This is a genomic window from Amycolatopsis sp. QT-25, from assembly GCF_029369745.1.
In the GTDB taxonomy this organism is placed as follows: domain Bacteria; phylum Actinomycetota; class Actinomycetes; order Mycobacteriales; family Pseudonocardiaceae; genus Amycolatopsis.
Window position 1 is genome coordinate 2969725 of sequence record NZ_CP120210.1, and the last position, 56238, is coordinate 3025962.

The 56238-nt window shown below is 68.7% G+C and carries 55 protein-coding genes (2 of these 55 cut by a window edge); 26 read left to right on the forward strand and 29 right to left on the reverse strand.

What is annotated here, in order from left to right; all coding sequences use genetic code 11:
* A protein-coding gene (locus P3102_RS13930; RefSeq protein WP_276369512.1) for a sugar isomerase domain-containing protein crosses the window boundary here: on the reverse strand, positions 1-376 show its 5' portion. 353 nt of this gene lie to the left of the window's left edge; 376 of the gene's 729 nt are visible here — the first part of the coding sequence; its start codon is at positions 374-376; its stop codon lies off the left edge, out of view.
* A gap of 132 nt (positions 377-508) precedes the next feature.
* Here P3102_RS13930 and P3102_RS13935 point away from each other — a divergent pair, with 132 nt between their 5' ends.
* The 4 genes from P3102_RS13935 (at position 509) to P3102_RS13950 (ending at position 3456) form a co-directional block, all read left to right on the forward strand.
* The gene (locus tag P3102_RS13935; RefSeq protein ID WP_276369514.1) at positions 509-1204 is read left to right on the forward strand and encodes an alpha/beta fold hydrolase; all 696 of its coding nucleotides are present in this window, start codon (positions 509-511) and stop codon (positions 1202-1204) included.
* Positions 1205-1230: 26 nt separating this feature from the next.
* Positions 1231-1551, forward strand: coding sequence for a hypothetical protein (locus tag P3102_RS13940; protein ID WP_276369516.1), 321 nt, complete (start codon positions 1231-1233; stop codon positions 1549-1551).
* Between the two features lie 127 nt (positions 1552-1678).
* Positions 1679-2854: an LCP family protein gene (locus P3102_RS13945; protein ID WP_276369518.1), complete on the forward strand. Its 1176-nt coding sequence runs from the start codon at positions 1679-1681 to the stop codon at positions 2852-2854.
* A 71-nt stretch (positions 2855-2925) separates the two neighbouring features.
* A complete protein-coding gene (locus P3102_RS13950) occupies positions 2926-3456 on the forward strand; it encodes a GNAT family N-acetyltransferase (protein WP_276369520.1) in 531 nt (176 codons plus the stop codon).
* Here P3102_RS13950 and P3102_RS13955 read toward each other — a convergent pair.
* The 9 genes from P3102_RS13955 to P3102_RS13995 all read right to left on the reverse strand — a co-directional run bounded on the left by P3102_RS13955 (position 3443) and on the right by P3102_RS13995 (position 14620).
* Positions 3443-3907 (reverse strand): peroxiredoxin, encoded by a 465-nt coding sequence (locus P3102_RS13955; protein WP_276369521.1) that lies wholly within the window; start codon positions 3905-3907, stop codon positions 3443-3445. The two genes, P3102_RS13950 and P3102_RS13955, sit on opposite strands and share 14 nt — an antisense overlap.
* 18 nt (positions 3908-3925) lie before the next feature.
* Positions 3926-5737 carry a GGDEF and EAL domain-containing protein gene (locus P3102_RS13960; protein WP_276369523.1) on the reverse strand — a complete coding sequence of 604 codons (1812 nt, stop codon included), beginning with the start codon at positions 5735-5737 and terminating at the stop codon, positions 3926-3928.
* A gap of 245 nt (positions 5738-5982) precedes the next feature.
* Positions 5983-7428 carry a cytochrome P450 gene (locus tag P3102_RS13965; RefSeq protein WP_276369525.1) on the reverse strand — a complete coding sequence of 482 codons (1446 nt, stop codon included), beginning with the start codon at positions 7426-7428 and terminating at the stop codon, positions 5983-5985.
* Between the two features lie 507 nt (positions 7429-7935).
* Positions 7936-9012, reverse strand: a complete 1077-nt coding sequence (locus tag P3102_RS13970; RefSeq protein WP_276369526.1) for a ribonucleotide-diphosphate reductase subunit beta — start codon at positions 9010-9012, stop codon at positions 7936-7938.
* 77 nt (positions 9013-9089) lie between these two features.
* Entirely contained in the window at positions 9090-12086 is a 2997-nt protein-coding gene (locus P3102_RS13975) for a ribonucleoside-diphosphate reductase subunit alpha (protein WP_276369527.1), read from the reverse strand.
* Between the two features lie 262 nt (positions 12087-12348).
* Complete coding sequence (locus tag P3102_RS13980; RefSeq protein WP_276369529.1) at positions 12349-12957, reverse strand: acetoacetate decarboxylase family protein; 609 nt, start codon at positions 12955-12957, stop codon at positions 12349-12351.
* Positions 12954-13793, reverse strand: coding sequence for an enoyl-CoA hydratase-related protein (locus tag P3102_RS13985; protein WP_276369531.1), 840 nt, complete (start codon positions 13791-13793; stop codon positions 12954-12956). Before P3102_RS13985 ends, P3102_RS13980 begins: the two co-directional genes overlap by 4 nt.
* Positions 13790-14131 carry a hypothetical protein gene (locus tag P3102_RS13990; protein ID WP_276369532.1) on the reverse strand — a complete coding sequence of 114 codons (342 nt, stop codon included), beginning with the start codon at positions 14129-14131 and terminating at the stop codon, positions 13790-13792. Before P3102_RS13990 ends, P3102_RS13985 begins: the two co-directional genes overlap by 4 nt.
* A 96-nt stretch (positions 14132-14227) precedes the next feature.
* A complete protein-coding gene (locus P3102_RS13995) occupies positions 14228-14620 on the reverse strand; it encodes a MerR family transcriptional regulator (protein WP_276369534.1) in 393 nt (130 codons plus the stop codon).
* A 49-nt stretch (positions 14621-14669) separates the two neighbouring features.
* Here P3102_RS13995 and P3102_RS14000 point away from each other — a divergent pair, with 49 nt between their 5' ends.
* The 12 genes from P3102_RS14000 (at position 14670) to P3102_RS14055 (ending at position 29557) form a co-directional block, all read left to right on the forward strand.
* Positions 14670-15530, forward strand: coding sequence for an NAD(P)-binding domain-containing protein (locus P3102_RS14000; protein WP_276369536.1), 861 nt, complete (start codon positions 14670-14672; stop codon positions 15528-15530).
* A 170-nt stretch (positions 15531-15700) separates the two neighbouring features.
* Entirely contained in the window at positions 15701-16495 is a 795-nt protein-coding gene (locus P3102_RS14005) for a TIGR03084 family metal-binding protein (RefSeq protein ID WP_276369538.1), read from the forward strand.
* Positions 16492-18183 carry an acyclic terpene utilization AtuA family protein gene (locus P3102_RS14010; protein ID WP_276369540.1) on the forward strand — a complete coding sequence of 564 codons (1692 nt, stop codon included), beginning with the start codon at positions 16492-16494 and terminating at the stop codon, positions 18181-18183. The genes P3102_RS14005 and P3102_RS14010 overlap by 4 nt, the downstream gene beginning before the upstream one ends.
* Positions 18180-19328 carry an acyl-CoA dehydrogenase family protein gene (locus P3102_RS14015; protein WP_276369542.1) on the forward strand — a complete coding sequence of 383 codons (1149 nt, stop codon included), beginning with the start codon at positions 18180-18182 and terminating at the stop codon, positions 19326-19328. Before P3102_RS14010 ends, P3102_RS14015 begins: the two co-directional genes overlap by 4 nt.
* Positions 19325-20923, forward strand: a complete 1599-nt coding sequence (locus tag P3102_RS14020) for a carboxyl transferase domain-containing protein (RefSeq protein ID WP_276369543.1) — start codon at positions 19325-19327, stop codon at positions 20921-20923. Before P3102_RS14015 ends, P3102_RS14020 begins: the two co-directional genes overlap by 4 nt.
* Positions 20924-20928: 5 nt before the next feature.
* Complete coding sequence (locus tag P3102_RS14025; protein WP_276369545.1) at positions 20929-22881, forward strand: biotin carboxylase N-terminal domain-containing protein; 1953 nt, start codon at positions 20929-20931, stop codon at positions 22879-22881.
* Positions 22878-24044 (forward strand): acyl-CoA dehydrogenase, encoded by a 1167-nt coding sequence (locus P3102_RS14030; protein ID WP_276369547.1) that lies wholly within the window; start codon positions 22878-22880, stop codon positions 24042-24044. Before P3102_RS14025 ends, P3102_RS14030 begins: the two co-directional genes overlap by 4 nt.
* A gap of 93 nt (positions 24045-24137) precedes the next feature.
* Positions 24138-24815 (forward strand): TetR/AcrR family transcriptional regulator, encoded by a 678-nt coding sequence (locus P3102_RS14035; RefSeq protein ID WP_276369548.1) that lies wholly within the window; start codon positions 24138-24140, stop codon positions 24813-24815.
* 42 nt (positions 24816-24857) lie between these two features.
* A complete protein-coding gene (locus P3102_RS14040; RefSeq protein ID WP_276369550.1) occupies positions 24858-25127 on the forward strand; it encodes a hypothetical protein in 270 nt (89 codons plus the stop codon).
* A 122-nt stretch (positions 25128-25249) separates the two neighbouring features.
* Entirely contained in the window at positions 25250-25762 is a 513-nt protein-coding gene (locus P3102_RS14045; protein ID WP_276369552.1) for a hypothetical protein, read from the forward strand.
* Between the two features lie 176 nt (positions 25763-25938).
* Positions 25939-27969, forward strand: a complete 2031-nt coding sequence (locus tag P3102_RS14050) for a hypothetical protein (protein ID WP_276369554.1) — start codon at positions 25939-25941, stop codon at positions 27967-27969.
* A 49-nt stretch (positions 27970-28018) separates the two neighbouring features.
* Positions 28019-29557, forward strand: coding sequence for an ABC transporter substrate-binding protein (locus P3102_RS14055; RefSeq protein WP_276369556.1), 1539 nt, complete (start codon positions 28019-28021; stop codon positions 29555-29557).
* A 173-nt stretch (positions 29558-29730) separates the two neighbouring features.
* On the opposite strand, the gene P3102_RS14060 is transcribed toward P3102_RS14055, so the two are convergent.
* Complete coding sequence (locus P3102_RS14060) at positions 29731-30681, reverse strand: chitinase (protein WP_276369558.1); 951 nt, start codon at positions 30679-30681, stop codon at positions 29731-29733.
* Between the two features lie 228 nt (positions 30682-30909).
* On the opposite strand from P3102_RS14060, the gene P3102_RS14065 reads away from it, so the two are divergent.
* On the forward strand, positions 30910-32169 hold the full coding sequence (locus tag P3102_RS14065; RefSeq protein WP_276369560.1) for a GGDEF domain-containing protein: 1260 nt from the start codon (positions 30910-30912) through the stop codon (positions 32167-32169).
* Here P3102_RS14065 and P3102_RS14070 read toward each other — a convergent pair.
* On the reverse strand, positions 32166-32621 hold the full coding sequence (locus P3102_RS14070) for a nucleoside deaminase (RefSeq protein WP_276369562.1): 456 nt from the start codon (positions 32619-32621) through the stop codon (positions 32166-32168). The two genes, P3102_RS14065 and P3102_RS14070, sit on opposite strands and share 4 nt — an antisense overlap.
* A 151-nt stretch (positions 32622-32772) precedes the next feature.
* On the opposite strand from P3102_RS14070, the gene P3102_RS14075 reads away from it, so the two are divergent.
* Entirely contained in the window at positions 32773-33732 is a 960-nt protein-coding gene (locus P3102_RS14075; protein ID WP_276369564.1) for a YafY family protein, read from the forward strand.
* Positions 33733-34291: 559 nt separating this feature from the next.
* Here P3102_RS14075 and P3102_RS14080 read toward each other — a convergent pair.
* On the reverse strand, positions 34292-34906 hold the full coding sequence (locus P3102_RS14080) for a TetR/AcrR family transcriptional regulator (protein WP_276369566.1): 615 nt from the start codon (positions 34904-34906) through the stop codon (positions 34292-34294).
* 111 nt (positions 34907-35017) lie between these two features.
* Here P3102_RS14080 and P3102_RS14085 point away from each other — a divergent pair, with 111 nt between their 5' ends.
* A complete protein-coding gene (locus tag P3102_RS14085; protein WP_276369568.1) occupies positions 35018-35770 on the forward strand; it encodes an SDR family oxidoreductase in 753 nt (250 codons plus the stop codon).
* Complete coding sequence (locus P3102_RS14090) at positions 35767-36552, forward strand: SDR family oxidoreductase (RefSeq protein ID WP_276369570.1); 786 nt, start codon at positions 35767-35769, stop codon at positions 36550-36552. The genes P3102_RS14085 and P3102_RS14090 overlap by 4 nt, the downstream gene beginning before the upstream one ends.
* Before the next feature lie 43 nt (positions 36553-36595).
* On the opposite strand, the gene P3102_RS14095 is transcribed toward P3102_RS14090, so the two are convergent.
* A complete protein-coding gene (locus P3102_RS14095; protein WP_276369572.1) occupies positions 36596-37084 on the reverse strand; it encodes a carbonic anhydrase in 489 nt (162 codons plus the stop codon).
* 622 nt (positions 37085-37706) lie between these two features.
* On the opposite strand from P3102_RS14095, the gene P3102_RS14100 reads away from it, so the two are divergent.
* The 3 genes from P3102_RS14100 to P3102_RS14110 all read left to right on the forward strand — a co-directional run bounded on the left by P3102_RS14100 (position 37707) and on the right by P3102_RS14110 (position 40662).
* On the forward strand, positions 37707-38540 hold the full coding sequence (locus P3102_RS14100; RefSeq protein WP_276369574.1) for a hypothetical protein: 834 nt from the start codon (positions 37707-37709) through the stop codon (positions 38538-38540).
* Positions 38541-38565: 25 nt separating this feature from the next.
* The gene (locus P3102_RS14105) at positions 38566-39435 is read left to right on the forward strand and encodes a 3-hydroxyacyl-CoA dehydrogenase family protein (protein ID WP_276369576.1); all 870 of its coding nucleotides are present in this window, start codon (positions 38566-38568) and stop codon (positions 39433-39435) included.
* 609 nt (positions 39436-40044) lie between these two features.
* Positions 40045-40662: a TetR/AcrR family transcriptional regulator gene (locus P3102_RS14110; protein ID WP_276369578.1), complete on the forward strand. Its 618-nt coding sequence runs from the start codon at positions 40045-40047 to the stop codon at positions 40660-40662.
* Positions 40663-40665: 3 nt separating this feature from the next.
* Here P3102_RS14110 and P3102_RS14115 read toward each other — a convergent pair whose 3' ends face one another.
* The 11 genes from P3102_RS14115 to P3102_RS14165 form a co-directional block, all read right to left on the reverse strand.
* Complete coding sequence (locus P3102_RS14115) at positions 40666-41058, reverse strand: hypothetical protein (RefSeq protein ID WP_276369580.1); 393 nt, start codon at positions 41056-41058, stop codon at positions 40666-40668.
* A gap of 84 nt (positions 41059-41142) precedes the next feature.
* Positions 41143-42258 carry an acyl-CoA dehydrogenase family protein gene (locus P3102_RS14120; RefSeq protein WP_276369582.1) on the reverse strand — a complete coding sequence of 372 codons (1116 nt, stop codon included), beginning with the start codon at positions 42256-42258 and terminating at the stop codon, positions 41143-41145.
* Entirely contained in the window at positions 42255-43436 is a 1182-nt protein-coding gene (locus P3102_RS14125) for an acyl-CoA dehydrogenase family protein (protein WP_276369584.1), read from the reverse strand. The genes P3102_RS14120 and P3102_RS14125 overlap by 4 nt, the downstream gene beginning before the upstream one ends.
* Complete coding sequence (locus tag P3102_RS14130; protein WP_276369586.1) at positions 43433-44656, reverse strand: acyl-CoA dehydrogenase family protein; 1224 nt, start codon at positions 44654-44656, stop codon at positions 43433-43435. Before P3102_RS14130 ends, P3102_RS14125 begins: the two co-directional genes overlap by 4 nt.
* 3 nt (positions 44657-44659) lie before the next feature.
* A complete protein-coding gene (locus tag P3102_RS14135; protein WP_276369588.1) occupies positions 44660-45685 on the reverse strand; it encodes a phosphotransferase family protein in 1026 nt (341 codons plus the stop codon).
* 91 nt (positions 45686-45776) lie between these two features.
* The gene (locus P3102_RS14140) at positions 45777-46229 is read right to left on the reverse strand and encodes a MaoC family dehydratase (RefSeq protein WP_276369590.1); all 453 of its coding nucleotides are present in this window, start codon (positions 46227-46229) and stop codon (positions 45777-45779) included.
* A gap of 3 nt (positions 46230-46232) precedes the next feature.
* Positions 46233-46994: a 3-oxoacyl-ACP reductase FabG gene (gene fabG, locus P3102_RS14145; protein ID WP_276369592.1), complete on the reverse strand. Its 762-nt coding sequence runs from the start codon at positions 46992-46994 to the stop codon at positions 46233-46235.
* Between the two features lie 248 nt (positions 46995-47242).
* Positions 47243-48325, reverse strand: a complete 1083-nt coding sequence (locus P3102_RS14150; RefSeq protein WP_276369594.1) for a thiamine-phosphate kinase — start codon at positions 48323-48325, stop codon at positions 47243-47245.
* Complete coding sequence (gene dcd / locus P3102_RS14155) at positions 48309-48905, reverse strand: dCTP deaminase (RefSeq protein WP_276369595.1); 597 nt, start codon at positions 48903-48905, stop codon at positions 48309-48311. The genes P3102_RS14150 and dcd overlap by 17 nt, the downstream gene beginning before the upstream one ends.
* Positions 48896-49633 (reverse strand): hypothetical protein, encoded by a 738-nt coding sequence (locus P3102_RS14160; protein WP_276369597.1) that lies wholly within the window; start codon positions 49631-49633, stop codon positions 48896-48898. The genes dcd and P3102_RS14160 overlap by 10 nt, the downstream gene beginning before the upstream one ends.
* Positions 49630-50922, reverse strand: coding sequence for a helix-turn-helix transcriptional regulator (locus P3102_RS14165; protein WP_276371167.1), 1293 nt, complete (start codon positions 50920-50922; stop codon positions 49630-49632). Before P3102_RS14165 ends, P3102_RS14160 begins: the two co-directional genes overlap by 4 nt.
* 359 nt (positions 50923-51281) lie before the next feature.
* Here P3102_RS14165 and P3102_RS14170 point away from each other — a divergent pair, with 359 nt between their 5' ends.
* Together P3102_RS14170 and P3102_RS14175 are read left to right on the forward strand one after the other, a co-directional pair.
* Complete coding sequence (locus P3102_RS14170) at positions 51282-51611, forward strand: hypothetical protein (RefSeq protein ID WP_276369598.1); 330 nt, start codon at positions 51282-51284, stop codon at positions 51609-51611.
* Positions 51608-52267 carry a hypothetical protein gene (locus P3102_RS14175; protein ID WP_276369600.1) on the forward strand — a complete coding sequence of 220 codons (660 nt, stop codon included), beginning with the start codon at positions 51608-51610 and terminating at the stop codon, positions 52265-52267. The genes P3102_RS14170 and P3102_RS14175 overlap by 4 nt, the downstream gene beginning before the upstream one ends.
* Here the strand turns inward: P3102_RS14175 and P3102_RS14180 are convergent.
* The 4 genes from P3102_RS14180 to P3102_RS14195 all read right to left on the reverse strand — a co-directional run bounded on the left by P3102_RS14180 (position 52161) and on the right by P3102_RS14195 (position 55335).
* Positions 52161-52943: a methyltransferase domain-containing protein gene (locus P3102_RS14180; protein ID WP_276369601.1), complete on the reverse strand. Its 783-nt coding sequence runs from the start codon at positions 52941-52943 to the stop codon at positions 52161-52163. The genes P3102_RS14175 and P3102_RS14180 overlap by 107 nt on opposite strands.
* Positions 52940-54208, reverse strand: coding sequence for an RNA polymerase sigma factor (locus P3102_RS14185; RefSeq protein WP_276369603.1), 1269 nt, complete (start codon positions 54206-54208; stop codon positions 52940-52942). Before P3102_RS14185 ends, P3102_RS14180 begins: the two co-directional genes overlap by 4 nt.
* A gap of 2 nt (positions 54209-54210) precedes the next feature.
* Positions 54211-54540: a YciI family protein gene (locus P3102_RS14190; protein WP_276369605.1), complete on the reverse strand. Its 330-nt coding sequence runs from the start codon at positions 54538-54540 to the stop codon at positions 54211-54213.
* A gap of 105 nt (positions 54541-54645) precedes the next feature.
* Positions 54646-55335, reverse strand: a complete 690-nt coding sequence (locus P3102_RS14195; protein ID WP_276369606.1) for a DUF998 domain-containing protein — start codon at positions 55333-55335, stop codon at positions 54646-54648.
* 235 nt (positions 55336-55570) lie between these two features.
* Between P3102_RS14195 and P3102_RS14200 the strand changes: the two genes are divergently transcribed.
* Positions 55571-56238, forward strand: the 5' end (the start) of a protein-coding gene (locus tag P3102_RS14200; RefSeq protein WP_276369608.1) for a M14 family zinc carboxypeptidase. 1831 nt of this gene lie beyond the right edge of the window; 668 of the gene's 2499 nt are visible here — the first part of the coding sequence; it begins with the start codon at positions 55571-55573; its stop codon lies beyond the right edge, outside the window.

A 56238-nucleotide genomic window follows, 5' to 3' on the forward strand; every position in this document is an offset into this window, starting at 1 on the left:
CCAGTTCGACCGGGTACGGGTTGACACCCGAGGTCGAGAACACCACCAGCAGATCGTCCGGCCCCGGCGCGCGCTCGGCCAGCACCTCTTCGGCGAGCCCGGAGCGGCGCTCGGTCTTGGTGCTGTGCTGCGCGCCGTGCAGCGGCAGCAGTTCGGGGTGGTAGACCGGGTACACGCAGGCGAGCCCGCCCGCGCGATAGAAGGTCTCGGCGACCGCGGCCAGCGAATGCCCGGCGCCGGCGGTGAACACCAGGGCATCCGCCCGGATGACCCCCAGGATCAGCTCGGCCGATTTCCGGATCTGCGCCGCGTTGCCCCGTTCGGCTTCCGCGAGCCGTTCGGCGACGTCTGCACAACGTTCGGTGGTGCTCACCACATCCGTCCTTCCGTCTGGAGGTCAGCGACGAATGTAGCGCGTGGACCAATGGCCGAAGTGGAATACATCGGGTCATGATCGAGGTCGACCCGACCACTGCGGCCGGGGTTCCGGAGACTGGAGGGGTGCAGGGTGAGCGAGGCTGATCCCGCGGTGCGTACGTGGCGAACACGCGGCCAGGTGAAGGCCGTGGTGCTGGTACTGCACGGCGGCGCGGAGCACAGTCATGCCAGGGTGGCGCCGTGGCGGTTGGCGTACCAGCGGATGGTGCCGCTGGCGAAGGACGTCCACCGGGCGGGACGGCGGCACGGGGTCGAGGTGCGGCTGCTGCGCAACCGGGTCTACGGCTGGAACGACCGCGGTACCGACGCCCTCGCCGACGCGCGCCGGGCCTTGGAACGGATCCACGAGCAGCATCCGGACGCGCCGGTGATCCTCGTCGGCCATTCGATGGGCGGGCGGGTCGCCCTGCGCGTCGCCGACGATCCGGCCGTGGTCGGCGTCTGCGCGCTGGCGCCGTGGACACCACCGGGTGAATCCATCGACGCCCTCGGCGGTCGCGCCGTGCTCATCGCGCACGGGACCAAGGACCGGATGACCGATCCGGTGGCCTCGCATGCTTTCGCCGAACGCGCCGAAAAGGTGGCGTCGCGGTCCGCGCGGTTCGAGATCGGTGGCGAAGGGCACGCGATGCTACGCAGGTCTCGCGTCTGGAACCGCCTCGTACGGGCTTTCATCTTCGAGTTGATCGAAGCCGGGGGAATCGACGAAACACTGAGTGGGGCCTGGGACCGGCCGAGCTCGGAACGGCTGCGGATCCCGGTCTGAACCGGCGGGAGGAGTACTCCATCACCATGAACCACGAACGCATGCTCGCCCCGGCCCGTTCGTACATCCGGGTGCACAAGGCCCTCTTCCCCGGCGGGCTCGTCCCGTCCACCACGTCGGTCGAGCAGGGCACGCCGGCGGGCACCGGGCTGAAACCGGAGGACGCGCGCGAGTCCGGCCAGGACCACACCCGCACCTTCCACCCAGCGGTGGGACGAAAGTACCGACTGGACTTCGATGACGTCTTCAAGCGGATGCAGGAGTTCTGCCCGGCGTACTCCGAAGCGGGGTTCCGCTCGGGATATCTCGAGGTCCACCAGTTCGGATTCGCCGAAAACGGACGATGAACGCCACCCAACCGATGCGGGGTGCCGTACGTCCTTCACCTAGGGTCTGCGGTTGACTGGGCCCTGCACGCGACATCGGGACGGGTGATTCGGCATGACGTATGGAGGCGACGACCGAGGGCGACGGATGCCGCCACAGCGGCCGCCGTCCGGCCGCCCCCGGCGGCACCAACCGGCGCAGATGATGCCGCTGCCAGGCCGGGGGAGCAGCCCGTACGACGAGCGGACGGCGCCGATGGGGCACGGCGGCCGGGAACGCCCCGCCGGTCCGCCACCGCGCCGTCCCGGCCCGCCGCAGCCCCCTCCCCGCCGCCCGGCCGATGGCGCGAGGCCGCCGGCCCGGCGCAAGCGCTGGAGCTTCGGCAAGGTGCTGGTCACCCTGCTGACCGTGTTCGTGGTCTTCCTCGCCGGCGTGTGGGTGTACCTCGAGTTCTCCATCAACCGTGTCGACGCCCTGGCCGACTACTCCGGCCGCCCCGTCGCGGCCGAAGGCACCAACTGGCTGATCGTGGGCTCCGACAGCCGGGACGGGCTGACGCCCGCGGAGCAGGAGAAGCTGGTCACCGGTGACTCCAAGGCCGCCGGCGGCGGCAAGCGGACCGACACCATCATGATCGCGCACGTCCCGGCCAACAGCACCAAGCCGACGCTGCTGAGCCTTCCGCGCGACTCGCAGGTCACCATCCCCGGGCACGGCAAGAACAAGATCAACTCGGCGTTCTCGATCGGCGGCCCGAGGCTGCTCGCGCAGACCGTCGAAGGCGCCACCGGCCTGCGCATCGACCATTACGCCGAGATCGGCTTCGGGGGGTTCGCCAAGATCGTCGACGCGATCGGCGGGGTCCACATGTGCGTCGAGAAGCCGATGGAGGACACCCTCACCGGGATCAAGATCCCCGCGGGCTGCCAGGACCTCCAAGGCCCGCAGGCGCTCGGATTCGTCCGCATGCGGCACAGCGACGCGACCCCGCGCTCGGACCTCGACCGCGTCGCCAACCAGCGCAAGTTCATCGGCGCGCTGGTCAGCGAGGTCGGCAGCCCCGGCACCCTGCTGAATCCGTTCTCGTTGTTCCCGTTGCTGTCGACCGCGCCCGACGCGCTGACGATGGATTCCGGCGACCACGTGCACAACCTGGTGGGACTGGCGCTGGCGATGCGCGGGATCTCCTCGGGTGGCGTCGTCACCACGACGGTGCCGGTGACCAACGGCTCGGCGGAGAACTGGGACAAGACGAAGTCGAAGCTGCTTTTCGACGCGCTGAAGAACGACACGGAGATCCCGGACAGCGCGATCCTGACCTGATCCCGGTTCCCGGCGTCCGCGGGGCCGGAAAACCGGGGGCGCCCGGGGTGGAGGCGAGGCACCATGGGCGGATGGAACCGCCCGCCGAGACCCTCGCCGACGAAGTCGTCACGCTGCGCCGCTGGCAGCCGCGGCAGCTCGAAGCCCTCGCCGCCGTCGCGGGGGATTCCGTTGCGCATCTCGGTGCCTGGATGAGCTGGGCCACCCACGGTTACGGCCGTCGCGAAGCCGCCGACTTCCTGGAGCACACCACCAGAAACTGGGCCGAAGGCAAGACTTACGACTTCGCGATCCTCGTCGAGGAGGAGATCGTCGGCGGTACGGGCATGATCGTGCATCCGGATCGGATCGAGATCGGCTACTGGCTCGGCAGGCACCACACCGGTCGCGGTTTCGTGACCAGGGCCGCCCGGCTCCTGGCCGACGAGGCCTTCCGGCTCGGCGCGCCGGAGATCGAGATCCGGCACGACGAGAACAACGTCGCGAGCGGTGCCGTGCCCGCACGGCTGGGATTCACGATGGTCGGCGCCGAGGCCACCGAACCACCGCTCGCCCCCGCCTGCGCGGGTGTCACCAGGATCTGGCGGCTCAAGCGCCCTTAGTCTCGCGCTCGCGCAAGGCGGCCAGTGCCTTGTCGGCGTGCACGGTGAACTTCAGTTCGCTCTTGATCACTTCGAGCACCTTGCGGTCGGTGTCGATGACGAAGGTGTGCCGCTTGGCGTGCAGCGGGCTGAATTTGCGCCAGACGCCGAACTGTTTCGCCACCACACCGTCCACATCGGACAGCAGGGGATAGTCGAAACCGTGCTTGGCCGAGAACTCCTGCTGTTTGGCGACGGCGTCCGGGCTGATCCCGACGCGGTGCGCGCCCACCTCGGCGAATTCGGCGGCCAGATCGCGGAAATGGCAGCTTTCCGCGGTGCAGCCACCGGTCATCGCGGCGGGGTAGAAGAACAGCACGACGGGGCCGGACGAGAGGAAGTCCGACAGCGTGCGCTGCTCGCCCTTGTCGTCGGGAAGGGTGAAGTCCGGGGCGATGTCACCTTGGTCCATGGACGCGATCCTGTCACGTCAGTGGGCGTGCCGTCCGATGAGCTCGTCGACCTCGTCCCCGGTCGCGGAATCCGCGACGAACGAACCACGCGCCGCGAGCACGCCGTACCGCCGGAGCCGCTCCGCCTGTTCGTGATTGTGGACGCCTTCCGCGCCGATGCGCAGTTTCAGCTCCTTGGCCCTGGCGACCAGCTGGCACAGGTGGCGGACGTCGGCCTCGTCCTCGCCGTCGGCCAGCGCGTCGACCACGGCGCCGGACAGGATCACGTGGCGAACCGGCAGCCGGTGCCGAGGGATCAGCTCGAGATCGTCCGAGCCGGAGATCGTCAGCACGAGCTGGGCACCCAGCTCGGCCAGTACGGCGAAGGAATCGAGCACCTCGCCGTCGGCGTCGAGCACGGATTCGCGGTCCGTGCACAGCCGCAGCGCCTGGGCGGGCAGGTTGTGCCGGTCGAGCTGTTCCTTGACCAGCAGTACCAGATCGGGCTCGATGGCCAGCCGGTTCGGCAGCCGCACGCAGACGTCGGGTGCGGCTTCGCCGAACCTGTTCCGCCATCTCGCGGTGGCGGCGAGCGATTCGGCCAGCAGCCACCGGCCGAGCGGGATGGTCATCCCGGTGATCTGCGCGAGCGGGTAGAACTCGTCCGAGTCCAGTTCGCCTTTCTCCGGATGGCTCCAGCGCAACCCGGCGTTGACCGCGGCCAGCTGGTCGGGATTCGCGAGCTTCACCGTCGGCTGGTAGATCAGCGAGAACTCGCCGTTCTCCAGCGCGCCCGCGATGACCGCGCCGAGCTGGTAGCGGCTCCGGTCCCGCGCGTCGAGTTCCGGATCGAACAGCATCCACTGCGCCTTGCCCGCCTCCTTGGCGCGGTGCAGGGCGATTTCCGCGGCACGAAGCAGATCTTCGGGGCCGCCGTCGGTGACCGGGCGGACGACGATGCCCGCGCTCGCGCTGACCCCGATTCCGTGCCCGCCGAGGTAGATCGGCTCGACCAGTTCCTCCAGGGCCTGCTCGACCAGTGCGATCACCTCGGGCGGCGTGAAGTCGCCGCGCAGCAGGACGGCGAACCCGTCGCCGGACAGCCGGGCGACCGAACCGTTGTGCCTGCCGGTGAACACGGACGTGAGCTTCTTCGCGACCCCGCGCAGCACCTGGTCGCCGACGCCCGCCCCGAGACCGTCGTTGATCACCTTGAAGCCGTCGACGTCGAGGTAGACGAGCGCGACCTGCTCGCTGCCGGACCCGGCCAGCGCGGTTTCGAGGGCGTTGCCGAAGGCGGTGGCGTTCGGGAGGCCGGTCAGCGGGTCGTGCACGTTTTGGTGCAGCAGTTGTTCCTGCAGCAGGTGGATCTCGTTGGCGTCGGCGACCATCAGCACCGGATAGGTCGAGCCGGGCCGGTCACCGGGCAGGTCGGTCAAGGTCACGTCGACCCAGAGCGAGCCTTCCTCGCTGTGGGTCAGCAACAGGCGTTCCTGCTGGGTCGTCCGGCCGGCGGTCATGAGCTGCGAGAGCGCGTTCCGCAGCCGGGCGACGTCGTGGTCGGTGGAGCCGAGACCGGGGATCTCCCGTCCGCGCAGCGCCGTGGGACGGCAGCCGAGGAGTTTGCCGAGTGCGGTGTTCGCTTCGACGATCGTGCCGCTGGGGTCGGCGAGCGCGATCCCGACGGGCGAGGCGGAATAGAGCTTGGAGAAGCGCCGCACGGCGGGCTGGTGATCGGGCTCGGCCCGGACGGCGTCCTCGGCGACGTCGAGCAGCAGCTGTTCGAGTTGCTCCTTGGGAAGCGATACTCCTTTAGTGTCAGCGAGCGTCTCGGCCCATCTCCGAGCCACGTCCACCAACCCTGGCGCGGAACCAGGCTCGGGCACACTTCACCTCTTCATGCGCGGTCTTTGGCCAGCTCAGACCGGGTGTCCGAGCCCATGGGCCCACACTGGGTACGAGCCGACCGGGTGTAGTGCCACGGCATCATGCGCGATCCGGGGTGTCTACCGGCTGAAAGGGTGATCGGCACTACACGACTGGCGACCGGATGTCACCAAGAGTACTCGATCGTGGATGTCCGGTTGGTCCGAGTTCAGCAAGCGGTCAGCCGGATCGGCAGACCGTCCGCCGGGACGGGTAGCGAAACGTAATCCCAGCGTGTGGTGTAGTCCTCCGGGACCGACCACCGATACGCCCGCAGCATCTCGTGCAGGAGCGCCTTCACTTCCAACATCCCGAAATGCAGGCCGATGCACTTGTGCGCGCCGCCGCCGAACGGCATCCACGCGTAGCGGTGCGACTTGTCCTCGCGGCGTTCCTCGCCGAAGCGATCCGGGTCGAACCGCATCGGGTCGGTCCAGTGCTCCGGCGCGAAATGGTTGACGGTGGGGGAAATCCCGACGAGTGTCCCTTCGGGAACGAAGTGTCCGAGCACCTCGGTGTCCTTCACCGTATTCCTGGTCAGCGAAGGAACCGGGGCCACCAGCCGCAGGGCTTCCTTGATCACCAGGTCCAGTGTCTTCAGGGTCTCCAGCGCCTCGATGTCCGGCACGTCGTCGCCGAGCGCGAGGGACTCTTGGCGCGCTCGTTCCTGCCATTCAGGGCTCTTGGCGAGGTGATGGACGGCCGCGGCACTGGCGATGGTCGACGTGTCGTGCGCGGCCATCATCAGGAAGATCATGTGGTTGACGACGTCGGAGTCGGTGAAGCGATCACCGTCTTCGGTGGTGGCGTGGCACAAGGCGGCGAAGAGGTCGTCGCCGTCGCTCGCCCGTTTCGCGGGCAGGTTCGCCGAGAAGTAGCGTTCGAGGACTTTGCGGCCGTGCAATCCCGCCGCCCAGCGGCCGCCGGGAACGGGGAAGCGCACGAGGGCCGTGCCCGCGCGCACGGAATTCACGAACGCGCGGTTGATCGCGCCCGCGTCGTCGCCGGACCGCATGCCCATGAACACCCGCGTCGCGACGTCGAGGGTGAGTTGCTTGAGGGACCAGTAGATCCGCGGGTTCGGCCGGTCCGCCCACGCGGCGATGCCTTCGCGCAGGGCCGGTCCCATCTGGTCGACGTACCCGGTGAGCCGTTGCCGGGTGAACGCCGCCTGCATGATCCGGCGGTGCAGATGGTGCTCGCCGAAGTCGAGCAGCATCAGGCCGCGGTCGAAGAACTGCTCGATGAAGAACTTCCAGCCCTCCTGGGAGAAGGCCTTGTCCTTGTTCACCAACGCGATCTGCGTGGCTTCCGGGCCGGAGAGCGCGACGATGCGGCGGCCGAACGCGCCCATCCACGACACCGGGCCGTAGGTCTCGTAGCGTTTGAGGTTGAACTCGATACCGAAGCGCATGAAGTCCAGCGCGTGCCCGATGACCGGCGGCCCTTCGTCGCCGAGGACGGGTTTGAGGCCGGGCGGGGCGGGCGCGAGTTCGCGGACCGGCCAGGTCGCGCCGAGCCAGCGCCGGTCGACCGAGCGCGGCAAGGGGATCGACGTGAGCGGCGGGACCCGTTCGCGCAGTGCCCCGGTGACCTTTTCGACGGCATTCGCCATGGTGACCATCTCCCCGCTGAGATCGGCTACCGCTCCACCTTCGCACCCTTATTGACGTCCTGACAATACTTCGGCGGAAGTCCGTGAAGGCCTCCTTGAGGGACCCTGGGTCCCTCAAGGAGGCCTTCACGGAACGTCAGGGAAGCTCGGAGCGGACCGGGTGGGTGGCCGCGACCGGTTCATTCACACCGGATCCCTGTTACCTCGACCGGCATGGGAGGCGGGCGAGCCGGTAGCACCCTGGAGTGTGCTCAGTCCCGCAACGAGCCCGCCGGGCACCTGACGAAACGGACGCTCCGCCGTGACCAGAGCCGTGACTCGCGTGACCAGAGCCGTGACTCGCGTGACCAGAGCCGTGACTCGCGTGATCGGAGCCGTGACTCGCGTGATCGGAGCCGTAACTCACGTGTCTGGAGACGTAACTCGCCGGGTGAAAGCCCGCCCGGCGAGTTACGTGTCCGATCACGTGAGTTACGTGTCCGAGCACGCGAGTGGCGAGTTCGGGGCTCAGTCCCAGTCGAGGGCGCCACCGGACTGGTACTCGATGACGCGGGTCTCGAAGAAGTTCTTCTCCTTTTTGAGGTCCATCGCCTCCGACATCCACGGGAACGGGTTCTCGGTCTCGCCGAAGATGGGCGCGAGGCCGATCTGCTGCGCGCGACGGTCGGTGATGAAGTGCATGTACTGCTCGATCAGTTCGGCCGAGAGCCCGAGCATGCCGCGCGGCATGGTGTCGCGGGCGTAGGCTACTTCGAGCTCGCAAGCCTCGGTCAGCATCGTCCGGATCTCCGCCTGGAACTCCTCGGTCCACAGGTGCGGGTTCTCGATCTTGATCTGGTTGATGCAGTCGATGCCGAAGTTCAGGTGGATCGACTCGTCGCGCAGGATGTACTGGTACTGCTCGGCGATCCCGATCATCTTGTTCCGGCGGCCGAGCGAGAGGATCTGCGCGAAGCCGGTGTAGAACCACATGCCCTCGAAGATCACGTAGAACGCGACGAGGTCACGCAGGAAGTTCTGGTCGGCTTCCGGGGTGCCGGTCTCGAAGTCCGGGTTCTCCAGGTTCTGCGTGTACTTCAGCGCCCACGCGTCCTTGTCCGAAATGGACGGGACCTCGCGGTACATGTTGAACAGCTCGCCCTCGACCAGGCCGAGGCTTTCGCAGATGTACTGGAAGGTGTGCGTGTGCACGGCCTCCTCGAACGCCTGGCGCAGCAGGTACTGGCGGCATTCGGGGTTGGTGATCTGGCGGTACACCGCGAGCACGATGTTGTTCGCCACCAGCGATTCCGCGGTGGCGAAGAAGCCGAGGTTGCGCTTGAGCATGGTGCGCTCGTCCTCGGTGAGGCCGTCGGGCGACTTCCACAGCGCGATGTCGGCCTGCATGGCGACCTCGGTCGGCATCCAGTGGTTGTTGCAGCCGGCGAGGTACTTCTCCCACGCCCAGGTGTACTTCATCGGCAGCAGCTGATTGACGTCGGCGCGGGCGTTGATCATCCGCTTGTCGTCGACGTTGATGCGGGCGGCGCCGACTTCGATCGCACCGAGGCCGGTGGCGTCGGTGGAGGCGTCAAAGGTGGTCATGAAAGCTCACTTAACGAGTCGGGGGTCGTGAGCGGCGATTCGGGTTCCGGCCCGGATCGCCGCTCACGACCGGGCGGTCACTGGCAGGCTTCGCAGTCGGGGTCGTCGATCCGGCAGGCGGCGCCTTCGGTGGCGACGAAGTCGACGTCCGAGACCTGCGGCATCTCCTTCGGCTCCGGCTTGGCGGCCGGTGCCGGAGCGGTCACCGGGACGGCCGGGACCGCGGCGGAAGCCGACGGGGCGGGCGAAGCGGCGGGAGCAGAAGCGGAGGGAGCCGGAACGGCGGCGGGCTTGGGTGCCGAAGGTGTGGCCGGGGCCGGGGTGGCCGAGACCGCGTTCAGCTTGCCGTCGGTGCCGCGCAGGGTGCTCTTTTCCACGTGCGTCGCGGACCGCGCCCGCAGGTAGTACGTGGTCTTGAGGCCCTTGTGCCAGGCGTAGCGGTACAGCTCGTCGAGCTTGCGACCGCTGGGTGCCGCGATGTACAGGTTGAGCGACTGCGCCTGGTCGATCCACTTCTGGCGCCGTGAACCGGCGTCCACCAGCCACTTCGACTCGATCTCGAACGCGGTGGCGTACAACGCCTTCAGGTCGTCCGGCACGCGGTCGATCTGGCCGAGGCTGCCGTCGAAGTACTTCAGGTCCGAGACCATGACCTCGTCCCACAGCCCGCGCTCCTTGAGCGAGCGGACCAGGTGCGGGTTCACCACGGTGAAGTCGCCGGACATGTTCGACTTGACGAACAGGTTCTGGAACAGCGGCTCGATCGACTGCCCGACCCCGCAGATGTTGGAGATCGTCGCGGTCGGCGCGATCGCCATCACGTTGGAGTTGCGCATCCCGACGGTCTTGACCCGCTCACGCAGCGGCGCCCAGTCCAAAGTGGACGACGTGTCGACGTCGAGCGCGTCGCCCTGGCGCGCGTCGATCAGCAGCTGCATCGAGTCGATCGGCAGGATTCCCTTGCTCCACAGGGAACCTTCGAACGTCTGGTACTGGCCGCGTTCCTCGGCGAGGTCGGTCGAGGCCGAGATCGCGTAGTAGCTGATGTGCTCCATGCTGGTGTCCGCGAACTGGACGGCCTCGTCGGAGGACAGCGGCACGCCGATCTCGAACAGCGCGTCCTGGAAGCCCATCAGGCCCAGCCCGATCGGGCGGTGGCGCAGGTTGGAGCGGCGCGCCTCCGGGATCGTGTAGAAGTTGATGTCGATCACGTTGTCGAGCATGCGGACCGCGGTGCGCACGGTCTTCTCGAGCCGCTGGGTGTCCAGTCCCTCGGGGGTCACGTGCTTGAGCAGGTTCACCGAGCCGAGGTTGCAGACCGCGACCTCGTCGGTGGTGGTGTTCAGGGTGATCTCGGTGCACAGGTTGGACGAGTGCACGACACCCACGTGCTGCTGCGGTGAGCGCAGGTTGCACGGGTCCTTGAAGGTGATCCACGGGTGGCCGGTCTCGAACAGCATGGTCAGCATGCGGCGCCACAGGTCGACCGCGCGGATCTTGCGGGACACCTTCAGCTCACCGCGTTCGGCGGCGGCCTCGTACTCGCGGTAACGCTCGGCGAACGCGGTGCCGTAGAGGTCGTGCAGATCCGGGGTCTCGTTCGGCGAGAACAGCGTCCACTGCGCGTCGGCCTCGACACGGCGCAGGAACTCGTCGGGCACCCAGTTCGCGGTGTTCATGTCGTGCGTACGACGACGGTCGTCACCGGTGTTCTTGCGCAGGTCGAGGAATTCCTCGATGTCCACGTGCCAGGTCTCGAGGTACGCGCAGGCGGCGCCCTTGCGCTTGCCGCCCTGGTTCACCGCGACCGCGGTGTCGTTGGCGATCTTGAGGAACGGCACGACACCCTGCGACTGGCCGTTGGTGCCCTTGATGTGCGCGCCGAGGCCGCGGACCGGGGTCCAGTCGTTGCCGAGGCCGCCCGAGTACTTCGCCAGCAGCGCGTTGTTCTTGTACGCCTGGAAGATCGAGTCGAGGTCGTCGTCGACGGTGGTCAGGAAGCAGGACGACAGCTGCGGGCGCGTGGTGCCCGAGTTGAACAGCGTCGGGGTGGACGCCATGAAGTGGAACGTCGAGAGCAGCTCGTAGAACTCGATGGCACGGGCTTCACGGTCGTCTTCGCGGATCGCCAGACCCATGGCGACGCGCATGAAGAACGCCTGCGGCAACTCGAAGCGGATGCCGTCGTGGTGCTGAAAGTACCGGTCGTACAGGGTTTGCAGGCCGAGGAAGCCGAAGTCGAGGTCGCGTTCGGCGTGGATGGCCGCGGTGATCTTGTCCAGGTCGAAGGCCTGGAGCTCGGGGTTGACCAGCTCCAGCTCGATGGCGCGCTTGAGGTAGTCCCGGAAATACCGCGGGTACCGCGCGGTCATTTCGTCCTGGCTGGCCTGCTGCGGCACACCCGCGAGGTAGCTGAGCGCCTCGCCGCGGAGCTTGTCCGCCAGCAGCCGGGCGCTGACGTAGGAGTAGTTCGGCTCCTGCTCGACGAGCACGCGCGCGGCCATGATCTGGGCGAGGGCGAGTTCGTCGGCGCTGATGCCGTCGTAGAGGTTGCGCTTGGCCTCGGCCAGCACCGGCTCGGCCGAGACGTCCTCGAGGCCGGCGACGGCTTCGCCGACGACGTGTGAGACGCGGGCCCAGTCGAGCGGGCGAAGCGAGCCGTCGGCCGCCTTGACGCTGATGGCGACGTCGGACGAAGCGGGCTTTTCGGCCTCACGGGCCTTCGCGCGCTCATCGCGGTACAGGACGTACGCGCGGGCGACCTTGTGGTGCTCGCCGCGCATCAGCGCCAGTTCGACGATGTCCTGGATCTGCTCGATGTGCAGCGCGGTCTCGGGACCGGCGTGGCGGAGCAGGGTGGTCTCGATCTGCTCGGTCAACTCGTTGACCAGGTGGTGGATCCGCGACGAAGCGGCCGCGTCACCGCCCTCGACGGCGAGGAAGGCCTTGGTCACGGCGACCGAGATCTTGTTCGCGTCGAAGGGGGACACGCTGCCGTCCCGCCGGATGACTCGCACGGTCACGGGCGTCGTGTCCGAGGACGAGGGCGGCCGCTGACCGGTATCGACTGACATACGTCACTCCACTGTGTCTCTTGAAAAGGTCTCTCGAAAACTGTCTCTTGAAAAGGGCGCGTCGAAGCACCACAAGGCCGCACAAGGCCGTGCGCTGCGGGTTCACCAAGCTGTCCGACAACCGCTCCCGAGCGGTCTCCCCGTCGCTGGGCGATGTCGGTTCCCAGAGACTACATGTAGGGGTCAGGGCCTGCACGTGCCCCAATGGGTGGCGTGTCGTGGTCTCACCCTGCCGGGTTGGCCGATCACACTGAGCGGCTGGTCAACCCCCGAAAACGAGCTTGAAATCGCGCAGGCAGGCGCTCAGGAGGGGCCGCTGACCGGCGAGGAAGCCGAACGGCCCGGACTCGTTGATCCGCCACTCCGCGATCGCGGGACGCGGGTTCGCCGTCGCTCGGACGGGGCTTCTTTCGAGTCGGCCGTCCAGCATCTGGACGACGTCGAAGGCCGCGGGCATCCGCACCGGGAGACTCGGGCGGGCGGTGAAGGCCGCCGTCGCGATCCAGTCCTCGTGGGTGGCCGCCGAGGCGGTGAAGGTCCGACCGTGGGCGAAGTCGAGCGCGGCGCGGTCCTTGGGGATGCCCCACAGTGCGCGCCCGCCGGCGAGGGAGACCTCGCTGTCGACCCAGATGTCGGTGATGGAACCGGAGAGACGCTCGCCGCGGACGGCGACGGTCGCCAGCAGTTCGTGGTACTGAAGCTGTCCTGGCTCCTGGTAGTCGATCCAGGCGGTGAACACCTGCGCGCGGCCGCCCAGCACCACGGGTTCGGTGCCGCCGGGCAGTGCGGGCAGTTCGCTCACCGGGACGCGCCAGACCGACAGGTACGCCTGGCCCGCCAGGTCCCAGGGCTCCGGGGGATAGGCGGTCACGCGTTGCGCCACGGCAGGTAGGCGGGCAGGTCGGTGTCGACGCGCATGGAGAACTCCGGTGGTCGTTTCTGCAGGAAGGACAGGACGCCTTCGACGGCGTCCGGGCTGGAGCCCAGGCCGCCGATCAGCCGGGAGTCCAGTTCGTGCACGGGGAACGGCGATTCCGCGCCGGCCATCCGGTACACCAGCTGCCGGGTCACCGCGACCGAGACGGGTGAGGTGGTCTTGGCGATCTCGAGGGCCAGTTCACGTGCCTTGCCGAGCACTTCTTCGGGCTCGTGGACACTGTGCACCAGCCCGGCGATCTTCGCCTCCTCGGCGCCGAACACGCGGCCGCTGATCATCCAGTCGAGTGCCGTGCCCATCCCGACGAGCCGCGGGAGGAACCACGCGGACGCGCCTTCGGGATAGAGCCCCCGGCGCACGAACACGAAGCCGAATCGGGAGTCCGTGGAGGCCAGGCGGTAGTCGCACGACAACGTGATCGTGATGCCGGCGCCGACGGCCGCGCCCCGCAGTGCCGCGATCACCGGCTTGTTCATCGTGAAGATCCGCTTCGAGCAGCGTCCCGCCGGCTCCTGCCAGGCCGCGTCCGGACCGGTCTCGGGATCGAAGTCGAGACCACCCTTGGTGAGGTCTGCGCCCACCGAGAAGTCCGTGCCGTTGCCGGTCAGGATCACCACCCGGACGTCTTCGTCGCGGTCGGCCCGGTCCAGCGCGTCGCCGAGTTCGTCGGCCATGCGGATGGTGTAGCCGTTGCGGGCCTCGGGCCGGTTGAGCGTGACCGTCACGATGCGGTCGGCGACCTCGTAGGTGATCTCGGCGTAGGCGCTCATGACGTGAAAGTAAGGCTACGTTGACAGGGTGTCAATAAGCCTCGTTCACTGTCGTCCAGACGGTCCGCGCAGTACTCGACCGCTCGCCGGTATCGCCGCACGCCGACGTCGTAGAGCGCCATCGCGAGGAAGGTCCTCAGCGCCGCCTCGTCCGGGAACTCACCGAGGCCTCGGCGTAGCATCTCGAGCAACTCGTCGTATCGGCCGAGCCCGACCGACACACCATGTCTGTCCTCTGTGGACATGTCTTCACCGGCGAGTGCCCGCTCGCAAAACAGGGCCGCTGCCGCCTCCGGCCCGGCGGAATCGTGCGCCCACGCGGTCTGGTCGGCGATCACGGCTTCCCGAGGGTTTCGCTCGGCCAGTGCGATCGAGCGCAGGCGGGCCTCGTCGGCGCCCCGCTCCCGCAGCCGGACCGCTTCGGCGTGTCTCGGTCACGCGGCGGCACCGTCGAAGGGCGGATAGCTCTCGCCACCGATGCGCTCGGCCACGACGATGTACTCCGCCAGCGCGTCACGCGAACGTGCCAGCTTGGCCAGCTGCTCGTCCAGGCGCCCGAGCCGTTCGCGCATCGCGGCCAGCAGTTCGGGGCAGCCGATCAGCTCGGGCTCCTCCCCGATCGCGCACGGCAGCAGATACGCGATGTCCTCGGACGACAGGCCGGCGGCGAGCAGATGCCGGATCTGCTTCACCCGCAGCAAGGCCGTCTCGTCGTACTCGCGGTAGCCGTTCGTACCGCGGCTCGCCTCCAGGAGGCCTTGGGCCTCGTAGTAGCGCAACTGATGCGTGTTGACGCCCGTCCGGTGACTCAGTTCACCGATCCTCATCGCTTCCTCACTTGACCTTCATACCGGTATCAAGGTCGACGATGGTGCCATGACTGACCACGCGAACACCCCGATATCGGTCGTCGGCCTCGGTCTCATGGGCACCGCGCTCGCTCGCGCGTTCCTGACGGCCGGGCATCCCACGACCGTGTGGAACCGGACGGCCGCCAAAGCCGACTCCCTGGTCGCCGAAGGGGCGCGGCTCGCGCCTTCGGTCGGCGAAGCGCTCGGCTCGGGCGGCGTGACGATCCTGTGCCTTACCGACTACCCCGCTGTGCACGACCTGCTCGGTGATGCCAAGCTGGCGGGCACGACCCTGGTCAACCTGTCCTCGGGCAGCTCCGCCCAAGCGCGGGAAACCGCCGCCTGGGCCGAAAAACAGGGCGCCCGCTACCTGGACGGCGCGATCATGGCCGTCCCGCCGGCGATCGGGACCGCCGAGGCGGTGATCCTGCTCAGCGGGCCGCGGCCGGACTTCGACCTCGGCGCGCTCGGCACGATCAGCCATCTCGGTGAGGACCCCGGCCTGGCGTCCCTGTACGACGTCGCCGGCCTGACCATGATGTGGAGCGTCTTGAACGCGTGGCTTCAGGGCACGGCGATGCTCAAGACCGCGGGTGTCGACGCCACGACGTACGCGCCGTTCGCGCGGCAGATCGCCGCCGGGGTGGCCGATTGGCTGCCCGGATACGCCGAACAGGTCGACAAGGATTCGTTCCCGGCCGAAATCTCCGCCCTGGAGACCGACGCGCGGGCGATGGACCACCTGGTCGAGGAATGCGAAGCGCTGGAGGTGAACGCGGAACTGCCGAAGCTGCTCAAGGCGATGGCCGATCGCGCGATCGCCGCCGGACACGGGGGAGAGCAGTACCCGGTGCTGATCCGGGAGTTCGAGCGCGCGAGGAAGTAGGGCTGGTCGAGCGCAATCAGTCACCTACTTGCGGAGGTGTTCCGGGCGTTGGGCAGCGTTCGCGCGCAAGTAGGTGACTGATTGCGGCGGGCGTGTCAGGAAAAATCAGGCACGCTTGATTTTTTCGGCGCCGGGTGCCAGCCTTCTGCAGAAGACGCGAGGAGGCGGGCATGGCTGACCTGGGCGTGATCCTTGGGGATCTCGCGGTGGAAGCGCAGACCATCGACGACGTGGTGGCGGAGCTGCCCGCGTCGGAGTGGGCGCGGCGGACCCCGGCCGAAGGCTGGACGATCGCCCATCAGATCGCTCATCTGGCCTGGACGGACAAGAAGGCGCTGATCGCGGCGCGTGGCTCCGAGGCCGAGTGGCAGGCCGAGATCGAAGGGCTGCTCGCGACGGGCGAGTCCTACGTCGACGACGGCGCCGCCGAGGGCGCGACGACGCCGCCTCGTGAGCTGCTGGCCGAGTGGCGCGCGGGCCGCGGGGAACTCGCCGAAGCGCTCGCCGTGGTGCCCGACGGGCAGAAGATCCCCTGGTACGGCCCGCCGATGAGCGCGGCGTCCATGGTGACCGCGCGGCTCATGGAGACCTGGGCACACGGCCAGGACATCTTCGACGCGCTGGGCATCGAGCGGGAGAACACCGCCCGGATCTGGCACATCGCCCGCTTCGGCACCCGCACGCGCGACTTCGCCTACAAGCTCAATTCGCTCTCCCCGCCCGCCGAGGAATTCCGCGTCGAGCTGACCGCACCCGACGGCACCACCTGGACGTTCGGCCCCGAGGACGCCGAACAGCGGCTCACCGGGAGCGCGGTCGACTTCTGCCTCGTGGTCACCCAGCGCCGTCACCCCGCCGACACCGACCTGGTCGCCACGGGCACGGACGTCGAGGAGTGGCTCGGGATCGCGCAGGCGTTCGCGGGACCTCCCGGTGCCGGACGGGAACCGGGGCAGTTCGCATGACCCCGATCAGGATCGGCAACGCCTCGGGGTTCTACGGCGACCGGTTCTCCGCCGTCCACGAGATGCTCACCGGCGGTCCGCTCGACGTGCTGACCGGCGACTACCTCGCCGAGCTGACCATGCTCATCCTCGGCCGTGACCGGATGAAGGATCCGAATCGCGGTTACGCCAAGACCTTCCTGCGCCAGATGGAACAGAACCTCGCGCTGGCGAAGGAGAAGGGTGTCAAGATCGTGGCGAACGCCGGCGGGCTCAACCCCGCCGGTCTCGCGGACACCCTTCGCGAACTGGCCGCGAGACTCGGCGTCGACGTCGCCATCGCGCACGTCGAGGGCGACGACCTCGTCCAGCGGGCGGAAGAACTCGGCTTCGGCGAGACACTGACCGCCAACGCCTACCTCGGCGCGTGGGGGATCGCGGAATGCCTGAACGCGGGCGCCGACATCGTGGTGACCGGACGCGTCACCGACGCGTCGGTGATCGTCGGCCCGGCGGCCGCGCACTTCGGCTGGGCGCGCGACGACTACGACGCGCTGGCGGGCGCGGTCGCGGCCGGGCACGTGATCGAATGCGGTACGCAGGCCACCGGCGGCAATTACGCCTTCTTCACCGAGCACGAGATCGGCCTGCCGGGGTTCCCGATCGCCGAGATCTCCGCCGACGGGTCCAGTGTGATCACCAAACACCCCGGCACCGGCGGCGTGGTGAACGCCGGAACCGTCACCGCGCAACTGCTCTACGAGATCACCGGTGCCCGTTACGCCGGGCCGGACGTCACGGCGCGGTTCGACACGCTGACGCTCACCGAGGACGGTCCGGACCGTGTCCGGATCAGCGGCGTCACCGGGGAGCCGCCGCCCCCGACGCTCAAGGTCTGCCTGAACGGGCTGGGCGGTTTCCGCAACGAGACGACGTTCGTCCTCACCGGACTCGACATCGAGGCGAAAGCCGCGCTGGTCAAGGAACAACTCGAAGGCGCGCTCAACGCCAGACCGCCGGCGGACGTCCGATGGACCCTGGCCCGCACCGACCGCACCGACGCCGAAACCGAGCAGCAGGCGAGCGCTCTGCTGCACGTCGCGGTGAAGGACGCCGATCCGGAGGTCGCCGGGCGCGCGTTCAGCGGTGCGGCGATCGAACTCGCGCTGGCTAGCTATCCCGGCTTCCACGTCACCGCGCCGCCCGCGGCCGCCTCACCCTACGGCGTGTACCGGCCCGCGTTCGTCGGCGCGCACGAGGTGCCGCACGTCGCCGTCCTGCCGGACGGAACGCGCCGCGACATCGCACCCGCCGCCGAAACGCTGCCTCTGTCCGATGTGGACGAAGACCGGCTGCCCGCGCCGTTCACCCGGGCACAGGTCCGTCGCGCACCGCTGGGCAAGGTGATCGGCGCCCGTAGCGGGGACAAGGGCGGCAACGCGAACGTCGGCGTCTGGGCGCGCTCCGACGAGGCGTGGCGCTGGCTCGCGCACCGGCTCACCGTCACCGAGTTCAAACTGCTGCTCCCGGAGACCGCGGACCTCGAGGTCCGGCGGCACCTCCTGCCGAACCTGCGGGCGCTCAACTTCGTCGTCGAAGGCATCCTCGGCGAGGGCGTCGCGTCGCAGGCGCGGTTCGACCCGCAGGCGAAGGCACTCGGGGAATGGCTGCGCTCCCGCGAGATCGACATCCCGGAGGCCCTCCTGTGACCGACATCTTCTCCACCCCGGAACGCGTCGAACTGCGCAAGACCGTCCGGCGGTTCGCCGAGACCGAGATCCTGCCCCACCTCGAAGACTGGGAGCGCGAGGGCGAACTGCCCCGTGACCTGCACCGCAAGGCCGGCGAACTCGGGCTGCTCGGGGTCGGTTTCCCCGAAGAGGTCGGCGGTGGGGGCGGCGACTACCTCGACGCGGTGGTCATCGCCGAGGAACTGCACTACGCGGGTGGTTCCGGTGGCCTGTTCGCCTCGCTGTTCACCTGCGGCATCGCCGTCCCGCATATCGCGGCGGCCGGGGATCCGGTGCAGATCGAACGCTGGGTCCGGCCCACCTTGGCAGGCACCAAGATCGGCTCGCTCGCGGTCACCGAACCCGACGGCGGCTCCGACGTCGCCGGGATCCGCACCACCGCGGTGCGCGAAGGCGACGAGTACGTCGTCAACGGAGCCAAGACCTTCATCACCTCGGGCTGCCGCGCCGACTTCGTGACCACCGTGGTCCGCACCGGCGAGGCAGGCGCCCACGGGATCTCGCTCATCGTGGTCGAACGCGGCACACCGGGCTTCACCGTCTCCCGCAAACTGGAGAAGATGGGCTGGCTCTGCTCCGACACCGCCGAATTGTCCTATGTGGACGCCCGCGTGCCCGCGGAGAACCTGATCGGCACCGAGAACAGTGGCTTCGCGCAGGTCGCCACCCAATTCGTCACCGAGCGGGTCTCACTGGCGGTGCAGGGCTACGCGCACGCCCAGCGGGCACTCGACCTGACATCGGACTGGTGCCGCCTGCGCGAGACCTTCGGCCGTCCGCTGATCTCCCGTCAGCTGGTGCAGCACAAGCTCACCGAGATGGCCCGCAAGATCGACGTCGCCCGCACCTACACCCGGCAGGTCGCCCAGCGGCACGTCGCGGGAGAAGAGGTCATCGCCGAAGCCTGTTTCGCGAAGAACACCGCCGTCGAGACCGCCGAATGGGTGGTCAACGAGGCCGTGCAACTGCACGGCGGACTCGGCTACATGCGCGAGGCCGAAGTCGAGCGTCACTACCGTGACGTGCGCATCCTCGGTATCGGCGGTGGCACGAACGAGATCCTCACCGGCTTGGCCGCGAAGCGATTGGGATACACCGCATGAGCACGATCAGGTCTACCGTGGACACGCGGAGCGAGGAATTCGCCACCAACCGCGAGTCCATGCTCGGCAAACTCGCCGAGATCGACACCGAGCACGCCAAGGCCATCGCGGGCGGCGGCGAAAAGTACGTCACCCGCCACCGCAAACGCGGCAAACTGCTGGCCCGCGAACGGATCGAGCTCCTCCTCGACGAGGATTCGCCGTTCCTGGAGCTGTCGCCGCTGGCGGCCTGGGGTTCGGACTACCAGGTCGGTGCCAGCGTGATCACCGGGATCGGCGTCGTCGAAGGCGTCGAGTGCATGATCTCGGCGAGCGACCCGACGGTCAAAGGCGGGGCGAGCAACCCGTGGACGGCCAAGAAGAGCTACCGCGCCGCGGACATCGCCGCGCAGAACCGCCTGCCGGTGATCAACCTCGTCGAGTCCGGCGGCGCGGATCTGCCGACCCAGAAAGAGATCTTCATCCCCGGCGGCCGGATCTTCCGCGACATCACCCGTTCGTCGGCCGCGAAGGTGCCCACGATCGCCCTGGTCTTCGGTAATTCGACCGCCGGTGGCGCGTACCTGCCCGGCATGTCGGACTACGTCGTGATGGTCAAAGAACGCGCGAAGGTGTTCCTCGGCGGGCCGCCGCTGGTCAAGATGGCCACCGGTGAGGAATCCGACGACGAATCGCTCGGCGGCGCCGAGATGCACGCCCGGACCTCCGGTCTGGCCGACTATCTCGCGGTGGACGAAGAGGACGCGATCCGGCTCGGCCGCAGCATCGTCAAACGACTCAACTGGACCAAACAGGGCCCGACGCCCGAACCGGACCACGCCGAGCCGCTGTACTCCGCCGAGGACCTGCTCGGCATCGTGCCCACCGACCTCAAGGTGCCGTTCGACCCGCGCGAGGTGATCGCCAGGGTCGCCGACGGTTCGGACTTCGACGAGTTCAAACCCTTGTACGGCAGCAGTCTCGCCACCGGCTGGGCGAGCATCCACGGCTACCCGGTGGGCATCCTCGCCAACGCCCAAGGCGTGCTCTTCGGCGAGGAGTCGCAGAAGGCCGCGCAGTTCATCCAGCTGGCCAACCAGATCGACACGCCACTGGTCTTCTTGCACAACACCACCGGCTACATGGTCGGCAAGGAATACGAGCAGAGCGGCATCATCAAACACGGCGCGATGATGATCAACGCCGTGTCGAATTCGAAGGTGCCGCATCTGTCGGTGCTCATGGGCGCCTCGTACGGCGCCGGGCACTACGGCATGTGCGGCCGGGCCTACGATCCCCGGTTCCTGTTCGCCTGGCCCAGTGCGAAATCCGCGGTCATGGGGCCGCAACAGCTGGCGGGCGTGCTGTCCATCGTGGCCCGCGCCGCCGCCGCGTCGCGAGGCCAGGACTACAACGAGGAGCACGACGCCGCCATGCGTGCCATGGTGGAGGGGCAGATCGAGGCGGAATCGATGCCGATGTTCCTCTCCGGGATGCTCTACGACGACGGGATCATCGATCCCCGCGACACCCGCACGGTGCTCGGGCTCAGCCTGTCCGTGATCCACAATGGACCAGTGAAGGGCGCCGAAGGCTTCGGCGTCTTCAGGATGTGAGCGGCATGATCGAGAAAATGCTGGTCGCCAACCGCGGGGAGATCGCCCGCCGCGTGTTCCGCACCTGCCGCGATGCCGGGATCGGCACGGTCGCGGTGTTCTCCGACGCGGACGCCGACGCACCGCACACCGCCGAGGCGGACGTCGCCGTCCGCCTGCCGGGCAACGCGCCCGCCGACACGTACCTGCGGGCCGAACTGCTGATCAAGGCGGCCGTCGAGACCGGCGCCGACGCGATCCACCCCGGCTACGGCTTCCTGTCCGAGAACGCCGCGTTCGCCCGCGCCGTGATCGACGCGGGGCTCACCTGGATCGGACCGCCGCCGGAAGCCATCGAGAGCATGGGCTCCAAGGTCGAGGCCAAGCGGATGATGGCCGAAGCCGGGGTTCCGATCCTGTCCGAATTGGACCCGGCCGGGGTCACCGAAGCCGATCTTCCCTTGCTGGTCAAGGCTTCCGCCGGGGGTGGCGGACGCGGAATGCGCGTCGTGCGTTCGCTCGGCGCACTCGCCGAAGCCGTCGAGGGCGCGAGTGCGGAGGCCGCTTCGGCGTTCGGCGACCCGACCGTGTTCTGCGAGCGATACCTGGAGACCGGTCGTCACATCGAGGTCCAGGTGCTCGCCGACGGCCACGGCACGGTGTGGGCGGTGGGGGAGCGGGAGTGCTCGATCCAGCGCCGCCACCAGAAGGTCGTCGAAGAGGCACCGTCGCCGTTCGTCGACGAAGCCATGCGGGAAGCGCTGTTCGACGCCGCGCGCAAGGCCGCGCAGGCGATCGACTACGTCGGTGCCGGGACGGTCGAGTTCCTCGCCGGCCCGGACGGGCGGTTCTACTTCCTGGAGATGAACACCCGGCTGCAGGTGGAGCATCCGGTCACCGAGGCCACCACCGGACTCGACCTCGTCGCGCTGCAACTGCGGATCGCCGAGGGCGAGCATCTCCCGATCGAGGAGCCGGAGACGCGGGGGCACGCGATCGAGGTCCGGCTCTACGCCGAAGATCCGGCGGAGGACTGGCAGCCGCAGAGCGGCAGCTTGCACCGGTTCGAGGTTCCCGCGGCGCGGCGGGAATTCGAGGTGGGCCCGGGTGTCCGGCTGGATTCCGGGTTCGTCGGCGGCCAGGCCGTCGGCGTGCACTACGACCCGATGCTCGCCAAGGTCATCGCCTACGCGCCGGATCGCCGGAGCGCGGCGCGGGCGCTGGCCGGTGCTCTGGCCGGGGCGGAGATCCACGGCGTGGTGACCAACCGCGACCTGCTGGTGAACGTCCTGCGCCACGAGGCTTTCCTCGCCGGCGAGACCGACACGGCGTTCTTCGGCCGGCATGGCCTCGAAACCCTGGCCCGTCCACTGGCCACCGTGGACGCCGTGCGGATTTCGGCGCTGGCCGCCGCTCTGGCGGGGGCGGCCGCGAACCGCTCGCACGCGCGAGTGCAGGGGCGGCTGCCGAGCGGCTGGCGCAACGTCCACTCCCAGGGACAGCGCAAACGTTTCCGCACCGGCGACGACGAGATCGAGGTCGTCTACACCCTCGGCCGGGACGGTCTGCGCGCCGACGGTTTCGCAGGTGTCGGACTGCTTTCCGCCGAGAGCGACGGCGTGGTCCTGGAGGTCGCCGGCGTGCGGCGGAAGTTCGCCGTCGCGCGGTACGGCGACACGGTGTATGTCGATTCGCCGGAAGGCGCCGTCGAACTGGCTGTCGTGCCGAGGTACACCGATCCCGACGCGGCACTCGCCGCCGGGTCGCTCGTGGCGCCGATTCCGGGCACGGTCGTCCGGCTCGCGGTCGAAGCGGGAGACACCGTCAAGACCGGTGATCCGTTGCTGTGGCTCGAAGCGATGAAGATGGAACACCGGATCGCGGCGCCGGCCGACGGCGTCGTGACCGAACTCCCGGTGGTGGTCGGACAACAGGTCGAAGTGGGCACGATCCTCGCGGTGGTAGGAGACAACGAATGAACGCGATGAACTTCACCGAACCCGAGGAGCGCGGCGCGCTGCGGGCCGCGGTCGCCGAACTCGGCAGGAAGTACGGGCACGAGTACTACGCGAAACAGGCCCGTGCCGGGCTCAAGACCGACGAGTTGTGGGCCGAAGCCGGCAGGCTCGGCTACCTCGGCGTGAACCTGCCCGAGGAGTACGGCGGCGGGGGAGCGGGTATCGCGGATCTCGCCGCGGTGCTCGAAGAACTCGCCGCGGCGGGCTGCCCGCTGCTGCTCATGGTCGTCTCGCCGGCGATCTGCGGCACGGTCATCTCGCGCTTCGGCACCGACGAGCAGAAAAAGCGCTGGCTGCCCGGAATCGCCGACGGCAGCGGGCGGATGGTCTTCGCCATCACCGAGCCGGACGCCGGCTCGAACTCGCACAAGATCACCACCACCGCGCACCGCGACGGCGACGGTTGGGTCCTCAGTGGACGAAAGGTCTACATCTCCGGTGTCGACGAGGCGGACGCCGTCCTGGTCGTCGGCCGCACCGAGGACGCGAAGACCGGCAAGCTCAAGCCCGCGCTGTTCACCGTCCCGACCGACGCGCCCGGTTTCGAGTACAAGCAGATCGAGATGGACATCGTCTCGCCGGAGAAGCAGTTCGGCCTGTTCCTCGACGACGTCCACCTGCCCGCCGACGCGCTGGTCGGCGAGGAGGACGCGGCGATCGCGCAGCTGTTCGCCGGGCTCAATCCCGAACGCATCATGGGCGCGTCGTTCTCGCTCGGCATCGCCCGCTACGCGCTGGGCAAGGCCGTCTCCTACGCCAACGAGCGCAAGGTGTGGGGCGCGCCGATCGGCACCCACCAAGGGCTCGCGCATCCGCTGGCCGAGATCAAGATCGAACTGGAACTGGCGAAGCTCATGACGCAGAAGGCGGCGTCGCTCTACGACTCCGGTGACGACTTCGGCGCGGGCGAGTCGGCGAACATGGCGAAGTACGCCGCCGCCGAGGTCGCCATCCGCGCGGTCGACCAGGCCGTGCAGACCCACGGCGGCAACGGCCTCGCCAGCGAATACGGGCTGGGCACGCTGGTCACGGCCGTCCGGCTGGGCCGCATCGCGCCGGTGAGCCGTGAGATGGTGCTCAACTTCGTCGGACAGCACAGTCTCGGCTTGCCCCGGTCCTACTGACTCGTGAGTGGCTAGGACGGTCAGAACCCGTCCTAGCCACTCACGAGCCCACCACGGAAGGCGACCCTCCATGCCCACTCTCCACCACCGGTCATGATCCGCGAACCACAGCAAGAGCGCAGCCGGACGACTCGGCGGCGGCTGGTCGAGGCCGCCGTCGAGACGATCGGCGAGCTCGGCTGGAACGGGACCACCGTCGCGCTGATCGCCGAACGCGCCGGGGTCTCGCGCGGTGCCGCCCAGCACCACTTCCCGACCAGGGAAGATCTGGTCGCGGCCGCGGTCGAGCACGTCGGTGAGATCCAGATCGTGGAACTGCGCGCCCGAGCGGCGGAACTGCCGTCGGGGCGGTCGCGGATCGAACGGGCCGTCGACATGGTGCTCAACCTCTACAGCGGGCCGATGTTCCGCGCCGCGCTCCATCTGTGGGTCGCGGCGTCGACCGACGAGTCGCTGCGCGCGACCCTGGTGCCGCTGGAGGCACGGGTCGGCAGGGAAGCGCACCGGGTGACCGTCGAACTACTCGACGTCGACGAGTCCCACCAGGGTGTGCGCGAGCTGGTCCAGGCCACTCTCGATCTTGCCCGCGGCCTGGGGCTGGCGAACCTGCTGACCGACGACACGAAGCGGCGCAAGCAGATCGTCGCCCAATGGGCGCGGGTACTGGAGCCCACTTTGGCGTCCGCGAAGATGTCGCGGAACCGAAAAGTCACCGACAACGTCCGAGATCTTGTTAACACTGATGGAGCAGCGACCGATAACCCGGTGTGAGTGCTGCCGATTCAGGCGGCTGATCGAGAGAGGTCCACTCCGGTGTCCGGATCAGAGGTCGAACTGTCCCATCGAGCCATGGCGATGCTGCGAGCGGTCGCGGCGCGCCGTGCCCAGATGTCGTGCAGCTGCGAGCCGGATCTCTTCATCGACGGGTTCGCCTGCTGCGATCAGATGACCGCGCACGCGCTGGCTCACGGTGGCTACATCCGTCCCGCCGAGTCCACCGGCCTCTCCGCGGTCATCGGCCGCGTGCCCGCCGAGCTGACCGAGGCAGGCGAGGCCGCGATCGCGGTCACCGCTGCTGCCTGACCCTTCATCGCATCGTCTGTCCGTAGTGGACGACGACCGTTTACAACCGCCTCCCGCGTTCCTAGGATCCACCCCCGGACGAGGCCGTCGCGCCGATCGACGGACCGGGTTGGGAGATGCCGATGGCACGCACGGCTCGCCACGATGCCAGTGGGGACGCCCTGAGCGAGTTGCTGCGGAAAGCCGGTGCCGTGCCTCGCCACCGGGGACCGCGCGAGCCCAAGCACCGGGCTCCGGAGACCGCCGCTCCCGGTGACGAGAAGATCCGGCGGATCTCGGCGCTTGCGGCGGGCGGAGTCGTCGTCGGTGGCGTACTGGTCTTCCTGCTCACCCCGGCCGACCCGGTCGAAGTCGCCCCGGAGATGCCGCTCCCGCCGCCGATCATCGCTTCCCAGGCTGTCGACGCCCCGGGCGACGCGGCTTCTCCGACCACCCCGGCGGGGCCTCCGGGCGGCAGCGTCGCGCCCCCTCCGCCGATGACGGCGTCGATGCACGGCTCGGAGAAGCCGTCCCCGCCGCCCGCCCCGGTCCGTGAGGAACGGCCGGATCCGCGCGCCGGTCACCACGAGTGGTATCACGACTGGTACCACGGCGGATATCCCGGTGGCGGCCGTTGGCCGCAGTGGGGCGGATAGCGCCGTTCGGGTGATCGGCGGCGTCGCTCACCGTCGACCGAGAATCACGATTCGCTCCGGATTTCGTCCTTTCGTGTCTCGTGCCCTTTTTCCCGTGTGCGGGCTTCGGCCCGGTACCTACGATGGTCCGCACTCTCCATTCCTTCCGGAGCAGAGCGAGGGGCTGAACAGGAAAAATGAGTGTGGGGCGACATTCTCCCGCGGTGCAGCTCGCCCGGAGAATGCTGATCAACCGCGAGGTGGGCAACTCCTCCCGTCAGCAGCCGGTGACGCTGCTGCTCGGGCCGGTCGGTTCGGGTAAGACCACGGCACTGGAAGCGATCCGCCAGGATCTGGGCTGGGGTGTCGTGCACGCCGGATTCGATTTCGGGCACGGCGGCAGGGCGGGCACGATCGACGTGCTCACGAAACTGGCCTACTCGTTGTCGAGTAAATGGCGGAATCGACCGAAACCGCAGTTCGTTCGGTTCACCATCGCGCTGATCGCAGTTCAAGCGGAGCTTTCCGGGCGAAATCGTGACGAAGATCTGGCGCAGCTGAAGTCGTTGATCACCAGTTTCCACGGCATCATCTGGACCCCGGCGCTGGACAAAACGCTCGACACGCTGACCGAGACGGCGAAGGCGACCGGCCTGGTCGAACCACCGTATGCGGATCTGTTCCGCCAGACGTTCCCGCATCTGGTCCGGAACATCCGGCCGCGGCTGGGCAAGGCGCTGCGGTCGCTGGCCGACTTCCCCAACGCCGAGGGGAGATCCCCGTTCGACGCGCTGCTCGAACTCAACCGGCTCGCGCACGGCAGCGCCCGCGATGCCAAGGCGGTCACCGAATGGCTGATGGCGGCGTTCCTCGGTGACGTCCGGGAGAACCATCCGCGGATGGCCAGACCGGAGGAGAGGAGCCCGTGCGCCTGCGACATCACGCAGCAGCGCAGGCACTGGCACAACTGGGTGGTGGTACTCGACGACGTCGACCACGCCGGCGGGACCGAGTTCCTCGCCGACCTGATCACCGCGCGGGAACGGCACGCCGTCCAGCACCCGAACGACCGCGAGGCCCACGACGCGCTGCTGGTCATCGCCACCAGCGGGCGGTGGCACGACGACTGGGGCACCGCCTGGCTCGCGCCGTGGAAACCCGCCTCCGGTGCGACGCCCGCCGTCCGGCCGATGGCGGACTGCGAGGAGGCTTCCTACGACGACTGGGCGAAACCCGCCCACGGCGCGCTCGAGTCGCCGTACTACCCGGTCCGGATCTCGCCTCAGCCGATCGGGCGGATCGCGCGCGTCCTCGATTCCGGTGCGCTGACCCCGAAGGTCGCGCTCGCGCACCGGGCGACCGGTGGGCTGCCGTCGGCGGTCGAGCAACTCGCGACACGGTTGCGGGCGAGCGAGGTGCGCGAAGGCGACCGCGATCTGCTCACCACCGATCCCCGTGGCGGGCAGGATCCCTGCTACCGCAGGCTGACCGAACTCGGCCTGACCGAGCATCTCGACGATGTCCACCTCGACGACTTCGTGACCGCGGCCCCGTTCGCGACCGCGCCCTGGCTGATCCCGGACGCCGCGCAGAGCAGGATCGACCAGCCGCACGTCGGACGGATCCTGACCGAGCTGCGCACCTCGTTGTGGGTGACGGCGAGGAACTCGCCCGGTACGACGGACGACCAAGCGGCGCTGCATCCGTGGATCGCCGCGAACCTGGTGTCCGCGCTGGCCCGGCGCGGGAACGGCGACGGGCCGACCTACACCGACCAGTTCGAGGCCCTGCGCGACGACCCGGACACCGCACAGGACCCGGTGCGCCTGGCCTACTGCAACCTCGCGCTGGGCGACATCGGCGAGGTGGTCACCTTCTTCGAACGGGAGTTCAACCGGATCCCGCACGCGGACTGGGTCGCGAAGCTCGAACTGGTCCTCAACGCGCCCGACGATCTGCCACCCGAGCGGGATCACGCGGAGCTGTACGAAGAACTCGTCAACCTGGACAACGCGCGATGCCCGACCGGCCGGTCCGAGATCCGGAACAACGTCGCCCGGCTCATCGCGGCGGGCCGGCTGACCGCCAACCCCTTCGCCGTCCGCAGGCAGGACCAGCACCAGGTGATCGCGAACGCCTTCGCCGCGCTGGCCACCACTTCACACCAACCCGACGTCGGCGCGCTCGTATCGGCCAAGGAAGCCGCCCGGCGCGGCGAATTCCCCTGAACCTGAACGGAACTCCGTGATGTCCTGGCTCGATTCGCTGAGAACACGTATGTCCGAGGCCCGTGAACGCGCGGCGACGGGGCCGCCGGTGCGGCCGCGCGGCTGGGCGCGCCGCCATCGGGTGCTGCTGATCGCGGTCGTGATCCTGCTGGTGAGTGCCGTCCTGGTGTCGTTCAGGCCCTGGGAGTCCTGTGGTTCCGGGCTTCGGGCGGTGAACGCGGACAGGGAGTCGGTCGGCTCGTCCTACGTCTGCGTCGGGTTGAACCTCGACTCCGGCCCGATGCGGGACGACGACCCGCTCGGCCCGCTGGAAAAGCTCATCAAGAGCCGCAACGAGACGGCGGGCGAAAACTTCAAGACCATCGTGGTGCTGGAGAACCTGGCGCCCGATCCGAAGGTCGACAGCCAGCCGTTCCCGTTCGTCCGGCGGGAGATCCAGGGCGCGATCACCGCCGCGTGGCCGAAGAACGGGCCTCCGGGGATCAAGCTCCTGCTGGCCAACTACGGCAGCAACGCCGACCACTGGCACGTGGTCGCCGAAGAGATCGTCGCCGCGGCCGCCGCCCAGCGCATCGTGGCGGTCACCGACGTCGGCACCAGTTCGGAGAACAGCCGGGCGCTGGTGGCCGAGCTGTCCCGGCACGGCATCGCCACGATCGGCGCGACCGTCACCGCGGACAACATGAACACCGACCCGAAGGGCGCACGGATCGACAACTTCTTCCGCGTGGGCCCGACCAACACCGACGAGGCCCGCGCCGCGGCCGGATACATCGCCGCGCACGGCTTCCGCCGCGTGATGATGATCCAGGGAGTCAGCAAGGAGGACACCTACGCGACCACGCTCGCCGAAGCCTTCCAGAACTCGTCGAAGGTCCCGGTCATCTTCACGAAGACCTACGACGTCAAGCCGCTCATCGACACTTCGCGCGAAGCCTATCTGCGAGGGTTGTTCAGCAGGTGGCACAACGACATCTGCGGCGCGAGACCCGATCTGATCTACTTCGCCGGCCGCGGCCTCGATCTCGGTGCCCTCGTGGCGGCACTGGCGGGCGACGGTGCCTGCGAGGGGCTCGACACGGTGACCGTGCTGACCGGGGACGACGCGAGCACACTCGCCGGGAAGCCGTTGCCGCTGAACAAGGACATCAGCGTCCGGCTCCGCTACACGGCGCTCGCCTATCCCGACCAGTGGGATATGTTCACCGCCGATCCGGCGCATCCGACGTACAAGAAGAACTACGACAACTTCATCGCCGAATTCACCGGCACCCATGGTTTCCCGAAAGAGGAACTGTGGGACGGCGCCGCGATGATCGAACACGACGCCGTCGCCGCGGCGGTGGAGGCGGCCGTGCAGAACGTGTCGGCGGATCCGGTCTCGGTGGCGAACGTGTTGCGCAGCATCGATTGCAACTCGCCGGTGCCCGGCGCCACCGGGTTCATCGCGTTCGACCAGGCGACCGGCAACCAGCTCGACAAGGCGTTGCCGATCCTGTCCATCGACCCGGACGGTTCGGTGCATCCGGTCGATCTCGTGTGGTCGCGCGGACGGCCGCTGAACACGGCGCCGGAGTGCGGCCGGTGAAGGGAAGCTGAGCGTTTCGAGTCGTCAGTACCCAGAGCCGAGAAACTCGACCTTCGCATCGTTCCAGTACATGAAGGCCCCCTTCCTTGCGCCTGGGTACGGGAAGGGGGCCTTCATGTACTTCAGAGAGAGCTCGCCGGGCTTCACGGACTGACACCGGTGGGGAACGGAAGTCAGCCGGTGTAACCCGCCACGATCTTGGTGTAGTCGTACTTGCCTTGCGCGATTCCCGCGCAGTTGTTGCAGTCGCGGTTCACCGCCCAGAACGACAGCCGGGCGAGATGTTTGCTCGCCGCGTAGTCGCGGATGGCCCGGAAGTCGGCGACGCTGACGGTCTCTCCCGCCACGTCGGTCTTCCCGTTCATCGACGAAAGCCCGCTGCGCCGGTAGGCCGCGTCGTCGCTCAGGCCGAACGTGGCTTTCACGACGTTCTTCAGCCCGTCCACGGCGCTGCGGGTCTTGCCAGCCATGTCACCGCCGCTGGAGAAGTTGAACGGCATGACCGACCACGCGTCGACGCCCGCGCCGAGTGCTTTCGCCTGGTTGATCAGCCGCTTCCCGTGCGCGTTGGGGCCGCCGACGTCGGTCGGGATGGTGATGACCACGCGCAGGCCGGGATTCTTCTGTTTCGTGATCTTGACGGCGTTCAGGATCCGATCCTGGACCGTGTGGTTCTCGAACTCGTCGGTGTTTTCGACGTCGAGGTCGATCGCTTTGAGTTTGTAGGCGTCGATGACCTTCTGGTACGCGCCGGCGAGCGCCGCGGGGGTACCGCATTTCGGGCCGAGCTTCGTGCCGGACCAGCCGCCGAACGACGGGATGACGTCGCCGCCCTTGGCCCGGATGTTGTCGATCATCGTGGCGTCGGCACCGGACAGCGAACGGCTCCCGTCCCATTTCGGGTTGCAGCCGCCGTCGGAGAGGACGAACGCGAGAGTGAACGCCTTGATCCCGGTGGCGTTCATCGCGGCGATCGGATCCGTCTGTCCCGACCATTGGTACAGATACGGCGAGGCGAGCACGGCGTCCGGGGCCGCCGAGGCGACGGGGGCGAGGCCGACGGCCGTGGCGAGAGCGGCGCCGACGGCGGTGGCCATCCTCGCCCAGCGTCGTGGCGATTTCATAGGTTCTCCAACTGGTACACGCGCGGCGAGGCGCGCAGGTATGGAGCACCTCCGTCTTGACGCGGCGTATCAACCGGGAGGTAACTGTGTGCTCACTCACAGTGGACTGGACCAATGAGGACTGTCAAGAATTCACCGGGATCCCCGGCGGAAACGACCGACCTTAGTAGGGGGTCTTGACCCGGAAAGCGGATCGACACCACCACGATTACCGGCTAGTTTGCCGAAATGGTGGGGGACTCCCTGATGGTGACCGGAAGCCGCGGCCGGAGAGATCGGTTCGCCGCGCCGCGGCGGATACTGGGGTCCTGGAGCCTGTGGGAAGTACCCAGGCGGAGCCTGATCGGGTACCTGCTCCTCGTCGACGCCGCCGCCTTCGCCGCCACCGCGTACCTCTTCGTGTTGAGGCCGCCCACGCCTTCGTCCTTGCTCCCGTTTTCCGCCCTGCTGGCGGGAATGCTCCTCAGTGCGGAGCTCTCGCGCCCCGTCGAGCGGTCTCGCGCCGACACCCGGCTCGGTGCCGGACTGGACGCGGCCTGGATCTTCGCGGGCGCGTTGCTGCTGCCGCCGGCGCCGGCCGCGGCCCTCGTGGTCGCTTCGGCGGCATACCGCTGGTGCCGGATCCGGCGCGGAATTCCCCACCGCCAGGTGTTCGCGGCTTCCGCCACCATGCTTTCCGCGCTGGGTGCTTCGATCGTTCCGGTGTTGCTGGGCGCGCCGCCGTTCCTCGACGCGGCAAGGGATTTCCAGAGTTTCGCATTGGTTTTCGCGACCGGTCTGGTTTTCCTGTCCGTCGACGCAGCCTTGGCCGCGCCGGCGGCCGAATTCGGGGCGGAACCTTCGGGATTCGCCTTCGACGCGGCGATGGTCGCGTTCGGACTGCTGCTCGCGTGGTCGGCGGCGGACTGGCCGTTCGTCACCGTGGTACTCGCGGGCGCACTCGTGGTACTTCACCGGGCGGGGACGATGCGCGCCCTGCGTGGCCATGCGGGTACGGACTCCGGCACCGGACTGCTCACCGCGTCTTCCTGGTCGGACGGTGCCCGCACCCAGCTCGAGTTGCTTCGCGGCCGTGGTGCCGAACTTTCGCTGTTGATGCTCGACCTCGACCACTTCGCGCGGCTCAACGACCGGCACGGCCGACAGGTCGGGGACGACGTTCTCCGTGCCGTGGCGGACACTTTGCGCGCGGAGGTCCGGGCGGCGGACCTCGTCGGCCGGTTCGGCGGCGAGGAGTTCGTCGTCCTGCTGCCCGGCACGAGCCGGTTCGACGCGCACGCGATCGCCGAACGCATCCGGCTGCGGATCTCCTCGACGTACGTCTCACTGGGTGGGACATACGCCGGGGCGACCGTCTCGATCGGGGTGGCTTCGCATCCGGCCGCCGGTGAAACGCTCGACCGGCTCGTCGGCGCGGCGGATCAGGCGCTGCGCGCGGCGAAAGGGGCCGGGCGCAACCGGACCGTCGCTTTCGAGGTCGAAACCTAGCCTTCGGCCGGGACCCCGATGTCCTCGAACCACAGTTCCGGGTGATCCTGGATGAACTCGGTCATCAGTGCGGTGCACGCCGGGTCGTCGAGCAGGGTGATCTCGACGCCGTTCTCCGCCAGCCAGCCGTGCCCGCCCTCGAACGTGGCCGCCTCGCCGATGATCACCCGGCCGATGCCGAACTGGCGCACCAGCCCGCTGCAGTACCAGCAGGGGGACAGGGTGGTGACCATGATCGTGTCCCGGTAGTGCGGCCGCCTGCCCGCGTCCCGGAACGCGGCGGTCTCGGCGTGCATCGACGGGTCGCCGTCCTGGACCCGGCGGTTGTGGCCGCGGCCGAGCAGGACCCCGGCGGTGTCGAAGAGCGCGGCGCCGATCGGGACGCCGCCCTCGGCCTTGCCGAGTTCGGCCTCTTCACGGGCGACGGACAACAGATGCGCGGGATCGATCATCCGGATCACTTTACGGCTCGGTGAACGGCCAAGACGGCTCCGCTGAGGGGTAACGCGAAGCGGAAGGCCGCCAATGCCACCTTCGCGGCTCAATGCGGACCGGAACTGTCCTCGATGTCTGCCACACTCCTTCCATGAAGCGAGCGAACCGATGACCACGGGCACGTCGGCACGGCTGCTGAGACTGCTCTCCCTGCTGCAGGCACGGCGCGACTGGCCGGGTGCCGACCTGGCCGATCGCCTGCAGGTGGACGTCCGCACGGTCCGGCGCGACGTCGAGCGGCTGCGGGAACTGGGTTACCCGGTGCACGCCACCCCCGGTGTCGCGGGTGGCTACCGGCTCGGCGCGGGCGCCGCGCTGCCGCCGCTGCTGCTGGACGACGACGAGGCCGTCGCGGTCGCCGTCGGGCTCCGCACGGCCGCGAACGGGACGGTGTCGGGCATCGAGGAGACGTCGGTGCGCGCGCTCACGAAACTGGAACAGGTGCTGCCCGCCCGGCTCCGGCACCGGGTGAGCGCGCTGAACACCGCGATGATCCCGCTCGGCGGTGTCGTCCCGGTCATCGACGCGGCGGCGCTGACGGTGATCGCGTCCGCGTGCCGCGACCATCAGCGGCTCCGCTTCGGTTACCGCAGCCACAACGGCGAGGTCAGCGAGCGCCGCATCGAGCCGCTGCGCCTCGTGCACACCGGGCGCCGGTGGTACCTGGTCGCGTTCGACCTCGACCGTGACGACTGGCGGACCTTCCGCGTCGACCGCGTCGACGGCGTCCCCGACACCAGTTTCCGGTTCACTCCGAGGGAACCGCCCGCCGAGGACCTCGCGGCCTACGTCTCCCGCGGGATCACGTCGTCGCCGTATCCGCACCAGATGGTGCTGCGGGTGAACGCCTCGGCGGACGCGCTCGCCGAGTACGTGTCCCCGACCGTCGGCACGATCGAGGCCATCGACGAGCACACCTGCCGGGTCCGGGTCGGCTCCAACGACCTTTCCGTGATGCCTTACTACCTCGCCCACTGGGACGTCGACTTCGTCGTGGAAGAGGCGCCCGACGAGGTCAAGGAGAAGCTGAGGCTGGTCGCCGACCGCTTCGCGCATGCGGTCGTGTGAGTCCGAAGTGGACTGTGGCTCGCTTCGCGCGCCGGGCCGGCAGGTCGATCGAGCCGCGCCGGCCCGTGCGATGGTCGGGTGAGGTGCCGGTGTAGCGCGTCTTCGTCGGCTGTGCCGGTGCGCCCGGGGTGTACCCCACGAGAGAGAAACCACGGCGGCGGCCTAGCGGGCACAGGGGTCGGTGATGCTCCTCGGAGGACTTCGCGCTCCCTCACATTCGACTTGGCTTCGGTGACCGGCCGCTGCGGGCGGACCCGGTCGGGCAACAGCGCGATGACCGAGGGGAGCACGCTTTCCTTGCGAGCCGCCGCGCGGCACGTCCTTGAGCGGATAACCGATCGCGCTCGCCTCCACGGCCGGCAACACGTCGGCGTCGGTGTCGTGTGCTGTCCGGGTGTCGGTCGAGGATCATGGAAGACGTGCCTTCGCGGGTTCGACCGGCGGGGCGATGCAGTCCGGGCAAGTACGTGCTCAACGTCTCAACGGGCGCCTCTGGATACCGACCAGTTGGTATGTCACGCTGATGGCGGTAGCGCCGACGAAGGACGATCCGTACTGGTCAGGAGAGTTTCGTGCCGAGCATGCGCAGCACCAGCTCGCTGTACTCCTGGCCCAGTTTCTTGGGGGTCTGGCGGGCTCGTTCGCTGTACCAGCGGGAGACGTCGACGCCGAGCGAGAGTACGGCTCTGGCGGCGGTGTGCGGGTCACCCACGGTGAAGACATCCGCCCGCGCGCCTTCGGTGATGACCTCGCGCACGATCTGCTCGATACGGCGGCGCAGTTTCGCGACGATCTCGAACTCCTCGTCCGGCAGCGCGTGCAGTTCGTACTGCACCACGCGGGCGACGGTGTGCCTGCGGGCGTGCCAGGCCACGAAGTCCTCGACCAGGAGCCGGATCCGCTCGACCGGGTCGGTCTCCCGCGCCACGACGCTTTCGACCAGCGAGAGCGTCTGCTCGTGGCCGTACTTGGAGATCGCGAACAGCAGCGCGGCCTTGGACGGGAAGTGCACGTACAGCGCCGCGGGGCTCATCCCCGCCGCCGAGGCGATGTCACGGGTGGTCGTCGCGTGATAGCCACGCCGCGCGAAGGATTCGACCCCGGCCAGCATCAGCCGCCGTGCCGTTTCCGGCTGGACGTCGGGCCACAGTTCGGCCGACAGCGACACGGTCATCCGCAGATCCTCCCAGAAGCTCGTTCCGGATGGCGGGCTTGACACCGTCTCCGGACCTTCCCATTGTAAGTGAGCGCTCGCTTAGCCAGTGAACACAGAGGAGATCGCAGAGTGAACTCGTTCAAGGATCGCGTCGCGATCATCACCGGCGCCAGCCGGGGGATCGGCCTGGGGATCGCCAAGGACCTGGTCGAGCGCGGCGCGAAGGTGTGCATCACCGCGCGCAAGCCGGAACCGCTGGCCGAGGCGGTGGCCGAACTGGGGGGTGAGGCGGTCGCCGTCGCCGTTCCCGGCAAGGCCGACGACGCCGCGCACCAGGACGAGGCCGTCGCCAAGACCATCGAGACCTTCGGGCGGCTGGACATGCTGGTGAACAACACCGGCATCAACCCCGTGTTCGGCCCTGCCCTGGACATCGACCCCGAGGCGGCCGCGAAGATCTTCGCCGTCAACGTGCTCGCGCCGCTGTCGTGGACCCGCCGGGCACGGGACGCCTGGATGGGGGAGCACGGCGGCGCGGTGGTGAACGTCGCGTCCGTCGCCGGGCTCGGCGCTTCCCCGGGAATCGGTATGTACGGCGTCAGCAAGGCCGCGCTGATCCGGCTCACCAAGGAACTCGGCTTCGAGCTGGGCCCGAAGATTCGAGTGAACGCCGTCGCGCCCGCCGTGGTCAAGACCAAGTTCGCGACGGCGCTGTACGAAGGTCGTGAGGAAGAGGTCTCCGAGTCGTACCCGATGAAGCGGCTCGGCGTGCCGGCGGACATCGCGAGCGCCGTGTCGTTCCTGCTTTCGGACGAGGCGGGCTGGATCACCGGGCAGACGGTGGTCCTCGACGGTGGCGTCACGCTGGCGGGTGGCCTGTGACCGCCTCGTTCATCGGTTCCGGTGTCGTCGTCACCGGCGGGGGCGGCGGTATCGGAGCGGTTCTCGCCCGCCGGTTCGCGGCCGAGGGGGCCAGGGTCGTCGTCGGCGACCTGAACGGGGACGCCGCGGCCGAAGTCGCGAAAGAAATCGGCGGAACCGCCGTCGCCGGTGACGCCGCGAGCGAAGCGGGGGTCGCGTCGCTGGTCGAGGCCGCGCGCGAAACCCTCGGCGAGATCGACGTGTTCTGCGCCAACGCCGGCATCGCGCCGATGGGCGGCGTGGACGCGCCCGAAGAGGACTGGGCGCGGATCTGGGACGTGAACGTCATGGCGCACGTGCGCGCGGCGCGGCTGCTGCTGCCGCCGTGGCTCGAGCGCGGCCGCGGCCACTTCATCGCCACGGTGTCGGCCGCGGGATTGTTGACCAGCCTCGGTTCGGCGTCCTACTCCGTGACCAAACACGGCGCGCTCGCCTTCGCCGAATGGCTGTCCGCGACCTACCGGCACCGCGGGCTCACCGTGCAGGCCATCTGCCCGCAGGGCGTGCGGACGGCGATGCTGGAGAACACCGGCCCCGCGGGTGAACTGCTGATGGGCGCCTCGGCGATCCAGCCGGAGCAGGTCGCGGACGCGTTGTTCGAGGCCATCGCCGCCGACCGGTTCCTGGTCCTGCCGCATCCCGAGGTCGCGGACTACTACGCCGCGCGGGCCACGCAGACCGACCGCTGGCTCGGCGGGATGAACAAACTGCAGCGCAAGGTGGAGCAGGTCACCGGCGAATGACCCCCGGACCGCGCACGGGTTCGCCGTGCGCGGCCGCACCTGTTCAGCCGACTTCGTTCAGCTTTCCCGTGGCGACGTCGAACACGAAACCGCGCACGGAATCCTTCTTGGGGATGAACGGGCTGTTCTTGATCCGCGCGAGCGATTGACGGACGTCCTCGTCGAGATCGTCGAACGCCTCGGCGGCCCAAGCCGGTTTGACGCCGACGTCCTCCTGAATGGACTTCTTGAAATCGTCGTCGGTGAAAGTGAGCATTCCGCAGTCGGTGTGGTGAATGAGGACGATCTCCTCGGTTCCGAGCAGCCGCTGGCTGATCGCGAGGGAACGGATCCCGTCTTCGGTGACGACGCCGCCCGCGTTGCGGATGACGTGGGCCTCGCCCTCCTGCAGGCCGAGAACGCCGTAGACGTTGATGCGCGCGTCCATACAGGCGAGCACCGCCACGTGCTTGGCGGGCGGCAAGGGCAGTGGTCCGGAAAAGTGTGCGGCGTAGTCGGCGTTGTTGGCCAGGAGTTCGTCGGTGACCGACATGGTGGTCCCTTCCGGTTGGAGTGCGGATGATTGCACCGTTCGGATGCACGCATGCGCAACCGTGCCCAGGAGCTGGGACCGGTTCCCGAGGTCGATCTTCGCCGGGCGATCGGCCACTCTCTGGTGTACCCCAGGCCCACCGGCACAGCCGACGAAACCGGACCCTCACCCTGTCGAAGTACGTGCAGGTCTCCTTTCCTGCCTTCAGCGAAGGAAGGAGGCCGTCACAGCCCTGCGACTGATCCAGGGATTGATCGGACGCCGAAGGCAGCCACGGACGCTCGTTTTTCGTCCGCCTGTCGGCTTTGCCGCCTTGCGTCGCGGCACGATCCGCGTCCTCGAAGAAAGCCACGGTGAGGCCAGTGTCGTGGGCCGGGATACCACTGTTTCTCCTCGGCCTGCCGACACCGTCTGGGTGACCCAGTGACGAGCGGAGACCGATGATCTGTGTTGTTCTTGCGGGGCACGGCGACGGACTCGTGACGACGGGCCTTGGCTCGCCGGGCGAGCGAGGTGGATCTGATGGTTCGGAGGACGGGGCGTTCTTGTGGTGTTCGGAGGGATCGTCGCACTCGGAATCGGATCGGGGTCGATCTATCGGGTCGGTGTCCCGGACGGTCGCGTGACGGTTCTCCACGAGCGAGCCGGGGCGTTTCCCGATGGTGTCGTGGTCCTGGGTGATGCCGTCTATTGGACCACGATGGGAAATCCCGCTCGGATACCCGGGAAGACAGGGGAACAGGGCCTGGACTACTCGCGGCGCGATGGCGGGCTGCACAGGGTGGACCTTGACGGCGGTGGCGCGCGCGACGTGGTCCCGGCCGGGTCGATCACCACCGGCAAGCAGCTCGTCTCCGACGGAGCCACGACCCTGTACTGGGGAGACCGCGAGGGATGCCGCGTGAGCCGTGTGCGGGTGGACGGGACGGGATTGACCGACCTGGTGGTGAACAGCCGTGATTCCACTGGGCGGCAGGAGTGTGTCGGTGTCGCGGTGGATCCCGCCGCAGGGTGGCTGTACTGGACACAGAAGGGGCCGGCGAAGGGTGGGCAGGGCCGGATTTTCCGGGCGGGTCTGGAGATGCCGGACGAGGTGACCGCGTCGGATCGCCCGGACGTCGAGTTGTTGTGGGAGCACCTGCCGGAACCGATCGATCTGGAGATCAGCGGCGACTGGCTCTATTGGACCGATCGCGGGGCCGCGCCGTCGGGGAACACGCTCAATCGCGCACCGATCCCGCTGCCGGGTGGTCGGGGCGCAGCGCCGCAGATGCTCGCGGATGGCTTCCACGAGGCGATCGGTCTGGCCGTGGACGACGAAGCCGGGGTCGTGTACGTGTCCGATCTCGGCGGGCGGATTTCCGTCGTAGCGCTATCGGAAGGACACGGCCGCGGCTCACGGGTTTTCGCGGACCTGCACGAACCGATCTCCGGGATCGCCGGAATCAGCGACTGAACAAGGCACGAAAGGCAAGAGCAGCATGGCGTACACGTACGACTTCGAGGACATCCGCGACCGCCCGGTGGCGGTGTTCGGCGCGGGGACGCTGGGACGGCGGATCGCGCTGATGTTCGCCTCGCGGGGAGGCACGGTGCGGATCTACGACCCGAGTGCCGAACAGGCCGCCGCGGCGACCGAGTACGTGGCGAAGACCTTGCCGGACGTCGTCGCCGAGCGGGGCCACGGTGAGCCCGGCCGCGCGGAGGCCGCGACGTCGGTGAAAGCGGCTCTCGACGGCGCCTGGCTGGCCGTCGAGGCGGTGCCCGAGCGGCTGGACATCAAAATTCCGCTGTGGGGCCAGATCGACGAGGCCGCCCCCGCGGACACGATCTTCGCCACCAACTCGTCGTCCTACCCGTCGCGGCAGATGGCCGAGAAGGTGCGGGACAGGTCTCGTCTGTGCAATATGCACTTCTATATGCCGCCTGGCTCCCCGGCTGTCGACCTCATGTCCGACGGCGAGACCGATCGCGGCCTGCTGGACACCCTGCTGGCGGTGCTTCCTGAATTCGACATTCACCCGTTCGAGGCTCGCAAGGAAAGTGTGGGGTTCATCTTCAACCGCATCTGGGCGGCCATCAAACGGGAATCCCTGGAAGTGGTCGCCGAAGGCGTCGCCCGCCCCGAGGACGTCGACGGGATGTTCCGGATCAACTGGCACCTGCCCGTCGGGCCGTTCCAGATGATGGACCAGGTAGGGCTGGATGTCGTGCTGGACATCGAAAACCACTACGCGGACGAAAATCCCGACCTGCCCACTGGGCCACGGGAACTGCTGCACGGCTATGTCGACGCGGGCAAGCTCGGGGTCAAAACAGGCGAGGGCTTCTACACCTACCAACGGTCCTGAAGCCGCAGCGGGGAGTGGACTTGCTCGGGTACTGATCAGTGATGCCCGCCGGGTGCGGTGACGAAGCCGACGGTCGTTCCGACGACGACCGATACGGTCGCGGCCCCGCACTCGACGGCGTTCCCCGCAGGCACGGGGGCGAACCCGCCCTGCCATGTGGTGTCGTTGTCGGCCAGTGGACCGCGTGGTGAGACTCGGTGATACCGGCTTCATCGAGGGGTAGGGCGAACGTGTCCGGGCGCCGAAACCATGAATGGCGTGATCGCCATAGAGATCCGGTGCGCGAAGACCGTCCACAAGGGACTTCGGAGCAGGCATCAGTGCCCGATCGGGCGTTTTGCGGAGCCTCGCGCCAGGATCGTGAGTGGTGAGGACGCTTAGGATCAAGAGCGTCTCGGACACCGGCTCGGGCTGATCGCAGGCCTTCGTGTATTTCGGCAGGGTGAGGTCGGCTGCGCCGGTGCGCCTTCATGTACCACCCAGAGGCCCTGCACGGAACGACGATCCGCACTTCGGCCGCTCGCTGCGAGGAGGGGATTGGGGGTCCCGTTCCCCATATCTCGACAAACCGACCGGTATGCTGAGTGTCCGCACGAGAAGGAGCCGGCCATGACACCAGCGACCACCCGGAAGGCCGAAACGGGCGGCGAAGATCAGGCCGCCGTGCCGCGCCGTCTGCTGTCGCACGCCACGAAGCTCTTCGCCAAGAAGGGGTTCGACCGGACCTCAGTGCAGGAGATCGTCGAGGCGGCCGGGGTCACCAAGGGCGCGATGTACCACTACTTCGGCTCCAAGGACGACCTCCTTTACGAGATCTACGCCCGGGTGCTGCGCGCGCAGACCGAGCAACTGGAAAAAGTGGCCTCGAGTGAGGCGCCGCTGCGGGAGCGGTTGCGTTCCGCGGGCTCCGACGTCGTCGTCAGCACGATCGACAACCTCGACGACAACACGATCTTCATGCAGTCCATGCACCAGCTCGGCGTGGAGAAGCAGAAGGCGGTCCGCGCGGAACGCCGTAAGTACCACGAGCGGTTCCGCACGCTGATCGAGGAGGGCCAGGAGTCGGGCGAATTCCGCGCGGACAAACCGGCCGACGTGATCGTCGACTTCTTCTTCGGCTCGGTGCACCACCTCGGTTCGTGGTACCGGCGTGGCGGTGCGCTTTCGGCCCGCCAGATCGGTGACCATTTCGCCGATCTCCTGCTGGCCGCGCTGCGACCCGAGTAGCGCTCAGCCCGGCGGCGCGGACACGAGCCGTTCGGCGAACCATGCGCAGCGACGTTCGAGCACTGTTCCCACCTCCCATCCGGAAGTGAAGGCGAGCAGCCCTGTCGCCGCGTCGTCGGCGGCTTCGGGTGGCCGGCCCTGGGCGGCCAAGCTCGATCGCAACGCTTCGGCGTAGTCGGAGTAGGTGAAGCCGGGCAGCTCGGCGACGAGCGCCGTCGTCGTCCCGAGGTGCGAGTTCAGCCCGTCGAAGGACCGTCCGCAACCGCATTCGGAATCCGCCGAATCTTCGCCGTCGTCGCAGCGCGGGGCGATCCAGATCAGCTCGCCTTCGACACAGTGGTCGAAGTCGTTCTCTCGCGTGCCCTGGGTCCTCGAAGTGGCCACGAGGAGCTTCATGATGACTCCCTGTTCGCTCGGATGTTCGAACAGAGTTGTACCGGCGGGGTCCGACAGTTTCCGGGCGGACCCCGCCGGGGGAGCTCAGGCGGGCAGGTCGATCAGCGGCGCGAGAGCCGCGCGATGCCGCCCAGGAGTGCCGAGAGCGATCTCATCGCTCTTCGCGCGCTTCAAGTACAAGTGCGCGGGGTGCTCCCAGGTCATGCCGATCCCGCCGTGCAGCTGGATCGCCTCTTCGGTGGCGTGGACGGCGATGGGGGAGTTGCGGGCCTGCGCCACCGCGACGGCGATCGCGATGTCGTCACCGGAAGCCAGGCAGTCGGCGGCGTACCGCGCGGTCGCCCTGGCGTTGACCAGATCCGTGTACAGATTCGCCAGCCGGTGCTTCAGTGACTGGAACGAACCGACCGGACGGCCGAACTGGTAGCGCTCCTTGAGGTAGCGCACCGTTTCGGCCAAGGCCCACTCGGCGATCCCGAGTTGTTCGGACGCGAGCAGCCCCGCCGCCGTCACGAGCGCGGTGTCCAAAGCGGACACCGCGGCCGAAGAGACGGCGACCCGCTTCGCGGTCACGTTCTCCAAGCCGACGTCGGCGATGCGCCGGGTGAGATCCAGGGAAATCGCCTCGGTGATCGTCACGCCCGCCGACGCCACGTCGACCGTGTACAGGCCGGGACCGTCGGGCCCCACCGCCGGCACGACGAGCAGTTCGGCCACCGAAGCGTCGGCGACACTCCGGACCTGACCGTTGAGCGTGCCGTCCGCGGTCGCGGTGACCGTCGAGGGGAATTCGGAGCCGGGCGCTGTCGACAGCGGGACGGCCAGCGCGCCGATGAGCGTGCCCGCCGCCAGTTTCCCGAGTCTTTCCGTCACTTCCGCTTGGGACGGGTCGGTCGCCAACAGGGCCGACGTCGCCAGGACGGCACTGCCGAGATAGGGCACGGGGGCGACGCTGCGCCCGAGCTCTTCCATGACGACGGCGACCTCCCGCGCCGAAGCGCCGTGCCCGCCCAGTGCCTCGGGGACGGCGAGGCCCGCGGCGCCGAGGTCGGCCGCGAGTGTGCGCCACAACTTCAGGTCGTAAGGCTCCGCCGACTCGGTCCTGGCGATCAAGGCCGCCGGTGCGGCGCGGCCGGAGAACAGGTCGCGGACGCTCGCGCGAAGGTCCTCTTCGACCTCGGAATACAACAGGTCGCTCATCGGGGCAGGTCCTTCCAGGCGACGTCCTTGTCGATCCGCGGCTCGGAGGGCAGCCCCAGCACGCGCTCGGCGATGATGTTGCGCAGCACCTCCGAGGTGCCACCTTCGATGGAGTTGCCCTTCGCGCGCAGATAGCGGTAACCGGCCTCGCGGCCGAGGAAGTCAACGCCGTCGGGACGCCGCATCGTCCAGTCGTCGTAGCGCAGGCCCTCGTCACCGAGCAGTTCGATCTCCAGCCCGGACGCGGCCTGGTTCAGTTCGGAGAACGCGACCTTGACCGCGGACCCCTCGGGTCCCGGCGCGCCCGCGGCGAGCTGCTGCCGCAGCCGCGAACTCACCAGGCGCAGGCTTTCGCCCTCCACCCACAGCTTCAGCAGCCTGTCGTGCAGTTCGGACGTGCGCAGGTCCGGGCGCTCACGCCAGGTTTCCGTGACGACACCGACCATGCCGCCGTCACGCGGGAACTCGGTCCCGCCGATCGCGACCCGTTCGTTCATCAGCGTGGTCTGCGCGACCTTCCAGCCTGCACCGACCGCGCCGAGGCGATGCGCGTCGGGAATGCGGACCTCGCTGAGGAAGACCTCGTTGAACTCGGCCTCGCCGGTGATCTGGCGCAGTGGCCGGACCTCCACGCCCGAGGCGGTCATGTCACACAGGAAATACGTCATGCCGCGGTGCTTCGGCACGTCGGGATCGGTGCGGGTGACCAGGATGGCCCACTGCGACTTGTGCGCGCCCGACGTCCAGACCTTCTGTCCGGTGACCACCCAGTCGTCGCCGTCGCGGACGGCGCGGGTGCCCAGTGCGGCGAGGTCGGATCCGGCGCCCGGCTCGCTGAACAACTGGCACCACACCTCGCGTTCAGTCCACAGTGGACGCAGGAAGCGCTGGTGCTGTTCCGGGGTGCCGAAGGCGAGAATGGTCGGCGCGGCCATGCCGAGGCCGATCCCGATCCGCCGTTTGTCGTTGTCCGGCGCGCCCGCCGCGGCGAGTTCCTTGTCCACGACGGACTGGAGGGAACGTGGCGCGGTCAGCCCGCCGAGGCCCTCGGGGAAATGGATCCATGCCAGCCCGGCGTCGAACCGGGCGTCGAGGAAGTCCTGCCGGGGCGTGCTTTCCGGCGGATGCGCGGCCAGCAGATCGGCCACGCGCTGCCGGAGATCGTCCACAGTGGTCACTTCGCTGCCTCCGCGCGGTACTTCTTCAGTTCACGATGCGCCAGCGAGCGCTTGTGCACCTCGTCCGGGCCGTCGGCCAGCCGCAGCGTCCGCACCTGCGCCCACATCTCGGCGACCGGGAAGTCCTGGCTGACCCCGCCGGCGCCGAACAACTGCACGGCCTTGTCGAGGATCCACTCGACGGTGATCGGCGTGGAGATCTTGATCGCCTGGATCTCGGTGTGCGCGCCCTGGTTGCCGACGGTGTCCATCAGCCACGCGGTCTTGAGCACCAGCAGCCGCTGCTGCTCGATCTTGACCCGCGCCTCGGCGATCCAGTCCTGCACCACGCCCTGTTCGGCGATCGGTTTGCCGAAGGTCTCGCGCGAAAGCGCCCGGCGGCACATCAGTTCCAGCGCGCGTTCGGCCATGCCGATGGCGCGCATGCAGTGGTGGATCCGTCCCGGTCCGAGGCGGGCCTGCGCGATGGCGAACCCGTCGCCTTCACCGGCGACGAGGTTCTCCGCCGGCACGCGGGCGTCCTCGAAGACCACTTCGGCGTGGCCGCCGTGATCGCCGTCGGTGTAGCCGAACACGTGCATACCGCGTTTCACGGTCATGCCGGGCGTGTCGCGGGGGACCAGGATCATGCTCTGCTGCTTGTGCGGCGGGGCGTCCGGATCGGTCTTGCCCATCACGATGAAGATCTTGCAGTTCGGGTTCATCGCGCCGGAGATGTACCACTTGCGGCCGTTGACGACGTACTCGTCGCCGTCCCGCCGGATGCCGGTGGCGATGTTGCGCGCGTCGGAGGAGGCGACGTCGGGTTCGGTCATCGCGAACGCGGACCGGATCTCGCCCTCCAGCAACGGTTCGAGCCACTGCTTCTGCTGCCGCTCGGTGCCGAACATGGTGAGGACTTCCATGTTCCCGGTGTCCGGGGCCGCGCAGTTCAGCGCCGTCGGCGCGAGCCGGAGGCTGCGGCCGGTGATTTCGGCCAGCGGCGCGTACTGGAGGTTCGTGAGACCGGCGCCGTGGTCACCGGGGAGGAAGAAGTTCCACAGTCCGCGCTTGCGTGCCTCGGCCTTGAGTTCCTCGACGATCGGCGGCTGCGACCATTCACTGTCGCGCTCGGCCAGCTGCTGTTCGAAGACGGCCTCGGCCGGGTAGATGTGCGAATCCATGAACTCGAGGAGCTTTCCCCGCAGTTCCTCGGTTTTCGCGTCGAAGGCGAAGTCCATCCGTTATCCCTCTTCCTTGAGAGTCTCGTTGCCGTGCGCGATCAGGGGAACGACGCCCGCGCCGATGCCGTCGAAGCCGGCACCGACGGTCTGGCCCTTGCTGTAGCGGAGGTGGATGCCTTCCAGGATCACCGCCAGTTTGAAGAACGCGAAACCCACGTACCAGTTGAGCCGCGAGACGTCGCGGCCCGACCGCTCGGCGTAACGCGCGACGACCTCGTCGTTGCGCGGGTAGCCCGGCGCGGAACTGGCGTTCGACACGAACCGCAAGGACACCTTGTCGCGTTCGGCGTAGGCCACCAGCAGCGCCAGGTCGGTCAGCGGATCGCCGAGGGTGGACATCTCCCAGTCCAGCACCGCGGTGATCCGGTCGTCGGCGTTCACCAGCACGTTGTCCAGGCGGTAATCCCCGTGGACGATCGACGGCTCGCCCGAAACCGGCACCGAACCCGCCAGCCGGTCGTGCAGTTCGCCGACGCCGGGGAGCGCACGGCTGCGGTTGCCGTCGAGCTGCTTCTTCCAGCGCCGCAACTGGCGTTCGAGGAAGCCCTCCGGACGGCCGAAATCACCCAGCCCCACCGACTCCGGATCGACGGCGTGCAACTCGACCAGGGTGTCGACCAGTTCGTCCGCGATCGCCTTCGTCCTGGCCGGGCCCAGCGCGGCCAGTTCGGTGTCCGAGCGGAAGGGTGTGCCCTCCACGAACTCCATCACGTAGAACCGCGCGCCGATGACGTCGGTGTCCTCGCACAGCAGCACGGTTTCCGGCACCGGGACGGCCGTGCCGTGCAGGCCGGAGATCACCCGGAACTCGCGGCCCATGTCGTGCGCGGTCGGCAGGACGTGGCCCAGCGGCGGGCGGCGGACCACCCAGCGGGACCGGCCGTCGCCCACGAGATAGGTGAGGTTGGACCGGCCCCCCGCCACGACCTGGCCGCTCAGGGCACCCCGGACGAGCCCTGGCCGGTGCTCGTCCAGATGGGCCCTGAGCCTCACCAGGTCGAGGCCCGGCAGGTCGGACTGGTTCATGGTGCCTCCAGCAACTTGCTTTCCGATGACAGTACCGACCGGTCGGTATGTCAGGTAGAGGTGGCCCGGCGAGGTGCCGGAGGTCACCTTCTCAGGCGATCAGCCGGACGACCATCTCCGCGACGCACGCCGGTTTGGGCTCGCCGTCGATCTCGATCGTCCACCGGACGACGGCCTGCTTGCCACCGGAGACGTCGGTGACCTCGACCAGTTCGGCACCCGCCCGGATGCTCGCCCCCACCTTGACCGGCTGCGGGAACCGGACCTTGTTCAGTCCGTAGTTGATGCCCATCCTGAGCCCGTGGACCCGGTAGAGCTTCCCGACGAAACCCGAAATGAGCGAAAGTGTCAGGAAACCGTGGGCGATCGGGGCGCCGAACGGCCCTTCGGCCGCCTTCTCGACGTCGACGTGGATCCACTGGTGGTCGTCGGTGGCATCGGCGAACAGGTTCACCCGGTCCTGGGTGAGCGTCAGCCAGTCGCTGTAGCCGAAGTGCTCGCCGACGGCGTTCTCGAACTCCTGCAGGGAGGCGAATTCGCGCATGGCTCAGTCCTTCGGTCCGCCGGCGACGTAGATGACCTGGCCGGAGATGAACCCGGCGCCGTCGCTCACCAGGAACGACGCGAGGTTGGCGATGTCTTCGGGGGTGCCGACGCGCTGCACCGGGATCTGCGACGCGGCCGCCGCCTTGAAGTCCTCGAAGGACATGCCGATGCGCTCGGCGGTCGCCGCGGTCATGTCCGTGGCGATGAAGCCGGGGGCGATGGCGTTCGCGGTGACGTTGAACTTGCCCAGTTCGATCGCGAGGGTCTTGGTGAAGCCCTGCATGCCCGCCTTGGCCGCGGAGTAGTTGACCTGACCGCGGTTGCCCAGCGCCGAGGTGCTGGACAGGTTGACGATGCGGCCCCATTTCTCCTGCGTCTGGTACTTCTGCACCTCGCGGGTCATCAGGAACGAACCCTTCAGGTGCACGCCCAGCACCGAGTCCCAGTCCTGCTCGGTCATCTTGAACAGCAGGTTGTCGCGGGTGATGCCGGCGTTGTTGACCAGCACGGTCGGCGCGCCGAGTTCCTCGGCCACCCTGGTCACCGCGGCTTCGACCTGTGCGGCGTCGTTGACGTCCAACGCGACACCGACGGCCTTGCCGCCCTCGGCGACGATCGCTTCGGCTCCCTGCTCGACACCCGCCTCGTCGAGGTCCAGCAGGCCGACGGCGAACCCGTCGGCAGCGAGCCGCTTGGCCACGGCGGCACCGATGCCGCGGCCGGCGCCGGTGACGATCGCTACACGGGAGGGGTGTTCGGTCACGGGTGACTCCTCGTCGTCGAGTGGAAGTGACGTCGAGTCTGCCGTACTGAGCGGTCGGTTTGTAGAGATGCCGGGCCGGGACTTTCGCTGTGATCGTGGTCACGACGGATACTCCCGCGCTGACCGCCTCGATGTCAGCGCCTCGACCTGGGGAATCCGTGAAGGCCTCCTTGAGGGACCCAGAGTCCCTCAAGGAGGCCTTCACGGACCGCAGTCTCGACCCGAATCGCCACCTTCACCGCAGGGGCTCAGCTCACCCGCTTGCCGAGCACCTCCGTGATCAGCTTCGGGAGTTCGCCACCGTGCCACGAACTGGGCGAGAACCGCTCCTGCGCGATCCCGGCCCAAGGTTCGCCGTCGTCCAGCGAAATGCCTTTCTCACGGGGGAGGAACGTGCCGATCTCCTGTGCCGCGACGCCTTCCCCGGCAAGGGTCTTCTCGGCGAGCGCGACGTCCTGCGGCCGCACGGCGACCACGAGCGTCCAGTCGCCCCAGGCCTGGGCGAGTGCGAACCGGCCGCGCCCCGACTGCTTGCAGACGTCGGCGGGCGCGTCGGCCAGCTGGACGTCCGTCGTGATGCGCGCGCCGAGACCGTTGGCACCGCAGAGGGTCCGCACGGTCGGGAAGAGACCGTCGGAGACGTCCATCGCGGCGCGTGCCAGCCCCGCCGCGGCGAGCGCCCTCCCGGCGGCCACCTGCGCCATCGGACGGCAGGCGCGTTCGCGGATGTCCGCGACGACGGACTCGGGGAGCCGTGCCTGCTTTTCGACGAGCAACGCGTACGCCCACAGATATCCCGGTGAACCGACCAGGAGCAGGCGATCACCGGCTTCGGCGCCCGCGCGCCCGAGCCGTCCGCCGGGGACGCATCGGCCGATCGCCGTCGCGGTGAGCTGCCGGACCGGACCGTCCCGGAGGTCGCCGCCGACGACCTTGGTGCCGTGGACCTCCGTGCAGTCGTCGACGCCGTCGAGCAGTCGCCGGAACTCGCCCGCGGTGGTCTTCTTCGGGAGGGTGTAGTTGACGACCAGGCCGAGCGGGGTGGCGCCCGCCGCCGCCAGATCGGACAGGTTGATCGTCGCCAGCAGCCAGCCGGCGTGGTACGGGTCCGTTTCCCCCAGGATGGTGACCAGCGGGGTGGGGCAGCTGTCGGTGGTGGCGACCAGTTCGCCGCGAAGCCCTTCCGGGGCGTCGAGGACGGCGCAGTCGTCACCGAAACCGCGCACACCGCCGTAGCGCGGCCGCAGGATGTGCTCCAGGATCGCGTGCTCGCCGAGGTCGCCGAGGCGGACGTCGTCGGCGATCGGCGACAGTTCAGTGACGCCCGACATGATCCGCCAATCGGGACGGGGCGACGTTGTGGTCGCTGGAATAGTTGTTCGGCATCGTGCCGTAGGGCTGGTCACTGCCGGTGGAAGCGAACAGCATCAGGTTGCAGATCCGCGTTCCGGGGTGCAGGAGTACCGGATGCCGCAGGTGGTTCACGATCTCCAGGGTCAACACGGCCCCGGTCTCGTTGCCGAAGCCGGGGCTGACCTGACCGCACAGGACGACGCCGATGCCGAGCCGCGCGTAGTCGCTCGTGCCGTCGACGAGACCGGCGAGCTTCTCCGAAAGCCCGATCTTCTCCAGTGTCGGTGCGAGAACGACTTCGCCGGGTTCGACGCACAGCCTGCCTTCGGCGTCGAGTTCCTTCGGGCGCAGGTCCGGATACGTGCTCCGGTCGGCGATGTCGACGGTGCCGGTCGATTCCAGCGCGAACGCCTCGTGACCGAGCCGCAGGCTGATCGCGGCGGGGCGGACGAGACCGGGCTCGAACGGGGTGATCGTCAATTCCCCGTTCCGGTGCGCGCGTTTGATGGCCCGGTCGGTCAGTATCCCGCAGCGCGGGACGGGCCAGGTCAACGGCACGGCGCCACCGCTTTCGCGACGGCGCCGACCAGTGCCCGGAAATCGGTCTCGGTCAGTTCGCCGTTGGGCTGGTCGTCGGTCTGGCCCGGTTCGCAGTAGACGACGGTGGTGCCGGCGCGGTGCGGCCCTTGGACCACCACCGTGGCGGTCAATCCCGCTTCGATGGGCCGGACGGTGTGCACGATGGCGGTGTCGCACGAGTAGACGTCGCCACGCCGGACGTGCGGGGCCGCCTCCACTGCGAGCCGGGCTCCGCCGTCCGCGAGCAAGGCGGCCGGATTCGCCGGGTCGGCGCCGTAGCGGTACCGGGTGTACGCCTTCCCGCCTTCGGTCGTTTCGCGGAATTCGACCATGTGCAGACCTTCGCCCGCGACGATGGCCGAGGCGAATTCCCACCGGTGGCTGTGCGGATTGGACTCGCCACGGGACGGTTCCGCGGATTCCGGCCAGACGTGGAGCCGGATGCGGAAATCGGCCGAGGCGTGGAGCACCATTTTGGCGAATCCGTTGGGATGCCAGTAAGAACGTTTCGCCGCGGCACGCACGGCCTCTTCGTCGCCGAGGATTTCCTCGAGCCACGAAAGGAAGACGTCGGGAGCGTCCTGGACCCGGTGCGCGACCGCGCGCAGCCAGGGCAGGTCCGCGTCGCCGTGGCGGGGTCGCGTGCCGGTGACCTCACGGAGGAACGCGGGCGCGGTCGTGAGAGCCGAGGGTGGGGTGTCGATCATGGAGTCGTACCTGGAATTCCTGGAGGGCTGAGCGGGGGCCCGGCGGCGGCCAAGGCGGCCGCGCGGAGCGCGGTGACGGCGTCCAACGTCTGCCAGATGGGTAGGTCGCCGCTTCCCCAAGCCCAGAGCCCTTGATCGGCGTCGTAGCGCTCCCAAAGGGTTCCGAGCGCCCGGTTGAGCCGGGGGAGGGGCAGGAAGGGGGCGGTGGCGAGCGCTTGGACGACCCAGGCTGCGGTGAAGTGCCGGATGATGATCCGGGTCGTTCCTTCCCCGTCGGGGCGAGGCCTTTCGAGATCCTCGGCCACGCCATCGTCCGCATGCGACCGGTCGATGAGCCATTGTGTGGCTTCGTCGGCCGCCTCACGGACGTCGTTGCGATCTTCACGGCCGCACAGGACGTCCCGCAGGACGACGACCGACCGTGCGGTGTGCACCACCGAAGCCTCCGGGGCGACGAGCCCGGCTTCGTTCTTTTCCGGCCACAGGCGTGCGCCGCCGAAGTCGAGCCGGGCCGCCAGGAGGGCGTCGATCAGCCGGTCGGTCAGCGGGGCGTCCGGCCGCAGCCGGACCGCCGTGTGCAACACGGCGGACAGCAGGTACGGGCGGGTCCGGCTGTACGGGTCGAGTGACCCTTCGAGCAGGTCCAGCCCTTCGTCGGCGGACATCGTGCTGGTACGGAACAACGCGTCCACCACCGACGCGGTGGTTTCCGGCCGTTTGCCCCCCGCGCGGCCCCGCCAGCCGTGGTCCGATTGCAGCCGGTAGAGATCTTCGGCGAGCGTATGTAGGTCGATGTAGGGATCGCCTACCAACAGCATGGTGTTGATCCCGTACGCGGTGCTGAGAGCCTTCGGCCCGGTGTCCTTCTGTAGGTTGTGCCGCCAGCCCAGCGGCTTGCCGTCGGCGTCGCGGATCAGGTGCCCGGCGAGTTTCGCGCCGACGGTGTGGAAGACCTGCAACAGGGAACGAGAGGTGTCGACGACGCCGGCGTCGCCGAGGACCGATGGGAGGTGTTCGTGGGGGGAACGGGCCGTCTCCGCCAATGTGACCAGCGCGTTCGCGGCACGGAAATGGTCGTCGAGCCGGCGGGCGTTGTGCGCCGACGGCAGGTACTTGCCGGTCTCCCATTGGGTCAGATTCGCCCTGGTGACCCCGACGATCCGGGCGGTCTCCGCCTGCGTCTCGCCGGCGGCCTTGCGCAACCGCCGCAGCTCCCGGCCGACATCCGACGCGGTAACGGTTTCCGCATCGGGGCTTACCGGCTCGCCGCTTGCCGAGGTAGGCTTTATGTAGGCACTTGACACGGACTTACCTACTTTTGGCGGGCATGGAAGGGCGGTGACTGAACGTGCACAACGGGGAGAGTACAGCAAGTGAATCGGACCGTGCCGACGCGTGGGTCAACGTCGTGTCACAAGCCGCGGAACACCGTGAAAGGCCTGTTCTCCCTGGTCCTGGGGCGCATGACTCGCTAAAGGACCAGGGCCGGTACCACCCGGGCGCGACCGGAGAGCGGATGCTGACTGCCATCTGAAGATGACGCTGTGCATCTGAACCCGTTCGTGTCGCCTGTGGGCCACACGAATGCCGGAGTAGGCGCCGTGTGGGCCGACCCGAGTTCGCGCTTGCTGCATCGGGGGTGAACCTCATGTCCCACCACGAGAACCACACGGCAGCGCCATCCTGGTTCGACCGACTTGCCGGGCGTTTCCACGAATGGCTCTTCGCGACCGACGAAGACACCCGCGCGGCCGCTCGCGGCCAGCAGGTCACCCGGGTGCCGAACAGCAGGCGCCGCGTCTACCGCGATCCCCGTTGGGACACCGTCCACGCGTGCGAACCCTGCGGGGGCACGGGGTGGTGGCCCTACGAGGACGCCGTCTGCCCGGACTGCGCCGGTGCCGGTGTCGTCCGCTCCATTCCCGCGGCGGCCGTGGCCGCCGAGCAAACCGCCGGACGGACAGGAGGAAGGTCATGAGCCGTTGGCAGGAACCCCAGGCGATCGCCGAGCTGGCCAGGGAGATCACGGTGGTCAGGAGGCCGAACCCGCTCATCGCTCTCTATCACTGGCGTTACGAGGTCGGCGCGCTCCTCGTCCTCCCGTACGCGCTGTTCGCCCTTTTCCGGGCTGTCGGCCCGATCTGGGGCGCGGTCGTGTTGTTCGGCGTCGCGAATTGGCTGTTCTACTGGCGCGCGGCGCGGCGCTTCCTCCGCGACCGGCTTCGCTCGATCGTCGTGCAGCACCGGTTGCGGACCGGCTTCGCCCGTGCCCGGGTGTGCACCCTCGACGGCAGGCTGCCGGTGATCCTGTGGACCAAACCGCGCGGTGACGAAGTCGAGGTCACCGTGTTCTGCCCGGCCGGGGTCGGCTACGAGCGCATCGAACAGCGGCGTGCCCTGCTGGCGGCGGCGTGCTTCGCCTCCGACGTCCACGTGTACCGCCATCACAAACGCGCCAACGTGGTGCACCTTTCGGTCTGCACCGCACGCTTGCGCAAGGCCACCGAAGACACCGTGGAGGACGAGGTCAGGCCCGGTGTGCCGCCCGCGCGACGATATGCCGGGCAGCCGGACGGTGCCGCCATTCCCCTTTCGGGGACTTTCGCACGAATTCCTCGCGCAGTGCGGCGATGAACTCCTCACCGCGCATGCTCGCCAGCGGCCGCATCGGCCCGGATCGGGTGTGCGCGGTGAAGAACGTGTCCGCGTCCGGATGGACCATCGGGAACGACAACGGCTCGTCCCGTTCGAGCACGGCGCCCCGCAAAGCGGGCAGGAGCCGCTCTTCCCAGGAGCGGTCGCCTGCCGGGACGCGTTCCCGGAGGACGTCCGACAGCACGGTGAACGGCCCTCCCGGCTCGGTGCTGTGCGGCCAGTAGACGACCGAAAGCACTCCGCCGGGGCGAAGCGCGCCGGTCCAGGATCGGAGCGCGGCGTCGGGTTCGGGCAGCTGCTGGAGCCCGAAGACCGAGAGGACCGCGGCGGCGGAGGCCGGTTCGAGTTCCGAGGCGTCGCCCTCGACAACGCGTACGAGTGAGTTGCCCGCGGCCCGTGTCCGCGCTCGGGCGGCCATGCCCGCGGACAGATCGATGCCGACGATCTCGCGGCCGGGCAAATGCCCGGTGAGCACGTCGAGTTCCGGGAAGGTCCCGCAGCAGGGGACGAGAACGGGGCCACCGGGCAGCTGCGCGGGGAGCGCCCGCACCGCGGCGGCGACCCACGGCGCGAACCGGGGGACGTAGTAGGCCTCGTAGCCGTCGGCGGCTTCGTCCCAGCCGCGGGCGACGCGGGCGAGGTGTTCGGCGGTCATCGTGGAGTCTCCGTCGGGGATTCGAGCGCGGCCGACCTTCGCCGCAGGTGTTCGCGTTCGGGTTCGGTGGGAGCGAGCGCGATCGCTTCGCGGTAGGCCGTGAGCGCCGCGTCGTGGCGGCCCAGCCGCCGCAGCAGGTCGGCCCGGGCGATGGCGAAGGGAGGGTAGCCGCGGAGCAGCGGTTCGCCGGTCAGTTCGTCGAGCAGCGCGAGTCCCGCGGCCGGACCGTCGCGCAGGGCGACGGCCACGGCGCGGTTGAGCGCTACGACGGGGGAGGGCGCCAAGGTCGTCAGGACGTCGTAGAGCGCCACGATCTGCGGCCAGTCGGTGGTCTCGACGTCGGCCGCCTCGTCGTGCAGGGCCGCGATCGCGGCCTGCACCCCGTAGGGTCCCGGCGGGCCGCCGGTCAGGGCGGCGACCACCAGGCCGCCGCCCTCTTCGATCAGATCCCGGTTCCAGCGGCTCCGGTCCTGGTCCGCGAGGAGGACCGGTTCACCGTCCGGCCCGGTCCGGGCGTCCCACCGGGCGTGGACGAGCAGCATCAGCGCGAGCAGCCCCGCCACCTCCTGGTCGGCGGGCATCAGTCCCCGCAGGATGCGGCCGAGCCGGATGGCTTCCTCGGCCAGGTCCGCCCGTTGCAGACTCGCCCCCGAACTGGCCGCGTACCCCTCGGTGAAGATCGAGTACACCGCCTGCAGCACACCCGGCAGCCGCTCCGGCAGCTCGTCCGCGCCGGGCACCCGGAACGGGATGCGGGCCTCGCTGATCTTCTTCTTCGCCCGCACGATCCGTTTCGCCATCGTCGGCACCGGGACGAGGAAGGCCCGTGCCACCTCCGGCGTGGTCAGCCCGGCGAGAAACCGCAGGATCAGCGCACCCCGGTCCTCGGCGGGCAGGGCGGGATGGGCGCAGGTGAAGAACAGCCGCAGCCGCTCGTCCGGCAGGCTGTCACCGGCGTCCGCCGCGGGAGCGGGCCCGGCCCGATCCGCTTCCACCTGCAGAACCGCGAGCTTGGCGGCGTAGGCCTGATCACGGCGCAGCCGGTCGACCGCCTTGCGCCGCGCGGTGGTCATCAGCCACGCACCCGGCCGCGGCGGGACACCGTCCACCGGCCAGCGCTCCAGCGCCGCTTCGATCGCCTCGGACGTGACCTCTTCGGCCAGGTCGAGGTTGCCGAAGCGGCGCACGAGCGCGGCCAGGAGCCTTCCCCGTTCTTCGCGGAACACCGCCTCCACCGAAGCCGTCCCGGGCCCCCGCTCGGCCATGGTCAGACGGTGAAATCGGCGACCGGGCGGACGACCACCGAGCCGTCCCGGGCGCCGGGGCAGCGGGCCGCCCAGTCGAGCGCGACGTCCAGGTCCGGTACGTCGATGACGTAGAAACCACCCAGCACCTCGCGGGTCTCGGCGAAGGGCCCGTCGGTCACCGTCCGCTTCCCGTCGCGATCGACTTTCACCGTGGTCGCGGTGACGAGGTCGGCCAGCGACTCCCCGGCGGACCAGATCCCGGCGTCCTTGACCTCCTTGTCGTAGGTCATCCAATCCTCGAAGGTGCACTGGGGCTCGACGTCGCCGGTCGCGGCCTGGATCATCAGCATGTACTTCACGGTGGAACTCCCGTTCTGGGTTACGCACGGCCTGCTTGCCGCACGACACCACTACGAGCGGGAGACCGTCAAATGGACACGACGCCGAGAAAACTTTCAGGAGGCCGCTTCCAGCGCTTCGGACTGCTCGGCCACCGGTGCGGTGACGACGCGGGCGGGGATGAGCAGCGACGCCAGCGCGAGCAGCCCGGTGAGCGCCATCGCGCGTTCGACCAGCCCCAGCGGGATCGCCCGCCACCACGGCTCGCCGCCGTTCATCGAGACCACGATCGCGCCGAGGATCACCCCGAACCAGGCCAGCGCCGCCACCGCGAGCACCCGCGTCACCGCACGCCGGGCGGGCGAGGAGGAAAAGACGGCCTTCGCGGCGAACCACACCGCCAGGGGAAGGGCGACGAAGGCCACCACGCTCGCGATCCGGTGCACCGTCCCGCCGGTGCTCGGCCCGATCGCCCAGTTGTTCTTGGGGAACGCCACGATCACCACCAGGCTCACCGTCCAGAGCGCGCAGAACACCGAGGCCGCGGACAGCGCGGGAAGGTGCTTGCGGCGGATCAGCGCGCCGAAGCCGATCGCCGAGCCGAGCGCGACCAGCAGGACCGCGACGTCGAAGATCCACTTGTACTCGCTCAGCGCGTATTCGCTGATGGTGCGGCGGACCGGGCTGATGCCGCTGGTGGCGGGGAGGACCTGCAACAGCAGGATGAGCAGCGCTCCGCCGGCGACCGAGACCACGGCGGCCAGCAGTGCCAGCGGTGACCGGGCGGTGACCTGGGACGTCGTCATGGTTGAAAGATAACCACTCAACCTGAGGGTTTTCTTAGGCTTTACTGTCGAAATCGACAGGGAAGTCCCGTCTTGGGGCGCGTGTGCGAGTGATCGTTCCGGCACGGTCGGTGAGATCGCTGGGCCGAAAGAGGTGTAGGCGACTTGTGGCGGGTCCCTCGGACGGGGTCCCGGGTCTAGGGTCTCGCTACCGGTGACCTCACCCGGTCACCGGACTGTCCAAGGAGGTCAGTCTGTGGGGTATTCACCAAACCGGCGAAGAGCGGGATGGACGGCGGCGACCCTGGTGCTCGCCGGCACCTTCGTGGCACTCCCGTCGGCCACGACGGCAGGGGCCGCGGACAACGTGGTGCGAGCCGATCAGGCCGTGCCGCGTTCCTGTTTCGCCGCGCTGCAGAAGCCGGGTACCTCCGGCACCGATCGGCGCGAGTTCACGTCCACAGTAGACGGTCTGCTGCAGGCGCGGATCGCGCCCCGTGGTGGCGGCGAGGGTGACTGGGACCTCGCGGTCTTCGACAAGACCACCGGAGCCGTGGTGGCCGCGTCGGCCGCGTTGCGCAGCCACGAGCTCGCCGAAGGTTTTGTCAAGAAGGACCAGAAACTCGTCGTGCAGACCTGCCGGTACGCCGGGCAGACGCGCGACGCCCTGCTGGGGGTCGACTTCCTCGCCCTGACGCCGCAGGGGACGCCGACCGGAGCCGCGCCCGCGCCGCAGCGCGCCGAACTCGTCCGGGTCGAGACGCCCGCCAAGCAGGACAAGGACAAGCTCCTGCGGCTCGGACTGGACGTCACCGAGAAGGCCGACGCCACCGGCGTCGAGGTCGTCCTCGCGAACGACACCGACCGCAAGACGCTGGCGGACAACGGCTTCAAATCGAAAGTGATCGAGCCGGATCTTTCGGG

What these genes read in the sequence shown, in the direction of transcription:
- P3102_RS14055 (WP_276369556.1), top strand. Translation starts at nt 28,019, where the DNA reads ATGTCCGAGGCCCGTGAACGCGCGGCGACGGGGCCGCCGGTGCGGCCG.
- P3102_RS14060 (WP_276369558.1), bottom strand. Translation starts at nt 30,681, where the DNA reads ATGAAATCGCCACGACGCTGGGCGAGGATGGCCACCGCCGTCGGCGCC.
- P3102_RS14105 (WP_276369576.1), top strand. Translation starts at nt 38,566, where the DNA reads ATGGCGTACACGTACGACTTCGAGGACATCCGCGACCGCCCGGTGGCG.
- P3102_RS14130 (WP_276369586.1), bottom strand. Translation starts at nt 44,656, where the DNA reads ATGGACTTCGCCTTCGACGCGAAAACCGAGGAACTGCGGGGAAAGCTC.
- P3102_RS13945 (WP_276369518.1), top strand. Translation starts at nt 1,679, where the DNA reads ATGCCGCCACAGCGGCCGCCGTCCGGCCGCCCCCGGCGGCACCAACCG.
- P3102_RS13965 (WP_276369525.1), bottom strand. Translation starts at nt 7,428, where the DNA reads ATGGCGAATGCCGTCGAAAAGGTCACCGGGGCACTGCGCGAACGGGTC.
- P3102_RS14075 (WP_276369564.1), top strand. Translation starts at nt 32,773, where the DNA reads ATGACCACGGGCACGTCGGCACGGCTGCTGAGACTGCTCTCCCTGCTG.
- P3102_RS14080 (WP_276369566.1), bottom strand. Translation starts at nt 34,906, where the DNA reads ATGACCGTGTCGCTGTCGGCCGAACTGTGGCCCGACGTCCAGCCGGAA.
- P3102_RS13970 (WP_276369526.1), bottom strand. Translation starts at nt 9,012, where the DNA reads ATGACCACCTTTGACGCCTCCACCGACGCCACCGGCCTCGGTGCGATC.
- P3102_RS13940 (WP_276369516.1), top strand. Translation starts at nt 1,231, where the DNA reads ATGAACCACGAACGCATGCTCGCCCCGGCCCGTTCGTACATCCGGGTG.
- P3102_RS14035 (WP_276369548.1), top strand. Translation starts at nt 24,138, where the DNA reads ATGATCCGCGAACCACAGCAAGAGCGCAGCCGGACGACTCGGCGGCGG.
- P3102_RS14150 (WP_276369594.1), bottom strand. Translation starts at nt 48,325, where the DNA reads ATGTCGGGCGTCACTGAACTGTCGCCGATCGCCGACGACGTCCGCCTC.
- P3102_RS14020 (WP_276369543.1), top strand. Translation starts at nt 19,325, where the DNA reads ATGAGCACGATCAGGTCTACCGTGGACACGCGGAGCGAGGAATTCGCC.
- P3102_RS14110 (WP_276369578.1), top strand. Translation starts at nt 40,045, where the DNA reads ATGACACCAGCGACCACCCGGAAGGCCGAAACGGGCGGCGAAGATCAG.
- P3102_RS13975 (WP_276369527.1), bottom strand. Translation starts at nt 12,086, where the DNA reads ATGTCAGTCGATACCGGTCAGCGGCCGCCCTCGTCCTCGGACACGACG.
- P3102_RS14115 (WP_276369580.1), bottom strand. Translation starts at nt 41,058, where the DNA reads ATGAAGCTCCTCGTGGCCACTTCGAGGACCCAGGGCACGCGAGAGAAC.
- P3102_RS14005 (WP_276369538.1), top strand. Translation starts at nt 15,701, where the DNA reads ATGGCTGACCTGGGCGTGATCCTTGGGGATCTCGCGGTGGAAGCGCAG.
- P3102_RS14185 (WP_276369603.1), bottom strand. Translation starts at nt 54,208, where the DNA reads ATGGCCGAGCGGGGGCCCGGGACGGCTTCGGTGGAGGCGGTGTTCCGC.
- P3102_RS14195 (WP_276369606.1), bottom strand. Translation starts at nt 55,335, where the DNA reads ATGACGACGTCCCAGGTCACCGCCCGGTCACCGCTGGCACTGCTGGCC.
- P3102_RS13955 (WP_276369521.1), bottom strand. Translation starts at nt 3,907, where the DNA reads ATGGACCAAGGTGACATCGCCCCGGACTTCACCCTTCCCGACGACAAG.
- P3102_RS14010 (WP_276369540.1), top strand. Translation starts at nt 16,492, where the DNA reads ATGACCCCGATCAGGATCGGCAACGCCTCGGGGTTCTACGGCGACCGG.
- P3102_RS14160 (WP_276369597.1), bottom strand. Translation starts at nt 49,633, where the DNA reads ATGATCGACACCCCACCCTCGGCTCTCACGACCGCGCCCGCGTTCCTC.
- P3102_RS14045 (WP_276369552.1), top strand. Translation starts at nt 25,250, where the DNA reads ATGGCACGCACGGCTCGCCACGATGCCAGTGGGGACGCCCTGAGCGAG.
- P3102_RS14025 (WP_276369545.1), top strand. Translation starts at nt 20,929, where the DNA reads ATGATCGAGAAAATGCTGGTCGCCAACCGCGGGGAGATCGCCCGCCGC.
- P3102_RS14095 (WP_276369572.1), bottom strand. Translation starts at nt 37,084, where the DNA reads ATGTCGGTCACCGACGAACTCCTGGCCAACAACGCCGACTACGCCGCA.
- P3102_RS14180 (WP_276369601.1), bottom strand. Translation starts at nt 52,943, where the DNA reads ATGACCGCCGAACACCTCGCCCGCGTCGCCCGCGGCTGGGACGAAGCC.
- P3102_RS13985 (WP_276369531.1), bottom strand. Translation starts at nt 13,793, where the DNA reads ATGAGCGCCTACGCCGAGATCACCTACGAGGTCGCCGACCGCATCGTG.
- P3102_RS14175 (WP_276369600.1), top strand. Translation starts at nt 51,608, where the DNA reads ATGAGCCGTTGGCAGGAACCCCAGGCGATCGCCGAGCTGGCCAGGGAG.
- P3102_RS13950 (WP_276369520.1), top strand. Translation starts at nt 2,926, where the DNA reads ATGGAACCGCCCGCCGAGACCCTCGCCGACGAAGTCGTCACGCTGCGC.
- P3102_RS14030 (WP_276369547.1), top strand. Translation starts at nt 22,878, where the DNA reads ATGAACGCGATGAACTTCACCGAACCCGAGGAGCGCGGCGCGCTGCGG.
- P3102_RS14190 (WP_276369605.1), bottom strand. Translation starts at nt 54,540, where the DNA reads ATGCTGATGATCCAGGCCGCGACCGGCGACGTCGAGCCCCAGTGCACC.
- P3102_RS14050 (WP_276369554.1), top strand. Translation starts at nt 25,939, where the DNA reads ATGAGTGTGGGGCGACATTCTCCCGCGGTGCAGCTCGCCCGGAGAATG.
- P3102_RS14070 (WP_276369562.1), bottom strand. Translation starts at nt 32,621, where the DNA reads ATGATCGATCCCGCGCATCTGTTGTCCGTCGCCCGTGAAGAGGCCGAA.
- P3102_RS14065 (WP_276369560.1), top strand. Translation starts at nt 30,910, where the DNA reads ATGGTGGGGGACTCCCTGATGGTGACCGGAAGCCGCGGCCGGAGAGAT.
- P3102_RS14000 (WP_276369536.1), top strand. Translation starts at nt 14,670, where the DNA reads ATGACTGACCACGCGAACACCCCGATATCGGTCGTCGGCCTCGGTCTC.
- P3102_RS14135 (WP_276369588.1), bottom strand. Translation starts at nt 45,685, where the DNA reads ATGAACCAGTCCGACCTGCCGGGCCTCGACCTGGTGAGGCTCAGGGCC.
- P3102_RS14170 (WP_276369598.1), top strand. Translation starts at nt 51,282, where the DNA reads ATGTCCCACCACGAGAACCACACGGCAGCGCCATCCTGGTTCGACCGA.
- P3102_RS14140 (WP_276369590.1), bottom strand. Translation starts at nt 46,229, where the DNA reads ATGCGCGAATTCGCCTCCCTGCAGGAGTTCGAGAACGCCGTCGGCGAG.
- P3102_RS14120 (WP_276369582.1), bottom strand. Translation starts at nt 42,258, where the DNA reads ATGAGCGACCTGTTGTATTCCGAGGTCGAAGAGGACCTTCGCGCGAGC.
- P3102_RS13995 (WP_276369534.1), bottom strand. Translation starts at nt 14,620, where the DNA reads ATGAGGATCGGTGAACTGAGTCACCGGACGGGCGTCAACACGCATCAG.